General features: G+C 66.4%; 32 protein-coding genes, 1 tRNA gene and 1 pseudogene. 13 read left to right on the top strand and 21 right to left on the bottom strand.

Annotation, left to right across the window (positions count from 1 at the left end; translation table 11 throughout):
* The 5 genes from D7X12_RS09080 to D7X12_RS09060 all read right to left on the bottom strand — a co-directional run.
* A partial coding sequence (locus D7X12_RS09080; protein ID WP_147443587.1) for a beta-ketoacyl synthase N-terminal-like domain-containing protein occupies positions 1-3,561 on the bottom strand: 3,561 nt, incomplete at its 3' end.
* 79 nt (positions 3,562-3,640) lie between these two features.
* Entirely contained in the window at positions 3,641-4,912 is a 1,272-nt protein-coding gene (ectB, locus tag D7X12_RS09075; RefSeq protein WP_120624867.1) for a diaminobutyrate--2-oxoglutarate transaminase, read from the bottom strand.
* A 27-nt stretch (positions 4,913-4,939) separates the two neighbouring features.
* Complete coding sequence (locus D7X12_RS09070; protein WP_120624866.1) at positions 4,940-6,280, bottom strand: nucleotide disphospho-sugar-binding domain-containing protein; 1,341 nt, start codon at positions 6,278-6,280, stop codon at positions 4,940-4,942.
* 114 nt (positions 6,281-6,394) lie between these two features.
* Positions 6,395-7,825: a glycosyltransferase family protein gene (locus D7X12_RS09065; protein ID WP_120624865.1), complete on the bottom strand. Its 1,431-nt coding sequence runs from the start codon at positions 7,823-7,825 to the stop codon at positions 6,395-6,397.
* Positions 7,822-9,174, bottom strand: coding sequence for a glycosyltransferase (locus D7X12_RS09060; protein WP_147443586.1), 1,353 nt, complete (start codon positions 9,172-9,174; stop codon positions 7,822-7,824). Before D7X12_RS09060 ends, D7X12_RS09065 begins: the two co-directional genes overlap by 4 nt.
* A gap of 44 nt (positions 9,175-9,218) precedes the next feature.
* Between D7X12_RS09060 and D7X12_RS09055 the strand changes: the two genes are divergently transcribed.
* Positions 9,219-10,178 carry a glycosyltransferase family 2 protein gene (locus tag D7X12_RS09055; protein ID WP_120624863.1) on the top strand — a complete coding sequence of 320 codons (960 nt, stop codon included), beginning with the start codon at positions 9,219-9,221 and terminating at the stop codon, positions 10,176-10,178.
* Between the two features lie 35 nt (positions 10,179-10,213).
* Here the strand turns inward: D7X12_RS09055 and D7X12_RS09050 are convergent, their stop codons facing one another.
* The 3 genes and pseudogenes from D7X12_RS09050 to D7X12_RS45470 form a co-directional block, all read right to left on the bottom strand.
* Positions 10,214-10,564: a DUF2019 domain-containing protein gene (locus D7X12_RS09050; RefSeq protein WP_120624862.1), complete on the bottom strand. Its 351-nt coding sequence runs from the start codon at positions 10,562-10,564 to the stop codon at positions 10,214-10,216.
* A 55-nt stretch (positions 10,565-10,619) separates the two neighbouring features.
* Positions 10,620-10,970, bottom strand: a complete 351-nt coding sequence (locus D7X12_RS09045) for a DUF2019 domain-containing protein (RefSeq protein ID WP_120624861.1) — start codon at positions 10,968-10,970, stop codon at positions 10,620-10,622.
* Positions 10,970-11,143: pseudogene (locus D7X12_RS45470) on the bottom strand (AHH domain-containing protein); the annotation flags it as partial. The gene D7X12_RS09045 and the pseudogene D7X12_RS45470, both read right to left, overlap by 1 nt.
* Positions 11,144-11,331: 188 nt before the next feature.
* Here D7X12_RS45470 and D7X12_RS42870 point away from each other — a divergent pair.
* Positions 11,332-11,481 (top strand): hypothetical protein, encoded by a 150-nt coding sequence (locus tag D7X12_RS42870; protein WP_158620011.1) that lies wholly within the window; start codon positions 11,332-11,334, stop codon positions 11,479-11,481.
* Positions 11,482-11,551: 70 nt separating this feature from the next.
* On the opposite strand, the gene D7X12_RS09035 is transcribed toward D7X12_RS42870, so the two are convergent.
* The 6 genes from D7X12_RS09035 to D7X12_RS45465 form a co-directional block, all read right to left on the bottom strand.
* A complete protein-coding gene (locus D7X12_RS09035; RefSeq protein WP_120624859.1) occupies positions 11,552-11,902 on the bottom strand; it encodes a DUF2019 domain-containing protein in 351 nt (116 codons plus the stop codon).
* Positions 11,902-13,254, bottom strand: a complete 1,353-nt coding sequence (gene sitA5 / locus D7X12_RS09030; protein WP_120624858.1) for a SitA5 family polymorphic toxin — start codon at positions 13,252-13,254, stop codon at positions 11,902-11,904. The genes D7X12_RS09035 and sitA5 overlap by 1 nt, the downstream gene beginning before the upstream one ends.
* A 260-nt stretch (positions 13,255-13,514) precedes the next feature.
* Positions 13,515-14,171, bottom strand: coding sequence for a hypothetical protein (locus tag D7X12_RS42320; RefSeq protein ID WP_147443585.1), 657 nt, complete (start codon positions 14,169-14,171; stop codon positions 13,515-13,517).
* Between the two features lie 16 nt (positions 14,172-14,187).
* On the bottom strand, positions 14,188-14,460 hold the full coding sequence (locus D7X12_RS42315) for a hypothetical protein (protein WP_147443584.1): 273 nt from the start codon (positions 14,458-14,460) through the stop codon (positions 14,188-14,190).
* 94 nt (positions 14,461-14,554) lie between these two features.
* Positions 14,555-15,262, bottom strand: a complete 708-nt coding sequence (locus tag D7X12_RS09025) for an integrase core domain-containing protein (RefSeq protein WP_120624857.1) — start codon at positions 15,260-15,262, stop codon at positions 14,555-14,557.
* Positions 15,263-15,682: 420 nt separating this feature from the next.
* A complete protein-coding gene (locus D7X12_RS45465; RefSeq protein ID WP_158620010.1) occupies positions 15,683-16,045 on the bottom strand; it encodes a transposase in 363 nt (120 codons plus the stop codon).
* Between the two features lie 697 nt (positions 16,046-16,742).
* On the opposite strand from D7X12_RS45465, the gene D7X12_RS09010 reads away from it, so the two are divergent.
* From D7X12_RS09010 to D7X12_RS09000, 3 genes are read left to right on the top strand one after another with little or no spacing between them, the layout of a single operon-like run.
* Positions 16,743-18,368, top strand: coding sequence for a type I restriction-modification system subunit M (locus tag D7X12_RS09010; RefSeq protein WP_120624855.1), 1,626 nt, complete (start codon positions 16,743-16,745; stop codon positions 18,366-18,368).
* On the top strand, positions 18,358-19,701 hold the full coding sequence (locus D7X12_RS09005) for a restriction endonuclease subunit S (protein WP_120624854.1): 1,344 nt from the start codon (positions 18,358-18,360) through the stop codon (positions 19,699-19,701). Before D7X12_RS09010 ends, D7X12_RS09005 begins: the two co-directional genes overlap by 11 nt.
* A gap of 36 nt (positions 19,702-19,737) precedes the next feature.
* Positions 19,738-22,749, top strand: coding sequence for a type I restriction endonuclease subunit R (locus D7X12_RS09000; protein WP_158620009.1), 3,012 nt, complete (start codon positions 19,738-19,740; stop codon positions 22,747-22,749).
* A gap of 236 nt (positions 22,750-22,985) precedes the next feature.
* Here the strand turns inward: D7X12_RS09000 and D7X12_RS44960 are convergent, their stop codons facing one another.
* From D7X12_RS44960 to D7X12_RS08980, 5 genes are all read right to left on the bottom strand, one after another.
* Positions 22,986-23,117, bottom strand: a complete 132-nt coding sequence (locus tag D7X12_RS44960; RefSeq protein ID WP_279637161.1) for a hypothetical protein — start codon at positions 23,115-23,117, stop codon at positions 22,986-22,988.
* A gap of 105 nt (positions 23,118-23,222) precedes the next feature.
* A tRNA-Sec gene (locus tag D7X12_RS08995) sits at positions 23,223-23,321 on the bottom strand.
* A gap of 58 nt (positions 23,322-23,379) precedes the next feature.
* A complete protein-coding gene (locus D7X12_RS08990) occupies positions 23,380-24,348 on the bottom strand; it encodes an SAM-dependent methyltransferase (RefSeq protein WP_120624852.1) in 969 nt (322 codons plus the stop codon).
* A gap of 174 nt (positions 24,349-24,522) precedes the next feature.
* Positions 24,523-24,840 carry a hypothetical protein gene (locus D7X12_RS08985; RefSeq protein ID WP_120624870.1) on the bottom strand — a complete coding sequence of 106 codons (318 nt, stop codon included), beginning with the start codon at positions 24,838-24,840 and terminating at the stop codon, positions 24,523-24,525.
* 29 nt (positions 24,841-24,869) lie between these two features.
* A complete protein-coding gene (locus D7X12_RS08980) occupies positions 24,870-25,943 on the bottom strand; it encodes a metallopeptidase family protein (RefSeq protein WP_120624851.1) in 1,074 nt (357 codons plus the stop codon).
* Positions 25,944-26,032: 89 nt separating this feature from the next.
* Between D7X12_RS08980 and D7X12_RS08975 the strand changes: the two genes are divergently transcribed.
* Entirely contained in the window at positions 26,033-26,389 is a 357-nt protein-coding gene (locus tag D7X12_RS08975; protein ID WP_120624869.1) for a response regulator, read from the top strand.
* A gap of 179 nt (positions 26,390-26,568) precedes the next feature.
* Positions 26,569-28,215, top strand: a complete 1,647-nt coding sequence (gene groL, locus D7X12_RS08970) for a chaperonin GroEL (RefSeq protein ID WP_120624850.1) — start codon at positions 26,569-26,571, stop codon at positions 28,213-28,215.
* Between the two features lie 128 nt (positions 28,216-28,343).
* Here groL and sinK read toward each other — a convergent pair whose 3' ends face one another.
* Positions 28,344-29,861 carry a hybrid histidine protein kinase/response regulator SinK gene (sinK, locus tag D7X12_RS08965; RefSeq protein WP_158620008.1) on the bottom strand — a complete coding sequence of 506 codons (1,518 nt, stop codon included), beginning with the start codon at positions 29,859-29,861 and terminating at the stop codon, positions 28,344-28,346.
* Positions 29,862-30,019: 158 nt separating this feature from the next.
* Between sinK and D7X12_RS08960 the strand changes: the two genes are divergently transcribed.
* A complete protein-coding gene (locus tag D7X12_RS08960; protein WP_120624848.1) occupies positions 30,020-30,409 on the top strand; it encodes a demethoxyubiquinone hydroxylase family protein in 390 nt (129 codons plus the stop codon).
* A 56-nt stretch (positions 30,410-30,465) separates the two neighbouring features.
* Here the strand turns inward: D7X12_RS08960 and D7X12_RS08955 are convergent, their stop codons facing one another.
* Positions 30,466-31,842: a diguanylate cyclase gene (locus D7X12_RS08955; RefSeq protein WP_120624847.1), complete on the bottom strand. Its 1,377-nt coding sequence runs from the start codon at positions 31,840-31,842 to the stop codon at positions 30,466-30,468.
* A gap of 51 nt (positions 31,843-31,893) precedes the next feature.
* Between D7X12_RS08955 and D7X12_RS08950 the strand changes: the two genes are divergently transcribed.
* From D7X12_RS08950 to D7X12_RS42310, 5 genes are all read left to right on the top strand, one after another.
* A complete protein-coding gene (locus tag D7X12_RS08950) occupies positions 31,894-32,709 on the top strand; it encodes a chemotaxis protein CheW (protein ID WP_120624846.1) in 816 nt (271 codons plus the stop codon).
* Between the two features lie 118 nt (positions 32,710-32,827).
* Complete coding sequence (locus D7X12_RS08945) at positions 32,828-34,093, top strand: response regulator (protein ID WP_120624845.1); 1,266 nt, start codon at positions 32,828-32,830, stop codon at positions 34,091-34,093.
* Positions 34,094-34,146: 53 nt separating this feature from the next.
* Positions 34,147-37,671 carry a valine--tRNA ligase gene (locus tag D7X12_RS08940; RefSeq protein WP_120624844.1) on the top strand — a complete coding sequence of 1,175 codons (3,525 nt, stop codon included), beginning with the start codon at positions 34,147-34,149 and terminating at the stop codon, positions 37,669-37,671.
* Between the two features lie 9 nt (positions 37,672-37,680).
* Entirely contained in the window at positions 37,681-38,565 is an 885-nt protein-coding gene (nadC, locus tag D7X12_RS08935) for a carboxylating nicotinate-nucleotide diphosphorylase (protein WP_208718899.1), read from the top strand.
* Between the two features lie 1,650 nt (positions 38,566-40,215).
* On the top strand, positions 40,216-45,617 hold a 5,402-nt coding region (locus D7X12_RS42310; protein WP_158620007.1), incomplete at its 3' end, for an RHS repeat-associated core domain-containing protein.

Genomic DNA, 45,617 nt, shown 5'->3' with positions numbered 1-45,617 from the left:
CTGCTGCCCTGGCCCGTGGCCTCGGGGCCCCGGCTCGCGGCGGGCGGGGCTCGCGTCGTGGGCTTCCAGCACGACATGGGCGTTGGTGCCGCCGAAGCCGAAGGAGCTGACCCCCGCGAGCCGGGGCCCCGAGGCCACGGGCCAGGGCAGCAGGCGGTCCTGTACGCGCAGCGGCAGTTCGGCGAAGGGGATGTGCGGGTTGGGCGTCTGGAAGTGCAGGCTCGCCGGCACCATGCCGTGGCGCAGCGACAGCGCGACCTTGATGATGCCCGCGAGGCCCGCGGCGGCCTCCAGGTGGCCGATGTTGCTCTTCACCGAGCCGATGGCGCACGGCGCCTCCGGCGACCGGCCCTCGGCGAGCACGGCGCCCAGGGCCTGCGCCTCGATGGGGTCGCCCAGCGACGTGCCGGTGCCGTGCGCCTCGATGTACTGGACCTGCGACGGGGCCACGCCCGCGTCCCGGTAGGCGGCGCGGAGCACGGCTTCCTGCGCGAAGCGGTTGGGCGCGGTGAGGCCGTTGGAGCGGCCGTCCTGGTTCACCGCGCTCCCGCGGATGACGGCGTGGATGGTGTCGCCGTCCGCCAGGGCGCGTGACAGCGGCTTGAGGACGATGACGCCGGCGCCCTCGCCCCGCACGTAGCCGTTGGCGCTGGCGTCAAAGGCCTTGCAACGCCCGTCCGGCGCCATGAAGCCGGCCTTGCTGAAGTTGACGGTGAGCGCGGGCGACAGCATCACGTTGACGCCGCCGACGAGCGCCACCGTGGACTCACCGGCGCGCAGGCTGCGGCACGCCAGGTGCGTGGCCACCAGCGACGAGGAGCACGCGGTGTCCACCGCCAGGCTCGGACCGCGCAGATCCAACACGTACGAGATGCGGTTGGCGGCGATGCTCAGCGCGCCGCCCGTCCCCGCGTAGGCATCCGCGAGGCCCCGGCTGGTGAGCTGCATCGCCCCGAAGTCGCTGGTGGAGATGCCGACGAAGACGCCCGTCCGGCTTCCCGCGAGGCGCTCGGCCGGAAGGCCCGCGTCCTCCAGCGCCTCCCACGCCACCTCCAGCAGCAGCCGCTGCTGCGGATCCATGCGCGAGGCTTCGCGCGGCGACAGCCCGAAGAAGCTCCGGTCGAACCGGTCCACCTGGTCCAGGAAGCCGCCCCAGCGCGTGGTCATCTTCCCCGCGGCCGTGGGGTCCGGATCGTAGTACTCGCCCAGGTCCCAGCGGTCGGCGGGCACCTCGCGGATGGCATCCTGACCCTCCAGCAGCAGGCGCCAGAAGGCCTGGGGGTTCTGCGCCCCCGGGAAGCGGCAGCCCATGCCGATGATGGCGATGGGCTCCTCGGACGCCAGCTCGCGCGGGGCCACGGAAGCGGGAGCGGCCTCCGGGGCCACGTCCGCCAGGTGCCGCGCCAGCGCTTCGATGGACGGGAAGTCCCACACCAGCGTGGGAGGCAGCTTGCGCTCCAGCTTCGCTTCCAGATCGCCCACGAGCTGCACGCCCGCCACGGAGTCCACGCCCAGTTCGGCGAACGGCGCGGCCACGTCCAGGCGGTCCGCGGAGACGTTCATGGCCCGCGCGAGCGCGTCCACGATCCACGCCTCCAACTGCCGGACGGTGGCGGAGACGCGCGGCGCCTCGGAGACCGGAGCCACGCCCACGCTGAGGGGCGCGGAAGCGACGGGAGCCGGGGGAGCTTCGGAGGGGGTCTCCGCGCGCCACGTGTGCAGCGGCTCCAGCGTCCCGTCCAGCCAGGCCGCCTTGGTGGCGCGGCGCTGGATCTTCCCGCTGGTCGTCTTGTGGATGCTGCCCGCGGGGATGAGCGCCAGGCCGTACAGCTGCACGGAGTGACGCTCCGCCACGGCGGCGCGCACGGCCTGGGCGACCTCGTTGACGTCGAAGGCGTGGCGCGTGTCCATCTCCTGCACCACGACCAGGCGCTCCTGGCCCGCGTCCTCCACGGAGAAGGCCGCGTTGCAGCCGGGCCGCAGCGCCGGGTGGCTCTGTTCGACGCTGGCCTCCAGGTCCTGCGGGTAGTGGTTGCGCCCGTGGAGGATGACCAGGTCCTTGAGCCGGGCGGAGATGAACACCTCGCCGTCCAGGACGAAGCCCAGGTCGCCGGTGCGCAGGAAGGGCCCCGCGCCGGTGTCCGCGACGCGGGCCTGGAAGGTGCGCTCGCTCTCCTCGGGCCGCTTCCAGTAGCCCTGGGCCACGCTGGGGCTCTTCAGCCAGATCTCCCCCACCTCCCCGTCGGCGCGAGCGGTGAGCGACTCCGGATCCACGATGAGCAGCTCCTGGTCGGACAGGGTGCGTCCGGAGCTGATCAACCGCCGCGTCCCGGGCCGTCCCATGTCCGCGGACACCGCGCGCCCGCGCTCCAGGGGCTCCACCTCCACCGTCCGCTCGATGGGGGCCTCCACCTTCGCTCCGCCCGCGGCGATCAGCGTGTTCTCCGCGAGCCCGTAGCACGGGTAGAAGGCCTCGCGCCGGAAGCCCGAGGGCGCGAAGGCCTCCACGAAGCGATCCAACGTCTCCGCGCGGATGGGCTCCGCGCCGCTGAAGGCCACTTCCCAGGAGCTCAGGTCCAGGGCCTGCCGCTGCTCGGGCGTGCTCTTGCGCACGCACAGGTCGAAGGCGAAGTTGGGCGCGCCCGACACCGTCCCCTGGTACTCGGAGATGGCCTCCAGCCAGCGCATGGGGCGCTTGAGGAACGTGAAGGGGGACATCATCACGGCGGCGCGCTCGCAGCCCCACCGCAGGGGGGACAGGATGCCGCCGATGAGCCCCATGTCGTGGTAGGGCGGCAGCCAGGAGACGAACCGCGTTCCCAGGTGGCCGCCCATCTTCTGCTTGGCGGCCTCCAGGTTGTGCATCAGGTTGGCGTGGCTGAGCATCACGCCCTTGGGCGTGCCGGTGGAGCCGGACGTGTACTGGAGGAAGGCCAGTGAGTCCGCGCCCACGCCGGGCTTGATCCAGGCCGACTCGATGCCCGCCGCCACGTCATCGGTGGCCACCCAGCGCAGCTTCGAAAGCTCCGGGGCCATCTCGAACAGCCCCTCCGCCATGGAGAGGATGAAGGACGTGGTGAGCACCACCGTGGCCTGGGAGTCGCGCACGATGGCCATCAGCCGGGGCAGGGTGCGCTCCAGGCGGGAGGGATCCGGCGGGTACGCGGGCACGGCGACCACGCCGCCGTAGAGGCACCCGAAGAAGCCCGCGACGTAGTCCATCCCCGGCGGGTACAGGAGCATGGCTCGCTCACCCACGGCGGACTGCTGCTGGAGCAGCGCGCCCACGGCCCGGGCGCGCCGGTCCAACTCGCTGAAGGTCACGGGCAGGGCGCCGTCGTCTTCCAGGAAGATGTACGCGTCGTCCCCGGCGCGTGTCGCGCCGCGCTGCTGGAGCAGGTCGATAAGCGTGGGGATTTCCAGGTAGCCGTGGGACGGGGCCGGTGCCATGGGGATCTTCCGGGGGGACTGCGAAGAGGTGCGCCGGGGCGCGGTGCGCGCCTCCGGTGGATCATCCAGGAGCCCGCCGGGTGGACTGGCGGGCTCGCGCGAAGCGGACATGGCGAAAGCGTGCGGGCCTCCCGCATGCGGGAGCCACGCAAGCCTTTGCGCGCGAAGAAGCGCCCGGGAGGGCGCTGCCTCAGGCTTCCCGGAGGGCGCCCGCCAGGATGGCGGTGCCTTCGCGGAGTTCGTCCACGGAGGTGGTGAGGGGCGGCAGCAGCTTGATGACCGTGTCCTCGCGGCCACACAGCTCCAGGATGAGCCCGCGCTGGAAGCAGTGCTGCTGGACGCGCTTGCCCCGCTCGTAGCCGCCGTGGTCGGTCAGGTCGATGCCGTACGCCATGCCCAGCCCGCGCACCTCCAGCCCGGGGGCCGCCTCGCGGGAGAGCTCGCCCAGCAGCTGGGATTTCGCGGCGAGCGCATGCGTGAAGTCCTCCTGCGCCCAGTAGTCGAGCGCCGCGGTGGCGGCGACGAACGCCACCTGGTTTCCGCGGAACGTGCCCGTGTGCTCACCCGGCCGCCACTGATCCAGCTCGGGCTTCATCAGCAGCAGCGACATGGGGAAGCCATAGCCGCCAATGGACTTGGAGAGCGTCACCAGGTCCGGGACGATGCCCGCGCGCTCAAAGGAGAAGAACTGACCCGAGCGGCCACAGCCCGCCTGGATGTCGTCGCAGATGAGCAGGATGCCGTACTTCTCCGTCAGCTTGCGCAGCCCGCGCAGCCACTCGGCGCTGGCCACGTAGATGCCGCCGTCCATCTGCACGCTCTCGACGATGACGGCGGCGGGCACGTCCACGCCCGAGCAGCTGTCGTCCAGCATCCGCTCCATGAAGGCCAGCGAGTCGAAGGCGCCCTTGGGCCCTTCCGGGTAGGGGATGAACGTGGTGTGGCCCAGCGGAATGCCCGCGGCCGCGCGCACGCCCCGGCTGGACGTCACCGCGCTGCTGCCCAGCGTCATCCCGTGGTACGCGCCGGTGAAGGCGAAGAGGCCGGTGCGCTTCGTCACCTTGCGCGCCAGCTTGAGCGCCGCTTCGACCGCGTTGGTGCCCGTGGGGCCGCAGAACTGGACCTTGTGCTCCAGCCCGCGCGGAATGAGGACGGTCTTCTCGAACTGCGTCAGGAAGTCGCGCTTGGCCGCCGTGTACGCATCCAGCGCGTGCACGATGCCGTCGCCCTCCAGGTACTGGATGATCTTGCGCTTGATGGGCTCCGGGTTGTGGCCGTAGTTGAGCGCGCCCGCGCCAGCGAAGAAGTCCAGGTAGCGCTTGCCCTGCGTGTCGAAGAGGGTGGAGCCCTTGGCGCGGGTGAAGACCGCCGGGAAGGCATGGCAGTACAGGCGGACGTTGGACTCACGCTGCTCGAACACCGTCGTGGCGTGGTCATCGGAGGCGAAGGGCTGGGGGCTCATGGGATGGGCTTTGGCGATGGGAAGGGGCTAGGCGGACAGCGCGGCCACGGTGTGGCGGCGCAGGAAGCTCTCGATGACATCCGCGGCGGGCAGCTCCTGCTCGGCCGCGTCGAAGCGGGAGCGCAACCGCCGGAGGTTCTCGCGGTAACGGGGGGCCGTGACGACCTCGTCCAGGAGGGCCAGCAGGGCCTCCGGGGTGACGTCTTCGGGCGCTGCGCGCACGCCCAGGCCATGGTGCACCACCCGGGCGGAGATGCCGGGTTGGTCGTATTGGATGGGGAGGACCACCATCGGCACCTCCAGGCTGATGCACTCCTTCACGCTGTTGAAGCCGCCGTGGGTGATCATCGCGGTGGCCCGGCGCAGCAGCCCCACGACGGGCGCGTGCCGCACGGCGATGACGTTGGGGGCGGTCCCGTCGAAGGCCGCCGGGTCCAGCTTGCGGCCCACGCCCAGCACGAACTGCCAGTCCGGCCTGCGGGCCGCCGCGTCGCGCACGGCACGAAAGAGGCGCGCGTCCAGGTCCGTCGCGTAGGGGATCGTCCCCAGGTACGCGAGCACGAGCGGCCGGCCGTCGCGCAGCCGCTCCCAGGGGAAGTCCGGCTCCTTGCGCTCCAGGTCCACGGAGGGGCCCGCATAGAGGTACTCACCCCGGGGGGCGACGGGGGCGGGCGTCAGCTCCGCGAACTCCCGGGGGCAGAGCACCAGCTCCGGTCCCCACGGCTTGATGGTGATGCCGTCGAAGTCCAGCCGCTCGCGCGGGAAGCCGTAGTGCCGCGCCAGCCGCAGCAGGTGGCGGATTGAGCGGGAGCCGAACCACAGCCCCAGCCGGTGGCGGTACGTCGCGCGCAGCCAGGCCAGCCGCAGGCGCACCCGGGAGCTGAGCCGCCCGTCGGGCACCAGGGGCGACGTCAGCGGGGGTTGTCCCACCTCCTGCCGCAGCGGCAGCGTCGTATTCAGGAGCAGGCACGGCACCCGCGCCCCGTGCGCGGCCAGCGGCGGCTCCGGCAGCAGCACGTCACACAGGAGCAGATCCGGCCGCAGCTGGGCGAACGGCTTGTCGAAGGCCCCCGCCAGCACGGCCGCGAAGAAGCGGTCCTCGTGGCGCTGCACCTCCCGGGCGAAGCGCAGCAGCTTCAGCCCGCGAAGCTCGCTGGCGCGGGCCAGCATCTCCGCCTGGAAGCCCTTGGGGCAGAGTTCCTCCAGCACCGGAAGGAACTCGAAGCCCTCGGGCCCGACCAGCGACTCCAGGTCCGGAAGCCCGCAGTAGACGACCCGGTGCCCCCTGGACCGGAGCGCCCTGGCAATCCGCAACGTCGGATTGACGTGCCCGTGGTCATCGACCGGTGAGAAAACGAAGGTTGCCATTCCTTCGGCAAATCTACTGCCAGTGAACACTTTCGAGTCAAGTAAAATTAGCCAAGCCTGTGAAACAAGTGAGTTGCGCTTCTCCTGTCTTGAGAGAAAGTGTGACGGAAAATGTCACAAGCCCGGAGGTCGCAGGGTCAGCACGCCCCGGGAGAAGAGCCCCTGCAACATGTCTGACTTCAAGGGGTTTGTATCAGCCGGGAGGTCACCCACGCGGCGTCCCTGCACGTCGCGCAGGAGCTGGAACTCGCCGGGCTCCAGGGTGACGTGCTCGAAGTCGGAGACGACGCGCCCCTCTTCGTCCAGGCAGCGCACGAGCGGGCCGAGCGCGATCTCCAGTGTCTCGAAGGGGACGGGCTCTGGCGTCGGGCCCTCCAGTTGCTGGAGGCACGTCTCCACGGAGCGGGCGAAGGCGGCGCGGGTGAAGGTGCGCAGGAGGTGCTCGCGGCCCCGGAGGCAGGCGGCCGACTGGAGCTCGGGCGCGTCCAGGTCCGCGAAGATGCGGGAAGCCACCTCCGCGTAGGCGCCCACGTCGCCCCAGGACATTCCCACGCTCTCGTGGACGTGGATGCCGTGGCCCGGGGGAAGCGCGAACCGGTTGTTGCCAATGCCATTGGTGTAGACGGGGCAGCCGTTGAACACGGACTCGAGCACGTAGAAGCCGAAGGGCTCCGGAAAGCCGTTGTAGGCCAGGCCGAAGCGCGCCGAGCGGAAGAGCTGGAAGAGGGCGGGCTGGCTGAGCTTCTCCACCGGGATGAGCACGTCCTCCAGCGTGAGGCCGAGCGCCTCCAGGCCCATCCGGGCGGCCTCGGCGCTGGCATCCCCCCGGGCGAAGGCGTGCTGCACGAGCGCGAAGTCCTCCGCCTCGATGACCAGCCGGATGCGCCGCTGCTGGCCATGCTCCAGCGCCAGGGCATTGAGGTTGAGCAGGATGGCGGTGACGGCGCTCCAGTCCGGCTTGCCGGGCTGGACGGCGTGGCCGATGACGTCCCCGGACTCCAGCGCTTCGCGCAGGTGGGCCGGCAGCGGCGCGCCCTTCAGCTCCGGGTGGCCGAGGGCCTGGTCGACGCAGGGCAGGGGCGGCGTGAGGAGGGACACGGACTGGAAGGCCCGGGGGTGCAGGCACTGACGCCGGCTCCAGTCGGGCAGCGCCAGCAGGGAGGTCAGCGCGTGTTCCATGTAGGGGGAGAGCACCCAGTACCGGTCGATGACAGGCGACTCGAGCCACGTGGAGGGCGCGCCCATCAGCCCGTGGAACAGCACCACCGTCCTGCGGGCCTGCTCGCGCGTGGGCAGCCGCAGGGCCAGCGCGCGGTCGCAGTAGACGGCGAGGTCCGCCTTGGGCGCCGCCCGCATGCGCCGGAGGCGGTCCGCGGTGGCCAGGGGCGTGACGACGTTGCCCGGGACGGGGTGCTGCCGGTAGTGGGCCTCGTGGGTGTAGCCCAGCCGTGACAGCTCCTCGGCGAGCAGCGCATTGATGTAGCCCGAGGCGTTCGCGTAGGGCTCCGCCTCCATGATCAGCGTCGCGCTTCGGGGCATGGTCATGGGGCGGCTCGCTTTGCTTGAGGGGCGGTGCGTGTTTCGTGGAGCTGCAGGAGCTGCTCGATGGTCCGGGCCCCGAGTCCGGAGTCGTCGGCGTCCAGGAAGTCCCGCTGGAGGGCCCGCACGCGGGTGCGGTAGGCGGGGTTTCCCAGCACCTCGTCCAGTTGGGCACCCAGCCGCTCCGCCGAGGCCTGGCGGATGTCTCCCCGAAGGCCCAGGCCGTGATGGACCACCCGGGCGGCATTGCCCGGCTGATCGAACACGAGGGGTTGGACGATCATGGGGACGCCCAGGCAGATGCATTCCTTGACGCTGTTGAGCCCCCCATGGGTGATCATCACCGAGGCGCGCTTCAGGGCGGACAGCTGCGGCACGCGGTCCATCACCGTGACGTTGGAGGGAAGGGGACCGAAGCCGTCCGCGCCCACCTGGCCGCCCACCGCCATGAGCAGCCGCCATTCGGGCCTGCGTGAGACGGCGTCGATGACGGCCTGGAAGAAGTGGCGGTGCGCGCGGACGCGGTCGCCGTGGCTTCCCAGGGAGCACAGGATGAGGGGGGCGTCCCCGGAAGCCAGCTCCGGGGGGAGGGGCGGCTCGGCGCGCTCGCGGTCGACGCACGGCCCCAGATAGTGGAGTCCGCCCGAGGCGCGCGGGAAGTCGAACCCGGGTGTGCACGTCACGAGGGTGGGCACGTTCAGGTGCGGACCGATTTGCAGGTGGGCATGGAAGTCGCCCGGGATGGCGTCGGGGTGGCGGCGGTAGAACGCCCGCACCGGCGCGCGCATCTTCTCCCCGCCGGGCATGAACGTGTGCAGGTAGAGCCATTCCCAGGAGGCGCGGATGCGCAGCCGGGACAGCAGCCGGCCCGTGGGGATGTGGTGCGACGTCAGGGGAGGCACTGCCGCATCGCGGTTCAGCGCGAGGTTGGTGCACAGCTGGAACGCGGGGATGCCCAGCTTGTGCGCCGCGAGCGCCGGAAGGGTGAACGTCGCATCCACGAGCAGCAGGTCGGCCCCGCTGTCACGTAGCCGTGACTCGAACGCGGCGCCGAAGAGGATCTCCTGGTTGCGCTCACCGCGCCGGCGGAGGAAGTCGCGGGTCAGCTCCCGGTGGGCGGCGGGGGTGAGCTGCGGATCCGCCAGCCGCGAGTGCAGCTCCGCCTGATACCCCCGGGGCAGCACGTCCTCGAGGATGGGTGTGAAGGGCCACGGCGAGTGGCGCAGGAAGGCCTCGCCGTCAGGTGGCGCCATGTAACCCATTTCATGCCCGCGCGACGCAAGCTGCTTCGCCAGGCCGAAGGTCGCGTGGATGTGTCCCGCCTCCGGAAGCGGAAGAAAGACGATTTTCGCCATGGCTCAGGACGGTATCAGACAGGCAGAATAGGAAGCCCTGCAAGATGAGCAATCTGGATCCAATGAGGCCTCGTGTCTCCGTGGTCATCCCTGCCTTCAATGTGGAGGGCTACCTCGGTGCCGCCATCGACTCGGTGTTGGCGCAGACGTTGGCGGACGTGGAGGTCGTCGTCGTGGACGACGGCTCGACGGACGCAACGGTGGCGGTCGCCAGGGGTTATGGCGACGCCCGGGTGCGGGTCTTCGAGAACGTGAGGAACCAGGGCCCTGCCCGGAGCAGGAACGTGGCCATCGACCAGGCGCGGGGGGAGTGGATCGCCATCCTCGACGCGGATGATTGGTGGAAGGAGGACCGGCTGGAGCGGCTGTTGGCGCTCGCGGAGGCCCACGGTGCGGACATCGTCTGTGACGACCTGCTGCTCGTCCCGGAGGGAGCGCCCGGGCCCGAGTCCACGCTCTTCACGGTGCACGCCCAGCGGCTGGGCCGCATTGACAAGCCCTTCGAGGTGGACGCCCTGAAGATGGCCGAGGACGACTTCGGCATCCTGAAGCCGCTCTTCCGCCGGGAGTTCCTCGATGAGCGAGGCCTCCGCTACAACCCCGCGTTCCGGGCGGGAGAGGACTTCGAGCTGTTGCTCCGCTGCCTGCTGGCTTCCGCCAGGATGGTGGTGTCACACGAGGCGATGTATTTCTATCGGGCCCGGAGGGGCTCCCTCGTCGCCAGTCCGGTGCAATGTCTTTCACAGATACTGGAGATGACGGACGCGCTGATTCGCGACGTGGATGCAAAGACTCACGGCGAAATTGTCCAGGCGCTCGAAGGCTACCGGCGGCGCAAGCGGGACGAACTGGGGGACGCCCGCTTCCGCGAACCCCTGCATGCCGGGCGCTGGGGTGAGTGCGTGTCGCTCGCGGTGAAGAACCCCGCGATGCTGCTTCGCTACGCCGCGGTGCTGGGCGAACGGTTCCTGCCCCTGGGGCTCCTGCTCGTCCTTGTGACTTGAGTCAATGTCTGTCTTTGCTTGAGACACGACGGGGGCTACTCTGGATCGAGCGCCCAGGTTCCTTCTTCCCAGCGTTTCAATGCCTGCTGCGCTCCGAACGGGACAAGCCCCTGCCCCTTGGCAGCTTCCTCCAGGACCGCTTTGGCTTCGGCCGTCCGATAGCGGAGCAGATGCGCGGCAGCCATCACGCGCACGTCCATGCGCTCATGCTTGAGCAGCACGGCGAGAGCGTCACGTCCGGCATTGCCGTGGGCCAGGAGCTTATCGACGGCGGCGCCGTACTTCCTGGCGTGCTTGTTGCCGGTCTTGGCGTCTCCCCGGAAGATGGCCTCGTTCTGTGCGGCCACGTTCTGGGCGAACTGCTCGACCAGTTTCTCCAACGTCATCACCAGAACCCCTTCGCCACGTTCTCCATGGCCAGCAGCCCGAACTCGCGTTGAGCTACTCCGGATCGAGTGCCCAGGTTCCGTTCTCCCAGTGTCTCAGGGTCATGATTGCGTCGAGAGCGCCGACGCCTCCTTCCTTTGCCGCAGCCTCCAACACGGCCTTGGCCTCCGCCGTCCGGTAGCGGAGCAAGAACCCAGCTGCCATGGCGCGAATGTCCGTGCGGGGATGCGTCAGCAGTACGGCGAGGGCTTCCCGACCAGCATCCCCCTGTGCCCGGAGTTGCTGAAGCGCCGCGATGTACTGCTTGGCGTGGCGATTCCCTGTCTTGGCATCGCCTCGCCGGATGGCATCGGTCTGGGCCGCGACGTTCCGCGCGAATTGATCGACCAGTTCTTCCAGCGTCATCACCAGAACCCCTTCCTCACGTTCTCAATGGCCAGCAGCCCAAACTCGCGCTGAGCCTCGTAGGACTGCGTGCTCAACCACTGCCTCACGGTCTGTGTATACGACTGCGTGATGGAGTGGCGAATCGATGAGTAGAGGGCACTGACATCCGTGTGCAGGCTCTTGTCCAGCGGGAAGAAGGCGGCGAAGTAGCCCCCACCAGCGTCGTCATCCCGGTGATCGGCATGCTCCGGAACGGGTGATCGGCTTCGGCCGGAATCGCTGATCGGCATGGCCGGAATACGCACCCCTCTTTCCCGCGGAGCTGGAACGGGTCATCAAGCCAGGGGGCGTCCTGAAAATCATCTACACGGAGGCATCCTTGAATCAGGTGGACACCCTGGCCCGGGACCTGTGTGTCACGCCCACCGTGCAGAAGATGGGCGCCATCGACGTGGCGTGGTTCGTCGTCCCCAGCGACTTCGACCACCGCAAGCCGCGCAACTGCAAGTCCGTCAGGGGGGAGCTTTGACGGTGGGGGCCCGACCTGGTGGGCGTAGAGGCCCCTGGGCGGGGGCTCACGGCACCCTGTGCTATGGTGGCTACTCCGGATCGAGTGCCCAGGTGCCGTCCTTCCAACGTCGCAGTGTCATGATTGCTCCGATGGCGGCAACCCCCCCCTCGTTCGCTGCCGCTTCCAGTACCGCCATGGCTTCTGCCGTCCGGTAGCGGAGCAAGAACGCAGCCGCCATGGCTCGAACATCCGTACGCGGATGCTTCAGCAGCACGGCGAGGGCGTCTCGCCCAGTATCCCCTTGCGCGCGTAGCGCCTGAAGCGCGGAGGTGTACTGCTTGGCGTGCTTGTTCCCCGTCCTGGAATCTCCTCGATGAATGGCATCTGTCTGGGCCGCGACATTCCAAGCGAACTGCTCGACCAGTTCTTCCAACGTCATCACCAGACCCTCTTCTTCACGTTCTCAATGGCCAGCAGCCCGAACTCGCGTTGGACCTCGTAGGATTGTGTGCTCAACCACTGCCGCACGGTCTGCGTGAACGAATGAGTAATGTCGTAGCGGACCGACGAGTAGAGGGAACTGACTTTGGTGTGCTGGTCCTTGTCCAGCGGGATGATGTTCTCGGTGTTGTGGAGGGCCTGGGGGCCGAAGCGCTTCGCGTTGCCCGGGGTCTGCTCGACGATGTGGTGCCACTCCCGCCCTGGGCCCGCAGGGCCCAGGGCTTTCTTGAAGCCACTGAACGAACCCCAGGCCCTGGAGACCGTGGGACGCGCCTTGGCGGAGGCACCGCCGGCCGTGCCTCGGGCCGCCATGGCCACCGCGCCGGGCGCGAGGGCGATGGTGACGGCCTCGGCGCTCACCGCCACCGTTCCCACGTCCGCGACCGCCGCGAGCCTGATGCCCATCTGCGCTTCGGCCTGCACCGCCGCCTGCGCGGCGCTGGGGAGCTTTGGCACCTGCGACCCCAGCCCCGCCGCCGTGTTCCCAATGGCCGCCGTGGCCAACATGGCGAACGCGCGCGCCGCGTTGCGGCCCATGACCTTGCCGTAGTGCTCCCCTGCCTCGCGGAGTTCGTCAAACGTAGTGGCCCGGTCCGCCGCCTCCACCAGCCGCTTGAACCCCACGATGAGGCTCCAGAACGTATCGACCCCCACGTAGGCAATGAGGGAGGCGGTCATCACGGCGGCCACGCCCTTCGAGAAGGGTTCGGGCACCGCGAGCAAGATGCAGTACGTGGTCCACGTCCAAAGAACCGCCGTCACCATGGCCTGGGGATCGGCCATGTCCTTGAACGCGCCCATCATCTCCTCGAGTACGACACCTTGGGCCAGGGCCATGGACAGGGCGTAGCGCCCATCGCCAGTGACCGTGGGGCCCTCCATCAGGAGGCTCAGGCAATCGCCGGGTCTGGCGGTGCGCCCGCACCAGCGCAGGTATGCGCGCGTCAACTCCACGTCAGCGGACGGTGGCCCTCCCTCCAGGTGTTCACCCGGTCCCAACGGGATGACACGGTGGCTGCGCGGCTCGTACAGGTAGGAGCCGCTGCGAGGCTCCACCTCGAACAGGTGTCGTGCGGCTTCCTGCGGGCGCATGGAAGGCCGCACGGCCTGGGCCAGGGCCTCCACGGCCTCCTCGAAGTCGTCCGTGTCCAGCTCCACCGGTACGGCACCGGAGCGTGGAGTGAAGACGATGGGCGCGCCATGGCCCGTGTCCAGGCGCACCGCTCTCGTGGCGCTACTGCATCCGGTCAGTACTACGAGCAATAGGGGAAGCGACCAACGTGGAAGCACGGAACCCTCCTGGCGCTGCCCCGGCGGCCTTCAACCCCAGGGATCCTCCCCACGCTACCTACGAACACTCTCCACGCGCGAGCAGGCTGTCGCGGTGAGCGTCAAGGTAGCTGCCCCCAGTGTCAGCGTAGTCAACCTGTCCACCGAACCGGAGCAGGCCCAAACCCCTCCGGTGAAGCCCACCGACAAAGCCCGTCTCAGCGGGGTGCGCGAGTGCGCGGGCCGGTGTCCGCGTGAGGCGGTGCCTCGAATGCGGTTCGTCAAGGCAGGTGGGCGAGATTGTCGGAGAAGAGCGTATCCAAAAGCGTCGGAGGACCTTCACCATTGAAGAAGCCCACTCGAAGCCCTGGAAGCGCTACTCCCGCGAAAGCCAAGGGGAAGGGGCGATAGCCGAGCACTTCCTCTATCAGGTGTTCCAGTGCATTCACTTCCTGCCTGACAGTCGAGGGAGGATCAAAAGTGAGCTGGGGAGAGGAGAAGTGCTGGAGGTGAAAGGACTCATCGCCTGCGTCCCCTCTCTTGGGGTGAGGGGACGCCGCCATGGGGTATCCAGTGTGGGTGGGATGCCAGACCTGGGTCGTGACATAGACAATGTAGAAAGGCACAAGGACACTGACTGCGGCGGCGATGCGTGTCGCGAGTCGCTCGCCTCCAGGCAACGGCTCTGTGCGGTAGAGAAAACAGCGCATGCACGCCGAGACGTAGGGTTGGGTCCCGTTACCGATGCCTTCACCTGGAAAGGCGCGTTTGAGTCCCTTCATGAGGTTCTTCCAATCGGTCCCATTCAAGGCCTTGTCCCATGCCGCCAAGAACCTTGCATGCTCGGGTGTACGCTGGTGGGCTGGCACTGGCTCAGCCAGATCATCCTCCTCCACTGGGAACCCGGTTGGGTAGTACCGCCGCGCGAGCTCAATCAATGACTCTTGCGATCCTTCAGTCATTCGCCGCTCCCTTCAGTGGAATGTCGAAATAGATGGGCTCCAAGCCTGGGGTCTGGCACTCCGACACACGGGCTCCGGCAATGCGTTCTCTGAACAGGTGCTCATATTTGTTCTTGAGCCGGCGGCACAGGATGGCGAGCATCTCTCCTTGCTGAGCCTTGGATAGAACCTCATGCGACGCCGCGTTGGACAGATAAGCAGAAACCTGCTGGGCAACCTCCAGAGGAACTTCTCCCTGCTGGGTGTTGCGGATCGGAACGCCCACCTCGAATTTGCATACATCGGTAGCTCCTGAATCGCCTTCCGTGATGCGCGCATGTGTACCGCACCGGATTGTTGAGACACCAGGTGGGTTGTCATCAGGCCGCCTGCTTCGACTGCATCCGCGCTCGCCGGGCCTGACTCGGCGAGAGGAAGTGGTGGCGCTCCAGCAGCCAGTGCTCGTTGTACCGGTGAGCCCACTCCCGCAGGGCCCGCCGCAGTTCCTCCACGGTGGAGAAGGTGCGCACCCAGAGCAGCTGCTCCTTGAGGGTTCGGATGAATCGCTCGGCGCAGCCGTTGCCCTCGGGACTGCGGACGAAAGAGGGGCTGGATGCGGCCCCCAGGAAGCGCAGCTCGTTCTGGAAGGCATCGGAAGTGTACTGGCTGCCGTTGTCGTGGCGGATGGACAGCCCTGCGGCCACGCCCTGGCCGTACGCACCGAAGCGGGCCTTGACGCCCTGGCGGATGGGCTCAAGGGCTTCGAAGCGGGTGCCCACCTGGGCCGCGTGGATGCCGACGCACTCGGCGGTGCCGTGGTCGATGGCGATGAAGACGGTGGCCTGGCCCTCCCGCGTCGTCACGGTGCAGGTGGCGTCGGTGCCCCACCTGACGTCGGGCTGGTCGGTAGTCATCGTGCCGTCGTGGTTGCGAGGGCCCAGCACCCGGCGGGCACGGCCCGGGGCCAGCAGTCCCGCCTCGCGCATCCGCCGCAGGCAGCGGGCCTTCGAGGTGCGTACGGACTGCGCGCGCAGCCGAGCCCACACCTTGCGGTGCCCTTCGCCCAGGAAGGGCGAAGCCGCCAGCACGCCACGGATGGCCTCCCGCAGCGCCTCGTCCGTCAGCGCCGTCTTGGGGCCGCGCCGAGCCGTCGGAGCCTCCGTGGACTAACGGCGGGCGCGGTGTCGGTACACCGTGGCGCGAGGCACGCCCCAGGTGGCCGTCACGAGCGCCAGGCCGTACCGCTTGCCGCTGGAAGGCGAGAGCCGGGTGCTCATCCTCTCGACTTCCTCCAGGGAAAACCCGGGGCGTTTCCCTCCAGCAGCCGCGCCTTCTCGGCGAGCAGCTCGTTCTTCATCATCAGCTCGCCCACCATGGCCTTGAGCCGCAGCACCTCGTTGTCCGCGGGCTCCGGCTCGCGGCTCTTGAGGTTCGCCTCGGCTCCGTGTCAGGGGCCGGGGTCATGGACCGCATCCGGGTCGGCCAAACGGATCGCGACTCCTGATCGCTCAGGACTGGCCGCTTGCGGCCGGTTGCCCTTCGCCCGCGCGCGGAGGGAGGGTCAAGGGCGCAGAACCGTTCAGGTTTCGGCGTAGCCGACCCTTGACGCTCCCGAGCACGCGGGCTGGTCGGACTGTTCGAGGCAGCGATCCGAGGAGGTGACCCACGAGCGATCCGACAGGGCGGCCCATGACAGCTCCGGCCAGGAACTTCTCCCGCCACTCACTCAGCACCGCTGCGGTGACGCCCAGCTCCCGCGAGAGCGCGTCGAGCTCCTCTCCCTTGAGCAGACGCAGCACGGCCTCCTTCTTCCGCTTCGCCGAGAACCGACCGCGCTCCGCGGTCCTGCCCTGCTTCTGTTGCTTCTTCACATCCACCTCACGCGGGGGAGGCTATCCCCCAGAGAGATGTCTCAGGAATCCCTGGGGCGGAGGAGACCTCCCTCACGCTGCGGCTCCCTCGTCAACGTGGTGGGCTGCGCGATGTGGATCGACTGGGGCTGTACCCAGTGCCTGCGCTGGCGTGGGCGCAACCGGCGGCGCATCGCGGTAGCCCCTCTATCAGCCTGGACGATAATGAGGGACGGAGCTTCGAAGGGCGCGAAATTTACGCCGTAAAGGGCGCGAAATCTACGCCGTAAAAAGCCCGCGCGTAACAGCTCCAGCGACGTGAGCCGCAGGAGGAGGAGCACTACTGTGTGTCCGACCTCGCCTTCTCCCGGAGGCTGACCAGGGAGGTACCGTCCGCCGGCTAGCGCGCATGGCCTGGATGCCTCTGCTGGTCTGCCACCGCATAGGCCCGCCTGGCAGGTTGTTCTTCGGATGGGGAACTGGCGAGATACTACCGAAAAGAGTCTCTAAACCCCGATTATACCCAGCAAGCGAAGCTGGGTGGTACGAAGCTGCGCGGCGCGTCAACCCTGAACCTCCACACTTGGCTCTCTGCGAAGGGCACGCAGCTCCATCGCGGTGGTCGCCCGAGGCAGTTCACGCGCAGAGAGAGATACTTGAGGCCGAGCGGGTGGAAGCGCAAGCCAGCAGTACGAGCCGGACGAACTGGAGCACATCAATGGCTAGACCCAAGAAGGTAACCACGGCCGCAACTGGTGAACCGAGTAGTGGCGGTGCGAGCGGGTCCATTGCGGACCTGACGAAAGAGCTATGGCAAGCCGCCGTTACACTTCGCGGTTCTATTGAGCCGGCAGACTACAAACGGTACGTCCTACCGATCATCTTCCTACGCTTCCTGTCGTTGCGATACGAACGTCGCAGGTCCGAGCTTGAGGGGCTGATCGCCGACAAGAAGAGCGAGTACCACGGCGACAAGAAAGCCCTCGATGACCCCGACGAGTATCGCAGCGCTGGAGCGTTCATCGTCCCACAGGAAGCTCGGTGGGAGAACATCCGCAAGGCCGCCCAGGCGGATGACATCAAGGTGAAACTCGACAAGGTTTTGGAGATGCTGGAGAGGAAGTACCCGGATAAACTCCGCGGGCTTCTCCCGACCATCTACGCCGGCTCGAATATGAGCGCCGACAACCTTCGAGGACTCGTCAACCTTTTCTCGAAGGACGTATTCACGCTCGATCACGGCGGCGAGGATCTCATCGGTCGCGTTTACGAGTACTTCATCGGTGAGTTCGCCTCCTCCGAGGGGAAGCGCGGCGGCGAGTACTTTACTCCCGCAAGTATCGTTAAGACGCTCGTCGCGATGCTTGAACCGACGAAGGGCCTCGTCCTCGATCCCTGCTGCGGTTCAGGCGGCATGTTCGTGCAGAGTGACCTCTTCACGAAACACAACAACCAACTCTCGTTCTTCGGGCAGGAGAGTAAGGACTTCACCTATCGCCTGTGCCGGATGAATCTCTTCATCCATGGCCTCGACGGGAACATCCAACTCGGCAATTCCTACACGGACGACAAACACGCGACGCTGAAGGCCGACTACATACTCGCGAACCCGCCGTTCAACGATGGGGCGAAGGGAGAGAACGGCTGGGGCGCGAATAAGATCGCAGACAAGGATTCCCGCCTTGTACTCGGCAACGAGCGGATGCCGCTCTCGCCGAGGAATGCGAACACAATGTGGATTCTCCACTTCCTCTCGCACCTGAAGGAGGGCGGCACAGCCGGCTTCGTAATGGCAACCGGGGAGCTGTCGAATAGTGAGACAGCCCGCCTGGAAGTTCGTAAGGCATTGGTTGAGCAGGACTACGTCGACTGTATCGTCCAGCTCACGGGTCAACTCTTCGCGAACACCCAGATTCCGTGCGCGCTCTGGTTCTTGTCGAGAGGTCGGAAGGGTGGGAACGGTTTCCGCAAGCGCACTGGCGAGGTGCTATTCATTGATGGGCGGAAGCTGGGCACCTTGATTCCTGGATCGAGAAAGCAGAAACAGCTGTCCTCGGAGGAGGTCGAGCGCATCGCGTCGACGTATCGACAGTTCCGACGGAAATCGAATCCCAACGAGATTCCCGGGTTCTGCAAGGTCGCATCGCTCGACGAGATCTGCTCGTATCGCTATGCGCTCGCCCCTGGGCGCTACGTGGGAAGCGCAGCCCTTGATGAGGAAGACGAGACGTTTGAGGATCGTTACCCCCGTCTCATCGATAGCTTGAAGTCCGAGTTCGCCGAGGCCGCTCGTCTAAGCGAGGCGATCAGCAAGCAGTTGGCGGGGGTCTCGAATGGCACTTGATGCTTGGACGGAGGTCCGCCTCGGCGACCTAGTCGAGATCAAGCATGGTTGGCCGTTCAAGAGTGAGCTCTTTTCCGCAGAGCTTTCGGGTCGCCCCATTGTCGTGGCGATCGGCAACTTTCGGTACACCGGTGGTTTTCGGTTCGACTCCACCGAGATAAAGGAGTACCGAGGCGAGTACCCGCGAGAGTTTGAACTTAAACCGGGAGACATCCTCGCCGTCATGACGTGCCAGACGCCAGGTGGCGAGATTCTGGGCGTACCTGCACGCATCCCGAACGACGGGCGGCGGTACTTGCACAACCAGCGAATGGGAAAGGTAGTCATAAAGGACACTAAAACGGTCGATGACCGGTTCCTGTACTATCTTTTCCTCTGGCGCGAACTGAATCAGGAGTTGGTCGCATCTTCCACAGGGACCAAGATCGTCCACACCGCGCCCTCGCGCATCGAAGCGTTCCGCTTTTCGCTGCCGCCCAAGCGCATCCAGCAAGCCATCGGAGCACTACTCGGCGCTCTCGACGACAAGCGCGAACTGAACCACCGGATGAACCGCACGATCGAGGAGCTGGCCTCAGCTCTCTTTAAATCGTGGTTCGTGGACTTCAACCCTGTGCAGGCGAAGCGCGACGGGCGCAAGCCGGTGGGGGTGCCTGAGTGGGCGCTGTCGCTCTTCCCCGAGCACTTTGAGGAGTCGGATCTGGGGCCGCTCCCGAAGGGGTGGAGCACCTCGACTATTGGGGATGAAGTCCGAGTAGTCGGAGGCTCGACGCCGAGAACAGAAGAGCCGCGGTACTGGAACGGTGACATTTGCTGGGTGACGCCGCGGGACCTGTCGCGCCTTTCAGATCCGGTCGTGCTGGGCTCCGAGCGGTACATCACGCAGGAGGGGCTGGCGCAGATCGGCTCGGGTCTCCTCCCACGTGGCACGGTGTTGCTCTCGTCGCGTGCACCGATCGGCTATCTCGCAATCACGGAGGTCCCCGTGGCTGTCAATCAAGGGTTTATCGCGATGGATTGCTGCGGTCGGCTCCCAAACCACTGGGTGCTCAAATGGACCGAACAGAACATGGACGAGATCCTGTCGCGCGCAGGGGGCACCACATTCGCCGAAATCAGCAAGGCGAACTTCCGGCCGATTCCCGTGGTGGTGCCATCGTCGAAGGTCCTTCAGGCTTTTGAGGTCCTGGCGACCCCGTTGCACGGGCATCTCGCCGCAAACGTGAGGGAGAACGCAACTCTTGAGAAGCTTCGTGACACGCTTCTCCCCGCCCTCCTCGTGGGTGAGGTCACGATCAAGCAGGCTGAGAAGGCAGTCGCGGAGGTAGCATAGATGGGAAGCCATCGCGGAACGGAATCCGATTTCGAGTTGACGACGATCGAGCGCCTGGATACGCACGGCTACACTTGGTGCCATGGCTCAGAGGTCGAGCGCGAGGACGACGACGAGGTCGTGCTCCGTTCGCGCCTGCGAGACTCCCTAGCTCAGCGCTACTCAGACCTTCCAGCGGGGCCGCTTGCCGAGGCCGTTGCAAAGTTGAGTCGCCCCGAGGGAGTCGATCCGCTCCGCAGGAACCTCGCCTTCCACCAACTCCTCACTCGCGGATTCGAGGTCCGCGTCGAGCATGCCGATGGGCGTGTTGAGCACCGGCACATCCACGCAATTGACTGGGAGACCCCCGAGGCGAACGAGTTCCTCGTAGTGAATCAGCTTGGCATCCGAGGGAAGAACGACCGACGGCCCGACGTGCTCGTGTACGTCAACGGCCTGCCGCTCGTGCTTTTCGAGTTAAAGAACCCCTACTCGGACGTGCCCACTGTCGACGACGCCCTGAACCAAATCCAGCACTACATCCACGACATTCCTCAACTCTTTGAGTTCAACGCGTTCACCATCGTGAGCGATGGTGTCCACACACTGCACGGCGTGTGGACGTCGAACGAAGAGTGGTACGCGCCGTGGAAATCCATCGATGGGCGGAAGGTCGAGCCAGGCACCACAGGCTCCATGAAGGTGCTCATCGAGGGGCTCTTCCCGAAGGATCGCTTGCTTTCGTATGTGCGTGACTTCATCGCCTTCGAAGAGGCGAACGAGAAATTGACAAAGAAGGCTGCCAAGTACCACCAGTTCTTCGCCGTGCGCTTCGCCGCTGAGAAGACGAAGCAAGCCGTCCTTGCTGGCAAGGACAAGCGCATCGGCGTCATCTGGCACACGACAGGCTCGGGCAAATCGCTTTCGATGGCCTTCCTCGTGGGCATTCTCCGGCGGATGCGAGAGCTGGAAAACCCGTCGTTCGTGATCCAAGTCGACCGAAACGACCTCGACGATCAGCTCCACGATCAGTTCGTGGCAGTACGTTCTCTCGTGGGAGCGGTGCAACACGCAGAAAGCGTATCCGAGTTACGTTCGCTGCTCCGGACCGAGGGCGGTGAGGTCATCTTCACGACGATCGAGAAGTTCCGACTGCGTGATGGTGAAACCTCGCACGAGGTCTTGTCGCCCCGTCCGAATATCATCGTGATTGCCGACGAGGCGCATCGTTCCCAGTACGGTTTCCTCCAGGGCTACGCCCGCTACTTGAGCGAGGCGCTTCCCAACGCGCACAGGCTCGGTTTCACGGGGACGCCGGTGAGCTTCAGCGGCGCCGACACCGAAGACGTCTTCGGGACGCTCATCCACACCTACGACATCAAGCAGTCGCAGGAGGACAAGGCAACTGTCCCCATCTACTACTCGCCCCGGATGGTGAAGCTGCACCTCGGGCACAACGATGTCGACAGTGCGCTGAAGGAGATTACCGAGAACGCCGAGGAGTTCGACCAAGCCGAGTTGGAGCGGCGGAAGAGTCGGTGGGCCGCGCTTGCTGCCGCTGCCGGTGCAGAGGAGCGCGTGAAGAAGCTGGCGGCCGACCTGCTCGCCCACTTCCTAGATCGAACAGCCACGCTCAAGGGCAAAGCGATGATCGTCGCGATGACCCGAGCCAACTGCGTGCGTCTCTACGACGCGCTCCGAGCGCTGCCCAACAGCCCTGAAATCAAGGTCGTGATGACTGGCGACCTTGGGAAGGACCCGAAGGAGTGGAGCGAGGCGGGGCACCTCACGACTAAGACGCAGCGCGACGCCATTAAGAAGCGGATGATTGACCCCGACGATCCGCTGAAGATGGTCATCGTCTGCGACATGTGGCTCACCGGGACGGACATTCCGTGCCTTCACACGCTCTACATCGACAAGCCGATGCGCGGGCACAACATGATCCAGGCCATCTCGCGTGTGAACCGGGTCTTCCGGGACAAGCCGCACGGCCTCATCGTCGACTACATCGGGATCGGGGACGAGCTGCGCGAGGCGACGAACCGCTACTCGAAAGGCGGCGGCCAAGGGGAGCCCGCTCCCGACATTGAGGAGAAGGCCCGCCCACTGTTCCTCCAGTGTTTGGGCGATATCCGGAAGCTCCTGCCTGAGGCTCAGGCGGCCCAGGCGCCGAAGTGGCGTGGCCTCTCCCGTATCGACGTGGAAGACCTCTACGCTTTTGCCTACGGCTTCCTTGCCGAGGATGAGGAGCGCAAGGACGACTACCTCCAGACCGAGCTGCGGCTCACGTCGGCGTTCCTCCTCGTGAAGCACCTCGACGATTGTCGTGTGCACGCGGACGAGGTCATCTTCTACCAGCGAGTCCGGAAGCAGCTCTCGAAGGCGACACCGGGACGCAAGCCGAAGAGGGACTTGGAGGTCGCCGTTAGAGACCTCGTCGACGACTCGGTCGAGTCCGAGGGTGTGGTCGATATCTTCAAGTCCGTGGGCATCGAGAAGGCCGACATCTCGATTCTCGATGACAAGTTCCTCCAAACCTTCAAGGACCGGAAGCACGAGAACCTCCGGCTGAAGCTGCTCGAACAGCTCCTTCTCGACGAGATCCACCGGCGGCAGAAGCAGAACCTTGCGAAGGCGAAGTCCTTCCGCGAACTCCTGGAGAAGACACTCCAGCGCTACCACAGCCGAATCATCGACGCCGCAACGGTTGTGCAAGAGATGATCAAACTGCGGAAGGAGCTAGGCGCTAGCGAAGCCCGCGCGAAGCTGCTCGGTCTCGCTGAGGACGAGTTGGCCTTCTACGATGCTTTATCCGAGAACGCTGAAAGCCTCTACCAACAGCCTTTTCTGAGCGATCTCGTCCACGAGGTGGTTCAGACCATCAAGAGGAACCTAAAGGTCGATTGGACCGAGCCCCACCGGGACGACGTGCGGGCGGCAATCCGGGCAGCCGTGAAGCGCGTCCTCCGGCGCAAGGGTGTAAAGCCCGAGGACTTCGAGCCATTCATGGAGAAGTTCATGGCGCAGGCCGAGGCGCTGTACGCGGAGTGGCCGCTCGCCGCGTAAGGTGTCTGACCGTTTCGAATACAGCTTTACTCCGTAGCGGGGCTGGAGAGGGGAGGCGTGCGCGCCGCCTCGTGGGCGGGACTGGTCTTCTCCGGCCATTCCTGAAGGACCAGTCCCTCACCGTCATCAAGTTCATCTTCCGCTGCGTTGTGGAGCGCATGGAGTGCGGCCGGATTCACATCGCCTTCTAAGGCCCGGTACACGAGCCGCAGCCGTTCCCCCGCCAGAGTGAGGATTCACACCACGGCTCCTGGTGCCGCCTGGGCGTACTCGTTGTTGGGCATTCCGCCGTCGCGGAGGAGCATGGCCAGAAACTGAGCGTGCTGGATTGCGGAAAACTCGTAGGACAGGCGGACTTTCTTGGTCATGCCTCCCTGGTACAGAGGGCGGCCAAGCACCGGCAAATCGGTACCAACTCCGTACCAAGATTCGTACCTTATCCGTGGCAGCCAGGGCGGTTGCAGCCGAACAAGTGGCGGTAGGGCACGGGAATCGAACTCGCCAGGGACTGCTCTCGCAGCCCCTCACCGGTTTTGAAGACCGGGCCGGCCACCAGGTCCGGAGGCCCTACCGCAGCCGATTACTGCCGGCCGACCCGGGCCCCGTCAACCCAGGAGCGACAGTCCACGCTCACCGCTTCTCCGCGGACACCACGGCGTACTCGTCGCAGTTGAACAGCGAGTGCCACTGGGTCTGGTCCACGCGCATCCGCATCGCGCGGTGCACGTCCGCGCGCACCTGGTGCAGGGACGTGGACCCGGGCTCCTTCTCCAGCGCCGTCATCCCTCGCAGCGCCACCAGCGCCGTGTTCACCGCCGGGTACACGTCCTCCGCGATGGACTCCAGCCGCGCGTTCTGGAACCCCGCCTCCCGCAGCTCCGACAGGTAGCGCCCGGTCGTCCAGACATTCACCTCCGGAAAGGCAATCATCCCCCGCCAGTACCGGTACCGCAGTCGGTCCCTCAGCCCCGCGCCCGACTCGCGGTCCGTCTTCTGGCACATGTCCGCCATCACCAGGCGCCCCCCTGGCTTCAGCACCCGGAACGCCTCGCGCAGGAAGTCCCGCCGCGTCCGGAAGTGCATCGCGGACTCCAGGGCGAACACGACGTCGAACTCCCCATCGGAACAGGGCAGCGCCGTCGCGGAGCCCTGCTCCAGTCGGACCACCCCTTCCAGGCCCGTCAGACGCACCCGCTCCCGGCCCACCCGCACCTGGTTCGGCGTGATGTTCACCCCGACGATGCGCGCGGGCTTGTACGTCTCCGCCCACAGCAGGTCCTGATCCGCGTACCCGAAGCCGCAGTCCAACACCGAGTCCCCCGGCCCCAGGCGCGCCGTCTTCGCCAGCAGGTGCGCCATCTGGGCCTGGGCCTCCCGGAACAGCTCCCCCACGCGCTCGACGTTGGTGTCGTCCACCCGCTCCACGTCGCGCCAGTAGCCCAGGTTGATCCAGTAGGGCTCCCGGCCCGTGGTGACGCGGATGTCCTGCGGCGACGGCATCCCGGCCACCCAGGCCCCGGTCTGCTTCGTATAGAAGCGCTCCGGATCCGCCAGCACCGCGCTCTTCAGCTGCGTGGCGACCTTCCTCACATTCAACATCACGGGCCTCCCCGGTGGCTCGACTGCGATTCGCGGGAAGATAGCCCTGGATGCCAGTGATTCCAGTGCTGCCGTGTCTGTCAGGGCCCAATGACGAACGGAAAGGACAGACACCAGGAAGCCAGATGCCTGCCTTCCGCCGTGCACCGAACCTTCCGTCCTGTTCACCAGGGCTCAGCCCCCGCTGGTCTGCTGGCAGATGCCCGGGCAGTCCGCACCCGTGCCCGGGGTGCACGTGTCGGCCGGATCATCCACGCACGTCGTCCCGGACACGCTCGACACGCAGCCCCCGAAGAGCCCACCGCAACACCCGATGTACCCTTCCGGCACGTCACACGGCGTCGGGTAGCTCTGGCACGTCCCCGTCGCCGAGCGCGCGAACACCACCACCTGCGGACACGACACCGGGGTGTCGATGTCATCCGTCCCGGAACACGCCCCGAGCCCCAGCACCGCCACCACGCTCAGCCCCAGCTTCATCCATGCTTGCATGGCGGGCATCAGGGCAGGGGAGTGCGGTGCTAGTCCAGTCCCCGCTCCCACAGGTCGTCTTCATCCAGACCCATCAGGTGCCCCACCTCGTGCATCACCGTGATGCCAATCTGTTCGATGAGCTCCTCGCGGGTGCGCGCGAAGCGCTCCAGGTTGCGCTGGTACAGGACGATGGACGCCGGGAAGTGGTCCGCCGCGTTCGTCACGCTGCGCTCGCCCACCGGCGTGCCCCGGAACACGCCCAGGATGCACGGCGACAGGGGCGGCTGCTGCCCCAGCAGGTCCTCGTCCGACGGCAGGTCCTCCACCGCCAGCGTGACGTTGTCCATGTACTGCTTCACCTGGGAGGGCAGGGCGCGCATCGCGTCCTCCACCGCGCGATCAAAGGCCTCCTCCTCCAGCGCCACCGGCGGCGGAAGCTCCTCGGGCGCCAGCGCCTGCGCCCGCCCGAAGCGCCGCTTCGCCTCGCGCGCATCCCCCCGCCGCTCCGCGATGAGCCCCAGGTAGTGGTGCGCCCACGCCTCGTCCGGCGCGTCCTTCAGCACCCGCTCGAAGGCCTCCTGGGCGAGCGGGAAGCGGCACAGCTCGAACAGCGCGATGCCCCGCTCCAGCTGCGCGTCCGGCGAGCGCGGCATGTGCTCCAGCGCCGCGTCCAGGCTCTTGAGCGCGTCCTCGCACTCGCCCAACTGGTTGAGGCCCAGGCCCTCCAGGAGGAGGAACTCGTAGGCGAGCTCCACGTCGTCGGCCTTCTGCGCCAGCTTCCGGCCCCGGGCACACCACTCCAGGCCTTCCTCCACCGCCTCGCGGTCCTCGCCGGTGCGGCACACCAGGAATTCGGACGCGCCGAAGAGGATCTCCAGGTCCTCGGGCGCGACCTTGAGGGCGGCCCCGTAGGCCCGGCCCGCGTCCTCCAGCCGACCCACCTCCACCAGCGCCGCGGCGCGGTAGTGCAGGGCCTCCGGGGAGCCCGGGACGTCCTGGAGGAGCGCCTCGGCCCCGGCGAGCGCCGCCTCGAAGTCGGTGGCCTCGAAGGCGTCCGCCACCCGGTCCAGTCGCGCGTCCACGCCCTGCGCCTCCCCTTGCTTCGCCGTGCGCTTCATCATTGCGGCGGGCAGCTAAGAAGCCGTGCTTCGCGTTGTCAACGACCGGCGTCGCTGTTAGCTTCCAGCGCCCCCGTTTTGCCCAAGTGCCCGTGAACATCCTGGTCGTAGACGACGATTACGAGCTGTGCACCATGCTCTCTCGCTATCTGGAGATGCATGGCTACACCGTGTTCTCGGCGTCGGATGCCCTGCAGGCGCTGGACATCATGGAGCGTCACCCCGTGGGGCTGGTCATCACCGACTACCTGATGCCCCACCTGGACGGCATCCACTTCACGGAGATGCTGAAGGCGGACCCGCGCTTCCAGAACATCTCCGTCCTGATGATGACGGCCAGCAACGACGACACCATCAACGACCGGGGCCTGCGCAAGGGCGTGGCCATCACCCTGCAGAAGCCCCTGGACATGGGGCAATTGCTCAACCTCGTGCGCTTCGCCGAGTAGAGCGCCCGGCAGGTCGCCACGCCCCCCACCCGGGCGGGCCGGAAGGCGTCCGCGGGACCACACGTTTGCCCCTTTCCGTTGACATCGTCGATGCGACCCTTATGTTGGCGCTCGACATGGCCGAGTGCTAACGGCCATCCCCATTCATAGAAATTCCCCAAGTATTATCGGAGGTTGCGATGGCAGCGAAGGAAATCTTCTTCCACCAGAACGCGCGTGATTCCATCCTGCGCGGCGTCCGTATTCTCGCGGATGCGGTCGCGGTGACGCTCGGTCCCAAGGGCCGCAACGTCGTCATCGAGAAGAGCTTCGGCTCCCCCACCATCACCAAGGACGGCGTCACCGTCGCCAAGGAGATCGATCTCGAGAACCGCTTCGAGAACATGGGCGCCCAGATGGTGAAGGAGGTCGCGTCCAAGACCTCCGACAAGGCGGGTGACGGCACCACGACGGCGACGGTGCTGGCGCGGGCCATCTACGAGGAGGGCCTGAAGCTGGTGGCCGCCGGCCACAGCCCCATGGACTTGAAGCGCGGCATCGACAAGGCCGTGGAGGTGGTCGTCGCCGAGCTGAAGAAGATGTCCAAGACGACCACGGACAAGCAGGCCATCGCGCAGGTGGGCACCATCTCCGCCAACGGGGATGAGACCATCGGGCAGACCATCGCGGACGCGATGGAGAAGGTCGGCAAGGAGGGCGTCATCACCGTCGAAGAGGCCAAGGGCCTGGAGACGACGCTCGACGTGGTGGAGGGCATGCAGTTCGACCGCGGGTACGTGTCTCCGTACTTCGTGACGAACCGCGACCGCATGGAGGTCGTCATGGACGACCCCTACATCCTCATCAGCGAGAAGAAGGTCTCGTCGATGCAGGACATGATCCCCGTGCTGGAGCAGGTCGCGCGCTCGGGCAAGCCGCTGCTCATCATTGCGGACGACATCGAGGGCGAGGCGCTGGCCACGCTCGTGGTGAACAAGATCCGCGGCGTGCTGAACGTGGCCGCGGTGAAGGCGCCGGGCTTCGGTGACCGCCGCAAGGAGATGCTCAAGGACATCGCCACGCTGACGGGCGGCATGGTGGTGAGCGAGGAGCTGGGTCACAAGTACGAGAACCTGACCCTCAACGACCTGGGCCGCGCCAAGCGCATCACGGTGGACAAGGACAACACCACCATCGTGGATGGCAGCGGGCAGAAGGCGGACATCGAGGGCCGCATCAAGCTCATCCGCACCCAGATCGAGACGGTCACCAGCGACTACGACCGCGAGAAGCTCCAGGAGCGCATGGCGAAGCTCGTGGGCGGCGTGGCGGTCATCAACGTCGGCGCGGCGACCGAAGTGGAGATGAAGGAGAAGAAGGCCCGCGTGGAGGACGCCCTGCACGCGACCCGCGCGGCCGTCGAAGAGGGCATCGTCCCTGGCGGCGGCGTGGCGTACATCCGCAGCCTCAAGGCGCTGGAAGGCCTGAAGCTGGGCGGCGAGCTGGACTTCGGCGTGGAGATCATCCGCAAGGCCCTCACGGAGCCCCTGCGCAAGATCGCCAGCAACGCCGGCGTCGAGGGCGCGGTCGTCATCAACAAGGTCAAGGAAGGCACCGGCGCGTTCGGCTTCAACGCCCGCACGGAGAAGTACGAGGACCTGGAGAAGGCGGGCGTCATCGACCCGACCAAGGTCGAGCGCACCGCGCTGCAGAACGCCGCCTCCGTGGCGTCCCTGCTGCTCACCACCGAGGCGATGATCGCCGAGCGCCCGAAGAAGAAGTCCAAGGGCGGCAACGGCGGTGGTGGCAGCACGCCGGACTACGGCGGCGACGACATGGACTACTGAGCCAGCACGGCTCCGTAGCGGTTGAAGGGAGGCGGGCCTTCGAGGCCCGTCACCCCGTCACCCGAAGACCTTCCGGCTCCGGTGGACCCAGCGCAAGCAGCGCGGGGTGCCCGGGGCCGGACCCTTTTTCAGGGCAGCGCCTTCTTGAAGGCGAGCCCCAGCTCGCGGCTGAGCGCCGAGGCGTCGGAGATGAGCTTGGGCAGGCACGCGGCGGCCCCGGCGCGCAGGCTCGCGAGCGCCGTCTCCATGGTGAGGTGCTCGGCGAGGACGACGAAGGGCGCCCCCTGGCTCAGGGCCTTCGCCAGCTCCAGCGCCTTCTTCCCGTAGGCGGGCGCGAAGTCCCACGACACCACCACGCCCACGGGGGCCTCCAGCGCCGCCACCTCCGAACTGGAGAGGATGCGCGCTTCCAATCCCAGCAGGGTGAGCGCCTCTGTGATCTGGCGCGCGGTGGCCGGGTTGTCCTCCAGCACGTCCACCCGGCGGGCCGAGGGGCTCACGGTGGGCGCGGGAGGGGCCGGGGGCGCCAAGAGCCCCTGGCGCAGCAGCGTGCGCACCTGGCGGATGTCGTCGAAGGGCTTGAGCAGGTAGTCCACCACGCCCAACTGCAGCGCCTGCTGCGTCGTCACCAGCGACGGGTAGCCCGTCATCAGGATGACGCGCGAGGCGGGGTTGAGGCGCCGCGCGTGCTGGGCCAGCTCCAGGCCGGACAGGCCGGGCAGGTTCTTGTCGGTGACGATGAGGTCCACCGGGGTGGAGCGGAGCAGCTCCAGCGCGGCCTCGCCGGTGGCCGCTTCAATGACTTCACACTCCTTGTCCATCAGGTCCTTGAAGACCGTCCGGATGATGGCCTCGTCGTCCACCACCAGCAGGCGCTTGCGCTGCGGCAGGGGCGCGTCCGTGGGCGGGAAGAGCACGCGGAACACCGTGGCCGGGGGCGGCACCTCGCGCAGCACGGTGGGGGACACGAGTGAAATCTGCGCGTGGTGCTCCTGCGCGATGCGCCGACAGACGGCGAGCCCCAGGCCGGTGCCGCGCTTGTTGGCGGTGACGTAGGGCTCGAAGATGCGCTCGCGCAGCTCCGCCGGGATGCCCGGGCCCCAGTCCGACACGTACAGCGCCACGGAGGCGCCCTCGCGCGCGAGCGTCACCTTCACGCGGCCCCGGCCGGCCATGGCGTCGCGCGCGTTGTTGAGCAGGTTGAGCGTCAGCTGCTCGATGAGCCGCGCGTTGCCCTGGATGGTGAGGTCCTCGGGCGCGTCCACCTCCAGGGAGATGCGCGCCGAGTCCGGGTTGACGCCGAACACCTTCGCCGCCGCCCAGATGGGGGCCGCGAGGGACTGGCGCTGCTGCGGGGCCGGCCGCTCGCTGGCCAGGCGGATGAAGTCGGAGACGATCTGCTCCATCCGCTCCACCTGCGCGAGCAGCAGCTTCAGGGGGCCGCTGGAGCCTCCCTCCTCGGCCAGCAACTGGGCGTACGCCTTGGCGCCCAGGAGGGGCTGGCGCAGCTCGTGGAGGACCTCGGCGGCGACCTGGTGGGTATGGGCGTTGGCCCGCTGCAGTGCCACCGCCGCGAGTCTGGCCGCAGGCAGGTCTCCTGCTTCCAGGGCCTGGAGCAGTTGAGCAAGCGGCGAGGGGGTCTCCATGCCCGGGAGCATGGCGGAGGCAGGTGTCCACGCGCAACGCACCCCCGGCGGGAATCGGTTGACCCGGCCGCCCGTCGAACGGATGCTCGCGGCGCCTTCAGTCCGGGTCGGGAACATCCGCACGCCCGGTGGCTGGTCCCCCTGTCGCAGAGGTCCGCATGCCGCAGACGAACCCGTTCCACTCGCTGGTGCCCCGGAAGCTGACGGACTCCGAACTGGCCCGCTCCATCCGGCTCAACATCGAAGCGGAGCTGGACGCCATCAACCTCTACGCCGCGCACCTGGACGCGACGGACAACGAGGACGCCAAGGCCATCCTGCGCCACGTCATGGACGAGGAGCGTGAGCACGCGGCCCTCTTCTGGCAGCTCATCGCCCGGTTGGATCCCGAGCAGGCCCAGCACGACCGCGAGGCGTCGCAGAAGTACCGCCTCATCACGTCCGGCGCGTCCCACGAGGAGGTGGAGTCGGTGGGCGAGGGCGGGGGCACCGCCGCCGTGGATCCGGAGCTGCCCAAGCGCCTCACCGTGGGCAGCCTGCGCAAGTAGAGGCTCCCGAGCCTCGAAGCCTCGGAGCCCCGGAGCTTCACGCCCCGGGTGACGCTTCAGCCCTGGGGTGGCGGGCCCTGGCGGCGCTCGGCCGGGGTGGCTTCCAGGTCCTGCGCCGCCATGTAGACGACGTTCCGGGTGCCGCGCTTGCCGCGGTACATCGCCCGGTCGGAGAGATCCAACAGGTGGTCCTTGTCCTGGGCGTGCTCGGGGAAGCTGGCCACGCCGATGCAGGTGGTGAGCTTGAGCGACAGCCCCTCGCGGCCCAGGAACTGGTGGGTCTCCATGGTGCGGCGGATGCGCTCGGCCACCTTGAGGGCGCCGCCGGAGTCGGTGCCGCGCAGGAGCACCACGTACTCGTCGCCGCCGAAGCGGGCCACCACGTCCGGATCGCGCACGCAGCCCTTGAGCACGCGCGCGGCCTCCACCAGCACGCGCGAGCCCACCAGGTGCCCGTGCGTGTCGTTGATGGCCTTGAAGCGGTCCAGGTCCAGGAACAGCAGGGAGAAGGGCCGCTGCGTCTGCACGGCCTCGTTCACCTCGCGGTCCAACACGAGCTGCAGGTAGCGCGTGTTGAACAGGCGGGTGAGATCATCCACGTACGCCAGGTCCTCCACGGCGGCGAAGCGGCCCAGGTTGCGCAGCGCGAGCGCCCAGTTGCGCACCAGGAAGCCCACCGTCTCCGGGTGGTGCTCCGGCGGCGCGCTGTCGTGGAAGAGCACCGCGTGGCCCAGCACCGACTCGCCGTCCACGGCGGGGAAGGTGAGGGTGCGCGGCCAGGGCACCTGCAGGCCGTCCAGCCGGGTCGGCTCGCGCGTGGTGGCCAGTCGCTCCACGAGCAGGGGCACCAGCGTGTCGTGCAGGTCCGGCGGCAGGCCCCGCATGCCGTGCGAGCGGAAGCCCGACGAGGGGTCGCGCTCCAGCAGCATCACCGCGGAGGCGTTGGCCATGGACTCCAGCGCGTCGGAGGTGGCCGTGGCCAGCCGGTCGCGGTCGAGCGTGGTGGCGATGCGCTGGCCCGCCTCCAGGAGCGCGACGTGATGGCGCAGCGATGCGTTCTCCCGCATCAGGTCGCGCGTGGTGAGCGCGCGGCGCAGGGCGTGCTGCAGGGCCTCCGGCGCCACGGGCTTGACCAGGTACTCCGCCGCGCCGCTCTTGATGGCCCGCACCGCGGGGGCCACCTTGTCGAGCGCGGTGATGACCACCACCTCCACGCCGGGGTAGCGATCGCGCACGTGGCGGAGGATCTCCATGCCGTCGCCGCCGGGCAGGATGAGGTCCGTCACCACCGCGTCGAACCGCTCCGCGGCGAGCGCCGCCTTCGCTTCCGCCACGGTGGGCACCGCCGAGACGATGTGTCCTGAGGCCGTGAGGTAGTCGCCGTAGAGGCTGCGGGCGATCTTTTCGTCGTCGACGAGGAGCAGTCGCGCCATGACTGTTCACGGCTTAGCACCAAGCCCCTGAACGCTGCTAGGGTCACCCCCGTGTCGCCTTTTGAAAGCGGACGCCGGCTCTGCCTGCTGGTTGAAGCCGGTGAGACGCGTTACGCCGTGGAGGCCACCTCCGTGATGGAGGTCGCCATGCCGGGCGCGCGCGGAACGAGCCTGCGTGGCGTACTCGAGGTGAAGGACCTCTCCGCGCTGCTCGGCGGCGCCCCCGAGGAAGTGCCGGGCATGGTCGTCGTCCTGGACGTCAGCCCCACGCTCGCGGTGCGGGTTCGCTCGGTCGTGGAGGTGGCGGACGTCGCGCGGGATCCGTTCTTCCTGCTACCTCCGGGACTCGCGGATTCCCTGGCGCCGTTGAGCCGGGGCGCGGTGCTGCACAAGGACCGGCTGTACCTGGAGCTCATCGTGGAGGCGCTGCCGCACCGGGTGGGCCCGCGGCCGGTGCCGCCGGAGCTGCGGCCCGTGCACTGGGCGGACGTGCCTCCGGAGCGGGCGCTGGTGCTGGAGTCGCAGGGCGTGCTCTTCGGAGTGCCGCTGGGCTGTGTCTCCCAGGTGGTGCCGAAGGGGGTGTCCTTCAGCGTGCTGCCGGTGCAGAGCGGGCCGGTGGCGGGCGTCTACCCCCACGCGCAGGCGCTGTGGCCCATCTGTTCGGTTCCGGCGCTGTTGGGGGCGCCGGCGAAGGTGGAGGACCTCTTCGTCCTCACGGAGATGGCCGGACGTACGGTAGGGCTGGCGGCCACCCGGGTGCTCGGTGTGCTTCAGAAGTTCAAGCCCGCCGAGCTGATGGGCACGTTCAAGGCGCCAGGGCTGCCGGATCCCGTGATGTTCCTGGACCTGCAGCGCATGTTTTCTTGATCGGCCAAGAGCGCGCCCCCTAAGCTTCTCCGATTGACACAGGGCCGGCAGGCAGGCTTGCTCGCCCGAAATCTCAAACGAATTCAGGGGGGTATGCGCCCCCCGAAGGCCGGAGCCGATGCCCAAGAATCTACTGATCGCCGACGACTCGCTCACCATCCGCAAGGTGATCGGGATGATCTTCGCGACGGAAGACTTCCAGGTGACCGCGGTGGACAACGGGCTGGACGCCATCACCCGCACGCGCGAGCTGCGTCCGGACGTGGTGCTCGCCGACGTGATGATGCCGGGCAAGAGCGGCTACGAGGTCTGCGAGGCGCTCAAGAACGACCCCTCCACCCAGGCCATCCCGGTGCTGCTGCTCGCCGGCACCTTCGAGGCGTTCGACGAGAACCGCGCGAAGGCCGCCCGGGCGGATGACCACATCACCAAGCCCTTCGAGAGCCAGATCCTCCTCGACAAGGTGAAGGCGCTCGTCGGCCAGAAGTCGAACACGATGCCGGCTTCCGCCGCGACGCGCGTGTTCCCCCAGGCCGCCACGCCCATCGCGCAGCCGCCCGCCGCCGCGCAGCCGCCCGCCGCCGCGCCTCCGGGCGCCCGTCCGCCGGGTCCTGGCGCGCCGCCTCCGGGCGCGCGTCCTCCCGGTCCGGGCGTGCCGCCTCCGGGCGCGCGTCCTCCGGGTCCGGGTGTGCCGCCGCCTCCGGGCATGGCGCGTCCGCCTCCGGGCGCTGTTCCTCCGGGTGCGCGTCCTCCCGGTCCGGGCATGCCGCCTCCGGGCGCCGTTCCGCCGGGTGCGCGTCCTCCGGGGCCGGGCGTGCCGCCTCCGGGCGCGCGTCCTCCGGGTCCGGGTGTCCCGCCGCCTCCGGGCATGGCGCGTCCGCCTCCGGGTGCGCCGCCTCCGGGCGCGCGTCCTCCGGGTCCGGGTGTCCCGCCGCCTCCGGGCATGGCCGCGCGTCCCGCGGGCCCTGGCGCTCCGAACATCCCGGGCGGCTTCCCGCGTCCTCCCGCCGGGGGCACGCCGCTGCCGCCTTCGCACCCCGCGGCGGTTCCGCCCGCGGCCCGCGCGCGGGATCCGTTCGGGCTGGGCGCTCCGTCCGCGCCTCCTCCGGCCGCCGTGCAGGCCCGCACGGAGAACCTCCGCATCGAGGACTCGCTGCCCGAGCACACGGAGGAGATCTCCCTCGACCTCGGTGGTCCCGCGCCGGCCGCGGCGCCCGGGCGTCGTCCGGCGGATGGCGGCGAGGCGCTGCTGCGTGAGGCCCTGTCGAAGGCGTCCCGCGAGGTCATCGAGAAGATCGCCTGGGAGGTCGTACCGCAGCTGGCGGAGACCATCATCCGGCAGGAGCTCGAGCGGCTCATCAAGGACCGCGAGACCCAGCATTGATTCGCAGTCCCCCCTGATTCCCCGCCGGCCCCGTCGGGGGCCGGCCGCTTTCAATGACTGACACGACTGAACTGTCCAAGGCCTACGAGCCCTCCGAAGTGGAGGCGCGGTGGTACAACCACTGGCTGGAGCGCGACTACTTCCGCGCCGAGCCCACTTCCGCCAAGCCGCCGTTCAGCATCGTGCTGCCGCCGCCCAACGTCACGGGCAGCCTGCACATCGGCCACGCGCTCACCGCGACCATCCAGGACATCCTCGCGCGCTGGAAGCGGATGAGCGGCTTCAACGCGCTCTGGCTGCCGGGCACGGACCACGCGGGCATCGCCACGCAGATGGTGGTGGAGAAGGAGCTCAAGAAGTCCGAGGGCAAGAGCCGCCACGACCTGGGCCGCGAGGCGTTCCTCGAGCGCGTCTGGACGTGGAAGGGCAAGTACGGCGCGCGCATCGGTGAGCAGCACCGCTACCTGGGCGCGTCGCTGGACTGGAGCCGCGAGCGCTTCACCATGGACGAGCAGTCGTCGGCCGCGGTGCGCGAAGTCTTCGTCCGCCTGTACGAAGAGGGCCTGATGTACCGGGCCCAGAAGCTCATCAACTGGTGCCCCTCGTGCCGCACGGCCTTGAGCGACCTGGAGGTCGAGCACGAGGAGAAGAACGGCTCGCTCTGGCACATCCGCTACCCGGTGAAGGACAGCGACCGCACGCTCACCGTGGCGACGACGCGCCCGGAGACGCTGCTGGGCGACACCGCCGTGGCCGTCCACCCGGACGACCCGCGCTACCTGGGGCTCGTGGGCCTCTCCGTGCGGCTGCCACTGACGGACCGGGACATCCCCATCGTCGCGGACGCCGAGCTCGTGAACATGGAGTTCGGCACGGGCGTGGTGAAGGTCACCCCCGCGCACGACTTCAACGACTACCAGACGGGCCTGCGCCACAAGCTGCCGATGCTGTCCATCCTGGACGAAGCGGCGCGGATGACGAAGGACACCGGCAAGTACGCCGGCCTGGAGCGCTTCGAGGCGCGCACGCAGGTGCTGGCGGACCTGACGGAGCTGGGGCTCCTGGAGAAGGAGGAGCCGCACAAGCTGAACGTGGGCACCTGCCAGCGCTGCGCCACGGTGGTGGAGCCGCGCTTGTCGCCGCAGTGGTTCGTGAAGATTGAACCGCTCGCGAAGCCGGCCATCGAGGCGGTGGAGCAGGGCCGCACGAAGTTCGTCCCCGAGTCCTGGACGAACACGTACTTCCACTGGATGCGCAACATCCACGACTGGTGCGTGAGCCGCCAGCTGTGGTGGGGCCACCAGATTCCCGCCTGGTACTGCGCAGCCTGCAGCCCCCCGGGTGAGGAGCGGTCGCTGGATTCGTCGGCGGTCATCGTGTCGCGCACGGCGCCGGAGTCCTGCCCGAAGTGTGGTGGGAAGGACCTGACGCAGGACCCGGACGTGCTGGACACGTGGTTCTCGTCCGCGCTGTGGCCGTTCTCCACGCTGGGCTGGCCGAACCAGACGCCGGAGCTGAAGACCTTCTATCCGACGTCCGTGATGGAGACGGGCCACGACATCATCTTCTTCTGGGTCGCCCGGATGATGATGATGGGCCTGCACTTCATGGGGGATGTGCCCTTCCGCACCGTGTACCTGCACGCGATGGTGCGCGACGAGAAGGGCGAGAAGATGTCCAAGACGAAGGGGAACGTCATCGATCCCCTGGACGTCATCCTCGGCGCCAAGGTGGACGCGCTCCAGCCGTCCTTGCGCAACCGCTTCCCGCAGGGCATGCCCGCGTTCGGCGCGGACGCGCTGCGCTTCACGCTCGCGTCGCTCACGCAGCAGGGCCGGGACATCAAGCTGTCGATGGACCGCCTGGGTGGCTACAAGGCGTTCTGCAACAAGCTGTGGAACGCCAGCCGCTTCGCCCTGATGAACATGGGCGACTTCAGCCTGGACGCGACGCCGCTGGAGGGCCGCACGCTGACGCTGGCGGACCGGTGGATCCTCTCCCGGCTGCAGAAGGCCACGGAGGAGACGCGCGCGTCGCTGGAGGTGTTCGGCTTCGCGGAGGCCGCCTCCACGCTGTACCAGTTCCTGTGGGCGGAGTTCTGTGACTGGTACATCGAGCTGGCGAAGGGCTCGCTGTACGGCGAGGACGCGCAGGCGAAGGACACCACGCGCGGGGTGCTGGTGTACTGCCTGGATCGCATCCTGCGGCTGATGCACCCGTTCATGCCGTTCATCACCGAGGAGATCTGGCAGAAGCTGCCGATGTCCCGGCCCACGGAGAGCATCTGCATCGCGGCGTACCCGGAGCCGGACGCGGCGCGCGTGGATGCGGCCGCGGAAGCGGAGATGGCGCCGGTCATCGCGGCCATTGAAGGCCTGCGCACGCTGCGCGGTGAGAGCAACCTGCCGCCGTCCGCCAAGGTGAAGGCGGTGGTGCAGAGCCCGGACGCGACGACGCGCGAGCTGCTGGAGCGCTGGCGCGCGTACCTGATGCCGCTGGCCGGCCTGTCGGAAGTGCACGTGGGCCCGCCGGGCGCCAAGCCTCCGCAGGCGGCGGCGTTCGTCAGCGGCAACCTGGAGATCTACGTCCCCCTGGCGGGGCTCGTGGATCTGGACGCGGAGCGCGACCGGCTGAAGAAGGAGATCGCCCGCGCCGAGCAGGAACTCACCAGTGTGCAGCGCAAGCTGGACAATCCGAGCTTCGTGGCCCGTGCTCCGCCGGACGTGGTGGCGAAGGACAAGGCCCGGGTGGCGGAGCTCCAGGAGCGCACGGTCAAGCTGCAGGATCACCTCCAGCGCATCGCCCCGGAGCCCCCCATGTCCGAGTCCGAGACGCCGTCGCCGTTACCGGGAAGCACCGACCCTGAGTCCTCCACGCTCGAAGCCTCTGAGAGCGCCCACGTGAAGGTGGCCACCGAGCCCAAGGCGTCGAAGGACGACGTCAACCTGGGCCAGGAGCTGAAGGGCGAGATGGAGGCGGAGGCCGCCGGGGAAGCCCCGAAGGCCGCCGACCCCGTGGTGGAGGACGCGCTCAACAAGCTGCGCGAGGGCACCAAGGAAGGGCTGTCCGCCGCGGATCACCACGACCTGGGCGTCGCGTACATGAGCATGGGCCTCGTGGACGACGCGATGCGCGAGTTCGACCGGGCCAAGGAGGGTGGCGACACCCGCGAGGCTCCGGAGGCGTCGGCGGCGCCCGTGAAGAAGGCGGGCAAGAAGGCCGCGCCGGCCCGGAAGGCTCCGGCGGCGAAGGCTCCGGCCACGAAGGCCCCTGCGAAGAAGGCTCCGGCGAAGAAGGCCCCCGCGAAGAAGGCGGCAGGGAAGAAGAGCGCGGCGAAGAAGGCCCCCGCGAAGAAGGCGGCGGGCAAGAAGGCTGCGGCGAAGAAGAGCACCCGGGGCAAGCCGGCCGCGAAGAAGGCGGCGGGCAAGAAGAGCGCCGCGAAGAAGGGGAGCGCCCGTAAGGCGCCGGCCCGCAAGACCTCCGCGAAGAAGGCGGCGGGCAAGAAGGCCGCGGCGAAGAAGCCTGCGGCGAAGAAGTCCACCCGGGGCAAGCCGGCGGCCCGCAAGGCCCGTCGGTAGGAGGCGGAAGTGCAGCAGGATTATCTCGATCGGCTCATCGCGTTGTCCCTCGACGAAGACCTGGGCGCGGCGGGGGACGTCACGTCGTTGGCGGTGGTCCCCGCCGACGCGGAGGGCAGCGGCGAGCTGGTCGCGAAGGAGCAGATGATCATCGCCGGCCTGGACGCCTTCGTCCGCGTCTTCCACATGGTGGACGCGGAGGTGGAGGTGGAGGTCCTCAGGCGCGACGGTGACGAAATCAAACCGAAGGTGGTCGCAGCGCGCGTCCACGGAAAGCTGCGCGCGCTGCTCGCCGCGGAGCGCACCGCGCTCAACCTGGTGCAGCGCGCGGCGGGCATCGCGACACTGGCCCAGCAGGCGGTGACGGCGGTGCGGGGCTCGAAGCTGCGGGTGCTCGACACGCGCAAGACGCCGCCGGGCATGCGGGGGCTGGCGAAGCACGCGGTGCGCATGGGCGGAGCGTCCAACCACCGCTTCGGCCTCTTCGACGGCATCCTCATCAAGGACAACCACATCGCGGCCGTGGGTGGGGACATCACCGAAGCGGTGCGCCGCGCGAAGCTGAATGGCCCCCGGCTCGTGAAGGTCGAGGTGGAGGTCACCAACTTCAAGCAACTCGCGGAGGCCATCGCGGCGGGCGCGGACGTCATCATGTTGGACAACATGGACGACCCGCAGATCCGCGAAGCGGTGAAGCTGACGGCCAACCGTGTCCCCATCGAAGTCTCCGGTGGCGTCACGTTGGATCGGCTGCCCCGGCTGGCGAAGCTGGGCGTGGACTTCGTGTCGATGGGCGCGCTGACGCACTCGGCGCGGGCCATGGACCTGTCGCTGGAGATCCAGACGACGAAGAAGTCCACGCGCAAGTCACGCTCGGCGGCGCCGCAGGGCTGACGGTCCTCAGTTCAAGTTGAGAAGATGGGCAGGCCGGGTCGGCGAAGACTGACTCGACCTGCCCATTGACGTTGTCAGGTTCGCGTACCTCGGAATGTCCCCTTGAGTGAGGACTCCCTGGAGGGTGCAGCGGACACGCACGGAAGAGGACGCCGGACTCTCCGGGCCAGCTCCCCACGGAAGGGCCATTTCCCTTCAAGGATCGGGGGGTTGACCGTCTGGTATGCGACCCTGTACGAGTCCAGGTTCAGGCGCTCCCCACCCAACCCGTCAATTTCCAAGAAAGCCAGCAAAGGCTCAGGCCGAAGCTTGTCCATCATGTTCAATGTCTACTCAAAAAGCTGGTTGTTCATCACATTGCTGGCATTGCTGCTGCCTCAGGGCAAGGCCTGGAGTGCTGTCTGCAGCGCGGGTGATGAAGCCGGCTGCTCATTGAGCAATGGCTGTCCTGGAACAATGACATGCTTTGGCGCAGGCTACTGGTCAAGGTGCAGTGCGTCCGAGGGAATTGGCTCAGGATCTTGTACCGGGTGCGGAGGCGCAACGGGCAAGGTTGTTTGTAGCGATAGCGGCCTCGTCCTTGCGTGCAAGACCTCCGATGCGGAAATATGCAACAACTGTGATGATAATGCCGATGGATTGATTGACAATCGGCCGGGACAGGGCGCTCGAACCCTGACGCGAAGCTGCAACCGGACGGGGACTCCATGCCCTGTCGGGGGAACCCAGAGTTGCACGAACGGCACTTGGGGAGCCTGTGCGGGCTGTGCCGGAAGCGTCGCCTGCACCAACTGCAATAAAAACGGAACCCAGACTTGCGATGCCTCCTGCAATCTCGGCAACTGCGTGGTCGGCGCGGAAGATTGCAATGCCTGCGATGACGATGGTGACGGTCGAATCGACAACGTCCCTGGAACAACCCAGAACCTATCGCGCCCGTGCCAGACTGCGGCCGGATGCTCTATTGGCGGCTCCCAATCATGCAATCCAGCCTATGGATTTTGGGGGTCTTGCTGGGGATGTTCTGGAGTGGGCTCCTGTACGGGCTGCGGAGGCAAGCCGGGGATGGCCCAGTGCAACTACTTCTGCACTGCGGATGGCGTCACCTGCAACGTGGGAGCAGAAACCTGCAATGGGTGTGACGACAATGCTGATGGCCTCATTGACAATGCAGCAGGCACCGCTCAGCCGCGCTCACTGACCCAGGCATGCATCGTCGAGGATGGCGAGTGCCGCGTGCCCGGAAAAAATTATTGCACGACAGGCTACTATGGAGTCTGCACGTCCAATGTTCCTGAGCAGTGTAACGGCGCTGACGACAACTGCGATGGGAACATCGACGAGCTGGTGTGCCGGGCACAGGCTGGCGGGAGCGGAACATGCGTGCGCACCACGTGTGAAACCCAGGGTTCTTCGTGCGGCGTAATCAGCGACGGTTGTAGCGGTACTCTGGATTGCGGCGCGTGCCGAGCAGGGCTGGTCTGCCAAGGCAACGCATGCGTCCCGAGTCCGTAGTGCGTTACGCGGCCAACTGATTTTACAAGCTTCTCCTGAGGGGGAGATATGTCCCAAATGAATCGACTAAGTCAAAGCAGCTTGGACTTGGTGCGCCCGCGCCAAGGCCTCAAGAAGAGGGCTGCGGCATCGCTCATGATGCTGGTCTATCTCCAGGCCGCACTTGCCGGTTGCCTGGACGGACCGCAATCCGAAGAAGTCGGAAACGAACGGTGGAGCACCCCGGCACTCTCAGCCGCCCTGACTCCTCCGGAGCCAGGTAGCATTCTTCCTACGGAAGTTGACGCGGACGGGTACGCGGCTGGCTCCATGGCGGGCAGTGCAGAAGTGTCCATGACGGGCGCTTCCACCTATACAGTTCCGCTCTGGACTCCCCCCTCAAGAGCCGGGATAGGGCCATCCCTTGCACTGGTCTACAGCAGTCAGTCTGGCGTGGGATCAGCCGGGTTCGGTTGGGATCTGGCAGGTATCTCCAAGGTGAGCCGCTGCGGAAGGTCGGTAGCTCAGGACGGAATCACCGCAGACCCGACCTTGGAAGACGGCCCTCAAGGCGATCGCTACTGCCTGGACGGTCAGCGACTTGTTGTCGTCAATGGTGGCTACGGCACGGAAGGCTCTGAATACCGCACTGAGTTCAATGGGCATGAGAAGATCCTCGCTTCGAATTTCACCGAAGGGGGGCCGAGCTTCTTCAAAGCCTATCAACGGGACGGAACGGTCAGGACCTACGGCCCGATCGCCCCGGGCTTCAAAACCCGCGTGGACTACAATTCGCTGACAGACAGTTATGTCCGCAATGTCGTCAAGCTCGCCAGGTTCGAATGGGGGCTGACCCGGATTGAAGACACGATGGGCAACTACATGACCATCGAGTATTCGATCACCGGAAGCTCTCAGGCGGGAGCCGAGATCTTGCCCTCGGTGATCCGGTACACAGGATCTGCAGGGAACCTACCGCGCAGCCCGACTCGCAAGATCGTGCTTGAGTACGGTGACGATCCATTCAAGACGGATCGTTGGGTGTCCGGGTACAAAATTCGCCATGCGAAGCGACTCACCAAGGTTTCGATGTTTGGCCCGGCCCCCGAAACGGAAGGCCTGCTCAAGGAGTACCGGCTTAAGTATAGGACGGCATACCACGCGCGCGAGACCGCCAGCCTGTTGGTCGGAGTTGCGGAGTGCGACGGTGCAGATCCGCAAAGATGCCAGGAAGGTCTTGTCTTTGACTACGATGTTCCTCCCGCCACGATTCGCAGTGAGTCGATCAGCTTTACCTATCCCAAGGTGACGGCTGGAAGTCCACAATGCTACTTCGGAGATCTGGATGGGGATGGGAGAGATGATGTTTTGTATAAAGAGGGGGACTTTCGATATCACTACAGACTGAGTACAGGCTCGGGATTCGGTCCGTCAATTCTTGCCGAAGGTCTCCCATTAATTCCTTACAAGTCATTCTCTGGCTCTGTAACGCTGGATGAGCTTACGGGCGAAGGCAATCCGATGGTCGATATCGATCGGGATGGCAGGGCCGACCTGATGCTCACCAGCTATATTTGGACAAGCCCAAGCTCTGGTCAGGCTGCAAATGCGCTCTACTTGGGCAAGAAAAACGCAAGTACGGGAAATATTGAATTCACTTCGGTCTATTCCGAGTCATTTCGGTCGCGGACTGCGATGCAGCATTGGCGAATTGCTGATGTGGATGGTGACGGTAATCTTGAGTATGTCGGCTATGATGAGTCGGGCCCCTCTCCGGGTATTGTCTATCGCAAGTACCTGCCAGGAGCTGGCTTTGGTAGTCCTTCAGTTTTGACAAACTGGCCTGCGGCCACACCAAGGCGTGATTTCCAGTCTTTCATGGTTGGGCGTGAGGGAAGGGTGGGCTACGGAGACGGGCGCTTTGCGGTCATCGGGCCAGGGGGATTGGAGCGGGTTGATGGCTACTCAGGACGACGGAGTAGTGATGATTATTTCTACCCCATGGATGCTAATGGTGACGGCCTTCAGGACTACCTTGTCCTGAGTGCGGTTCAGAACAGCATTGAGTCGCGGGCGTGCTACTCAATCAATACGGGCAATGGATATGAGGAGCCCGTTTGTGACGCGGTGAATAAGTACTACGTCCTGGCTCAGCGTCATGTGATCGCGGATCTGAATCGCGATGGGCGGGACGAACTCTACCAGATGCGCGCGGATGGTTCGTTTTCAGGAACCCCCTACCACTATTCGATCGACCAGACTGGCACTGCCTGGAGGCAATACTCAAGGCCTGAGGACGCGGCAGTCATTGATGGCCGGCATCCTGCTCGGATCGCCGACGTGAATGGCGATGGTGTCCCAGACACTTATGGGTGCACCTCTTCGGCTGTCCTGGTTGATATTTCGAAGGGTGCGCAGCAGCCGCTCCTGCTGAAGGTGACGCAGGGGGCGGCATTTGCGTCATTTGAATACGGACACACAGGTGATCGGGCCGTCTATACGCCAGCCGAGCACTGGTTTCCCCAGCAGAACATCGTGCCAATGCACCGCGGTACCTGGGTGGTCAAGCGGACGACGGACGGAATTGGCTCTTCAGTCCAGAACGCTGCGACGTACAGCTATGCTGGAAGCCGGATGAGTCTGCTTGGCCGTGGGTGGCTCGGGTTCATGGAGAGGCGGGTCCTGGATGAGGTGACAGGGGCCAAGGTCACGACCAAGACGCAGACCGGGACGTCTGCTGCGATCTCGCTGCCATCGAGCGAAGCTTCCGAAATCACCGTGGATGGAGTGCGTCACTCAAGCAACCGTTCCTGGACCTTCGAGTTCATGCAGGATGGATCAAATAGGCTGATACGTGTCAACACGTCAGAGTCTGTCTGCTTGAAGAAGCCCGATGTGATTGAGGACTGCTATCGCTACAATAATGCGTCCAGCTACTTCGACGGGTTTGGTAACCTGGCGTCATCCTCGGCTCAGGTGATCTGGGATGGCAAGATGAACCGCCAGCAGAACTCATATCTCTATGAGCCTGCGGACCTTGGCCGTTGGCTGGTGTCGCGCCTCCGGGACGCAAAAACCGTATGGACGGATTCGGAAGGCCGGAGGGCAGAGCAGCACGTCGTATACACCTCCAATGCTACGACGGGGCTTGTCGAGGAGGAGACGCGTGCTCCGGACTCGACAAGCCCCTCTGAGTGGCTGAAAACACGAATCTACTACAATGAGTTTGGACTGCCGGACTCATTGGAGTCCCGAGACCTTCTAGGGAAGGTTCGGACCTGGAGCATGGGGTATGAAATGGCGGATGGCATCTTTACAGGTTGGGAAGATGCCGGCGGCGTCCGTACAGAGATGGAATACCATCGTGGTTTTGGTGTGCCCATGCGAGTACGCGATGGCAATGGAGACGAAACAACATTCAGCTACGATGGGTTCGGTCGTGAACGGAAGATGGATGTCATGGGCGCAGGGGATCGGCTGACGTCCTATGCGCGTCGGCTTGGCGGTGGGGGGATCCTGACCCGAAGTGTCATGGGGGGGCAGACTCTTAGGACCGAGTTGGACGCTCTGGGGCGCTCTGTGCTGCAACAGTGGAACCGGGGCGGTCCCCAGCTTGAGCCTGTCTATGTTCAGACTGAGTACAAGACGGATGGAAAGGTGTGGCGTGTCAGTCAGCCGCATACGGCCAACGAGACGCCGCTGTTCACCTACTTCGATGAGGATGCGCTGGGGCGCCCCAAAAAGCTCACGCGGCTGGATGGGAGCTTCAGGACCTGGAGCTACGACCTGCTCACCTCCGAGGTGACGGATGAGGCTGGCCGACGCTATCGGACGACGCTCGACGGACGCGGGAAGGTGGTCTCGGAGAGCAAGCTCCTGCAGAGCGGAACCACGTCCGTGAGTTACTCCTACGGTGTCCGCGGCGAGCTGCGCGAGGTGCGCGATGAGAATGGAAATATCACCTCGCTTGAGTACGACGCCCTGGGACGACAGACGGCACTCGTGGATGCTGACCAGGGCCGTACGGGCGTGGGCTTCAACGCCTTCGACGAGGTGATTCGCCGGACCGATGCGCTTGGCGTGACGAGCATCGAACGCGATGGGTTGGGACGACCCCAGGACGTTACGTCTCCCGATGGAGTTACCCGGTATGCCTGGGATGGTGCCGCCGGCTCCCATGGCAGTGGAAAGCTGGAGTCGGTCGTCAGTCCTGACGGCGTGAGAACGGAGTACCTGTATGACTCGATTGGCCGGCCCGCAGAAACCACGTGGGTCGTGCAAGGACAGCGTTTCTCGCTGGCGACCACCTACGATGATTACGGTCGTCCCCTGACGCTGTCGTACCCGTTGGTCGGTCCGACGGGCAGTGCCTCCCGCCTAGTGGTCCAGAAGACCTATGACGGCGTTGGCAATCTGGCCTCCATCAAGAACGCAGAGACGGGGTTCAGCTATTGGACGGCGCTGGAACGCAACTCCCTGGGGCAGATTCCACGGGAACTGTATGGCAATGGCGTCGGCGCGAGCAGGGTTTTCGATAAAACGGGGACGCTGAGATACCTGGAAGCTTCAGGGCTGGGCCAGGTGCAGCAGCTTGCGTTCAAGTTCTCCGTGGATGGGAACCTTGAGGAGCGGCATGACCTGCTCAATGGTACGTCCGAGGATTTCGAGTATGACGACTCGGATCGGCTGAAAGCCTGGAAGGTGACCCAGCATGGAGCCATCTCCAGGCAGGAATACACCTATGACTCGATCGGAAATCTGAAGACCCATCCTATCGTGGCGGGACCTGGCTTCACTTCGACGTTCGGTTACGGTGGCCCGAGGCCCCATGCTGTGACGAGCCAGACCCAGAAGGGACTGACCCGTCAGATGGACTATGACGCAGTGGGCAACCAGTTTGCCAATGGGAAGGGGCAGACGATTCAGTACACGTCGTTTGATCTTCCTGCCCAGGTATCGCGTGGCCAGGAGACAACTCACTACAAGTATGACGGGGCGCATCGCCGTGTCTTGAAGGTCCTTCCCAATGGGGATGAGACACTGACGCTGGCGGATGTATATGAGCGACGCGTTCAGGCCGGCTTGACGAACCATGTGTTCAGCCTGAAGGCCGATGGCGCGCTGATTGCCCAGGTCCACTGGCGCGAGGGAAGCGCTGGGGCCGTCGAGAGCGAACAGGTCTTCTATATTCACGCAGACCCCCTTGGAACCCCTTCGGCGATAACGGATGCGCAGGGGCAGGTGGTTGAGCGGATGAACTTTGCTCCGTTCGGGGGCCGTCAGGCCCTGAATGACTTGGCCCAAGAGATGGATGTGCCATCCTTCCTCAGAAATGGCTTCCAGGGTCACTCCATTGATGATGAATCGCAACTCGTGAACATGAAGGGGCGGATGTACGATCCAGCCCTGGGTGCATTCCTGACACCTGATCCAGTTGTTTCGAGTTCGCTTAATCGCTACCGGTTTGGGCTTAACAATCCGCTCAAGAATACGGATCCTTCCGGTTTCGATGTCGTGGGGTGGGGTTTGAATATTTTTCGGAGGATTGGCGGGGGAGG

Origin of the sequence: Corallococcus sicarius, from assembly GCF_003611735.1 — a bacterium.
Classification (GTDB): Bacteria; Myxococcota; Myxococcia; order Myxococcales; family Myxococcaceae; genus Corallococcus; species Corallococcus sicarius.
This window is presented reverse-complemented; position numbering and strand designations above follow the sequence as displayed.

What these genes read in the sequence shown, in the direction of transcription:
- D7X12_RS08955 (WP_120624847.1), bottom strand. Translation starts at nt 31,842, where the DNA reads ATGGCGCGACTGCTCCTCGTCGACGACGAAAAGATCGCCCGCAGCCTC.
- groL (WP_120624850.1), top strand. Translation starts at nt 26,569, where the DNA reads ATGGCAGCGAAGGAAATCTTCTTCCACCAGAACGCGCGTGATTCCATC.
- D7X12_RS09070 (WP_120624866.1), bottom strand. Translation starts at nt 6,280, where the DNA reads ATGGCAACCTTCGTTTTCTCACCGGTCGATGACCACGGGCACGTCAAT.
- D7X12_RS09055 (WP_120624863.1), top strand. Translation starts at nt 9,219, where the DNA reads ATGAGCAATCTGGATCCAATGAGGCCTCGTGTCTCCGTGGTCATCCCT.
- D7X12_RS08960 (WP_120624848.1), top strand. Translation starts at nt 30,020, where the DNA reads ATGCCGCAGACGAACCCGTTCCACTCGCTGGTGCCCCGGAAGCTGACG.
- D7X12_RS09010 (WP_120624855.1), top strand. Translation starts at nt 16,743, where the DNA reads ATGGCTAGACCCAAGAAGGTAACCACGGCCGCAACTGGTGAACCGAGT.
- D7X12_RS09045 (WP_120624861.1), bottom strand. Translation starts at nt 10,970, where the DNA reads ATGACGCTGGAAGAACTGGTCGATCAATTCGCGCGGAACGTCGCGGCC.
- D7X12_RS09035 (WP_120624859.1), bottom strand. Translation starts at nt 11,902, where the DNA reads ATGACGTTGGAAGAACTGGTCGAGCAGTTCGCTTGGAATGTCGCGGCC.
- D7X12_RS08940 (WP_120624844.1), top strand. Translation starts at nt 34,147, where the DNA reads ATGACTGACACGACTGAACTGTCCAAGGCCTACGAGCCCTCCGAAGTG.
- D7X12_RS09065 (WP_120624865.1), bottom strand. Translation starts at nt 7,825, where the DNA reads ATGACCATGCCCCGAAGCGCGACGCTGATCATGGAGGCGGAGCCCTAC.
- D7X12_RS08980 (WP_120624851.1), bottom strand. Translation starts at nt 25,943, where the DNA reads ATGATGAAGCGCACGGCGAAGCAAGGGGAGGCGCAGGGCGTGGACGCG.
- D7X12_RS08985 (WP_120624870.1), bottom strand. Translation starts at nt 24,840, where the DNA reads ATGCAAGCATGGATGAAGCTGGGGCTGAGCGTGGTGGCGGTGCTGGGG.
- D7X12_RS44960 (WP_279637161.1), bottom strand. Translation starts at nt 23,117, where the DNA reads ATGACCAAGAAAGTCCGCCTGTCCTACGAGTTTTCCGCAATCCAGCAC.
- D7X12_RS09005 (WP_120624854.1), top strand. Translation starts at nt 18,358, where the DNA reads ATGGCACTTGATGCTTGGACGGAGGTCCGCCTCGGCGACCTAGTCGAG.
- D7X12_RS08945 (WP_120624845.1), top strand. Translation starts at nt 32,828, where the DNA reads ATGCCCAAGAATCTACTGATCGCCGACGACTCGCTCACCATCCGCAAG.
- sinK (WP_158620008.1), bottom strand. Translation starts at nt 29,861, where the DNA reads ATGGAGACCCCCTCGCCGCTTGCTCAACTGCTCCAGGCCCTGGAAGCA.
- ectB (WP_120624867.1), bottom strand. Translation starts at nt 4,912, where the DNA reads ATGAGCCCCCAGCCCTTCGCCTCCGATGACCACGCCACGACGGTGTTC.
- D7X12_RS09060 (WP_147443586.1), bottom strand. Translation starts at nt 9,174, where the DNA reads ATGGCGAAAATCGTCTTTCTTCCGCTTCCGGAGGCGGGACACATCCAC.
- D7X12_RS09050 (WP_120624862.1), bottom strand. Translation starts at nt 10,564, where the DNA reads ATGACGTTGGAGAAACTGGTCGAGCAGTTCGCCCAGAACGTGGCCGCA.
- D7X12_RS08990 (WP_120624852.1), bottom strand. Translation starts at nt 24,348, where the DNA reads ATGTTGAATGTGAGGAAGGTCGCCACGCAGCTGAAGAGCGCGGTGCTG.